At 68.2% G+C, this 56,610-nt stretch carries 54 protein-coding genes and 1 riboswitch (1 of these 55 only partly in view); of the genes, 30 read left to right on the top strand and 24 right to left on the bottom strand.

What is annotated here, in order from left to right; translation table 11 throughout:
* From rodA to NHN26_RS07420, 6 genes are all read right to left on the bottom strand, one after another.
* Positions 1-903: the 5' portion of a rod shape-determining protein RodA gene (gene rodA, locus NHN26_RS07445; RefSeq protein WP_253088869.1), read on the bottom strand. It extends 243 nt beyond the left edge of the window; the window shows 903 of its 1,146 coding nt (coding positions 1-903); the start codon lies at positions 901-903; its stop codon lies off the left edge, out of view.
* Positions 900-2,846, bottom strand: coding sequence for a penicillin-binding protein 2 (gene mrdA / locus NHN26_RS07440; protein WP_253088868.1), 1,947 nt, complete (start codon positions 2,844-2,846; stop codon positions 900-902). Before mrdA ends, rodA begins: the two co-directional genes overlap by 4 nt.
* Positions 2,843-3,382, bottom strand: coding sequence for a rod shape-determining protein MreD (locus NHN26_RS07435; protein WP_253088867.1), 540 nt, complete (start codon positions 3,380-3,382; stop codon positions 2,843-2,845). The genes mrdA and NHN26_RS07435 overlap by 4 nt, the downstream gene beginning before the upstream one ends.
* Positions 3,375-4,292 (bottom strand): rod shape-determining protein MreC, encoded by a 918-nt coding sequence (gene mreC / locus NHN26_RS07430; RefSeq protein WP_253088866.1) that lies wholly within the window; start codon positions 4,290-4,292, stop codon positions 3,375-3,377. Before mreC ends, NHN26_RS07435 begins: the two co-directional genes overlap by 8 nt.
* Positions 4,293-4,327: 35 nt before the next feature.
* The gene (locus NHN26_RS07425; protein WP_253088865.1) at positions 4,328-5,365 is read right to left on the bottom strand and encodes a rod shape-determining protein; all 1,038 of its coding nucleotides are present in this window, start codon (positions 5,363-5,365) and stop codon (positions 4,328-4,330) included.
* Positions 5,366-5,616: 251 nt separating this feature from the next.
* Complete coding sequence (locus NHN26_RS07420; RefSeq protein ID WP_253088864.1) at positions 5,617-7,176, bottom strand: 2-isopropylmalate synthase; 1,560 nt, start codon at positions 7,174-7,176, stop codon at positions 5,617-5,619.
* Between the two features lie 254 nt (positions 7,177-7,430).
* Here NHN26_RS07420 and NHN26_RS07415 point away from each other — a divergent pair, with 254 nt between their 5' ends.
* Positions 7,431-8,096 carry an SDR family NAD(P)-dependent oxidoreductase gene (locus tag NHN26_RS07415; protein WP_253088863.1) on the top strand — a complete coding sequence of 222 codons (666 nt, stop codon included), beginning with the start codon at positions 7,431-7,433 and terminating at the stop codon, positions 8,094-8,096.
* Entirely contained in the window at positions 8,090-9,619 is a 1,530-nt protein-coding gene (locus NHN26_RS07410) for a cryptochrome/photolyase family protein (protein WP_354595925.1), read from the top strand. The genes NHN26_RS07415 and NHN26_RS07410 overlap by 7 nt, the downstream gene beginning before the upstream one ends.
* A 5-nt stretch (positions 9,620-9,624) precedes the next feature.
* Here the strand turns inward: NHN26_RS07410 and NHN26_RS07405 are convergent, their stop codons facing one another.
* From NHN26_RS07405 to NHN26_RS07395, 3 genes are all read right to left on the bottom strand, one after another.
* Entirely contained in the window at positions 9,625-11,106 is a 1,482-nt protein-coding gene (locus tag NHN26_RS07405) for an inorganic phosphate transporter (RefSeq protein ID WP_253088861.1), read from the bottom strand.
* Positions 11,107-11,158: 52 nt separating this feature from the next.
* Entirely contained in the window at positions 11,159-11,632 is a 474-nt protein-coding gene (locus tag NHN26_RS07400; RefSeq protein ID WP_253088860.1) for an NUDIX hydrolase, read from the bottom strand.
* Positions 11,633-11,893: 261 nt separating this feature from the next.
* Positions 11,894-13,285 carry an MORN repeat-containing protein gene (locus NHN26_RS07395; protein WP_253088962.1) on the bottom strand — a complete coding sequence of 464 codons (1,392 nt, stop codon included), beginning with the start codon at positions 13,283-13,285 and terminating at the stop codon, positions 11,894-11,896.
* 177 nt (positions 13,286-13,462) lie between these two features.
* On the opposite strand from NHN26_RS07395, the gene NHN26_RS07390 reads away from it, so the two are divergent.
* Positions 13,463-15,121, top strand: coding sequence for an NAD+ synthase (locus tag NHN26_RS07390; RefSeq protein WP_253088859.1), 1,659 nt, complete (start codon positions 13,463-13,465; stop codon positions 15,119-15,121).
* A gap of 6 nt (positions 15,122-15,127) precedes the next feature.
* Here NHN26_RS07390 and NHN26_RS07385 read toward each other — a convergent pair whose 3' ends face one another.
* The 4 genes from NHN26_RS07385 to NHN26_RS07370 form a co-directional block, all read right to left on the bottom strand.
* Positions 15,128-15,577 (bottom strand): hypothetical protein, encoded by a 450-nt coding sequence (locus NHN26_RS07385; RefSeq protein ID WP_253088858.1) that lies wholly within the window; start codon positions 15,575-15,577, stop codon positions 15,128-15,130.
* A gap of 103 nt (positions 15,578-15,680) precedes the next feature.
* On the bottom strand, positions 15,681-16,655 hold the full coding sequence (locus NHN26_RS07380) for a 1-phosphofructokinase family hexose kinase (RefSeq protein WP_253088857.1): 975 nt from the start codon (positions 16,653-16,655) through the stop codon (positions 15,681-15,683).
* A gap of 79 nt (positions 16,656-16,734) precedes the next feature.
* Entirely contained in the window at positions 16,735-17,661 is a 927-nt protein-coding gene (locus tag NHN26_RS07375; protein ID WP_253088856.1) for an MBL fold metallo-hydrolase, read from the bottom strand.
* A gap of 119 nt (positions 17,662-17,780) precedes the next feature.
* Positions 17,781-18,191, bottom strand: a complete 411-nt coding sequence (locus NHN26_RS07370) for a metallopeptidase family protein (RefSeq protein ID WP_253088855.1) — start codon at positions 18,189-18,191, stop codon at positions 17,781-17,783.
* 81 nt (positions 18,192-18,272) lie between these two features.
* On the opposite strand from NHN26_RS07370, the gene gltX reads away from it, so the two are divergent.
* Entirely contained in the window at positions 18,273-19,592 is a 1,320-nt protein-coding gene (gltX, locus tag NHN26_RS07365) for a glutamate--tRNA ligase (RefSeq protein WP_253088854.1), read from the top strand.
* Between the two features lie 128 nt (positions 19,593-19,720).
* On the opposite strand, the gene NHN26_RS07360 is transcribed toward gltX, so the two are convergent.
* From NHN26_RS07360 to fabA, 3 genes are read right to left on the bottom strand one after another with little or no spacing between them, the layout of a single operon-like run.
* Positions 19,721-20,509, bottom strand: a complete 789-nt coding sequence (locus NHN26_RS07360) for an enoyl-ACP reductase FabI (RefSeq protein WP_253088853.1) — start codon at positions 20,507-20,509, stop codon at positions 19,721-19,723.
* 6 nt (positions 20,510-20,515) lie between these two features.
* On the bottom strand, positions 20,516-21,745 hold the full coding sequence (gene fabB / locus NHN26_RS07355) for a beta-ketoacyl-ACP synthase I (protein WP_253088852.1): 1,230 nt from the start codon (positions 21,743-21,745) through the stop codon (positions 20,516-20,518).
* A gap of 22 nt (positions 21,746-21,767) precedes the next feature.
* Positions 21,768-22,277, bottom strand: coding sequence for a bifunctional 3-hydroxydecanoyl-ACP dehydratase/trans-2-decenoyl-ACP isomerase (gene fabA / locus NHN26_RS07350; RefSeq protein WP_253088851.1), 510 nt, complete (start codon positions 22,275-22,277; stop codon positions 21,768-21,770).
* 155 nt (positions 22,278-22,432) lie between these two features.
* On the opposite strand from fabA, the gene irrA reads away from it, so the two are divergent.
* Positions 22,433-22,873 (top strand): iron response transcriptional regulator IrrA, encoded by a 441-nt coding sequence (irrA, locus tag NHN26_RS07345; RefSeq protein WP_253088850.1) that lies wholly within the window; start codon positions 22,433-22,435, stop codon positions 22,871-22,873.
* A gap of 3 nt (positions 22,874-22,876) precedes the next feature.
* Here the strand turns inward: irrA and NHN26_RS07340 are convergent, their stop codons facing one another.
* The gene (locus tag NHN26_RS07340) at positions 22,877-23,473 is read right to left on the bottom strand and encodes a DUF2238 domain-containing protein (protein WP_253088849.1); all 597 of its coding nucleotides are present in this window, start codon (positions 23,471-23,473) and stop codon (positions 22,877-22,879) included.
* Between the two features lie 10 nt (positions 23,474-23,483).
* Positions 23,484-24,362 (bottom strand): glycosyltransferase family 2 protein, encoded by an 879-nt coding sequence (locus NHN26_RS07335; protein ID WP_253088848.1) that lies wholly within the window; start codon positions 24,360-24,362, stop codon positions 23,484-23,486.
* Positions 24,363-24,485: 123 nt separating this feature from the next.
* On the opposite strand from NHN26_RS07335, the gene miaB reads away from it, so the two are divergent.
* The 11 genes from miaB to NHN26_RS07280 all read left to right on the top strand — a co-directional run bounded on the left by miaB (position 24,486) and on the right by NHN26_RS07280 (position 35,602).
* A complete protein-coding gene (miaB, locus tag NHN26_RS07330) occupies positions 24,486-25,814 on the top strand; it encodes a tRNA (N6-isopentenyl adenosine(37)-C2)-methylthiotransferase MiaB (protein ID WP_253088847.1) in 1,329 nt (442 codons plus the stop codon).
* 252 nt (positions 25,815-26,066) lie between these two features.
* Positions 26,067-26,465: an NUDIX hydrolase gene (locus NHN26_RS07325; protein WP_253088846.1), complete on the top strand. Its 399-nt coding sequence runs from the start codon at positions 26,067-26,069 to the stop codon at positions 26,463-26,465.
* A 169-nt stretch (positions 26,466-26,634) separates the two neighbouring features.
* Positions 26,635-27,660 (top strand): PhoH family protein, encoded by a 1,026-nt coding sequence (locus tag NHN26_RS07320; RefSeq protein WP_253088845.1) that lies wholly within the window; start codon positions 26,635-26,637, stop codon positions 27,658-27,660.
* Between the two features lie 150 nt (positions 27,661-27,810).
* Entirely contained in the window at positions 27,811-28,248 is a 438-nt protein-coding gene (locus NHN26_RS07315) for a GFA family protein (protein ID WP_253088844.1), read from the top strand.
* Positions 28,249-28,417: 169 nt separating this feature from the next.
* Positions 28,418-28,918, top strand: a complete 501-nt coding sequence (gene ybeY, locus NHN26_RS07310; protein WP_253088843.1) for an rRNA maturation RNase YbeY — start codon at positions 28,418-28,420, stop codon at positions 28,916-28,918.
* A gap of 37 nt (positions 28,919-28,955) precedes the next feature.
* Positions 28,956-29,837: a hemolysin family protein gene (locus NHN26_RS07305; RefSeq protein ID WP_132696450.1), complete on the top strand. Its 882-nt coding sequence runs from the start codon at positions 28,956-28,958 to the stop codon at positions 29,835-29,837.
* A 4-nt stretch (positions 29,838-29,841) separates the two neighbouring features.
* The gene (gene lnt, locus NHN26_RS07300; RefSeq protein WP_253088842.1) at positions 29,842-31,356 is read left to right on the top strand and encodes an apolipoprotein N-acyltransferase; all 1,515 of its coding nucleotides are present in this window, start codon (positions 29,842-29,844) and stop codon (positions 31,354-31,356) included.
* Positions 31,357-31,395: 39 nt separating this feature from the next.
* Positions 31,396-31,445: riboswitch (SAM-SAH riboswitch) on the top strand.
* Positions 31,446-31,452: 7 nt separating this feature from the next.
* Complete coding sequence (metK, locus tag NHN26_RS07295; RefSeq protein ID WP_132696448.1) at positions 31,453-32,619, top strand: methionine adenosyltransferase; 1,167 nt, start codon at positions 31,453-31,455, stop codon at positions 32,617-32,619.
* A gap of 138 nt (positions 32,620-32,757) precedes the next feature.
* Entirely contained in the window at positions 32,758-33,480 is a 723-nt protein-coding gene (gene trmB, locus NHN26_RS07290) for a tRNA (guanine(46)-N(7))-methyltransferase TrmB (protein ID WP_253088841.1), read from the top strand.
* A 149-nt stretch (positions 33,481-33,629) separates the two neighbouring features.
* Positions 33,630-34,982, top strand: a complete 1,353-nt coding sequence (gene aroA, locus NHN26_RS07285; RefSeq protein ID WP_253088840.1) for a 3-phosphoshikimate 1-carboxyvinyltransferase — start codon at positions 33,630-33,632, stop codon at positions 34,980-34,982.
* Complete coding sequence (locus NHN26_RS07280; RefSeq protein ID WP_253088839.1) at positions 34,979-35,602, top strand: (d)CMP kinase; 624 nt, start codon at positions 34,979-34,981, stop codon at positions 35,600-35,602. Before aroA ends, NHN26_RS07280 begins: the two co-directional genes overlap by 4 nt.
* A 112-nt stretch (positions 35,603-35,714) precedes the next feature.
* Here the strand turns inward: NHN26_RS07280 and NHN26_RS07275 are convergent, their stop codons facing one another.
* Positions 35,715-36,098 (bottom strand): hypothetical protein, encoded by a 384-nt coding sequence (locus NHN26_RS07275; RefSeq protein WP_253088838.1) that lies wholly within the window; start codon positions 36,096-36,098, stop codon positions 35,715-35,717.
* A 253-nt stretch (positions 36,099-36,351) separates the two neighbouring features.
* Here NHN26_RS07275 and rpsA point away from each other — a divergent pair, with 253 nt between their 5' ends.
* The 6 genes from rpsA to trpB all read left to right on the top strand — a co-directional run bounded on the left by rpsA (position 36,352) and on the right by trpB (position 41,304).
* A complete protein-coding gene (rpsA, locus tag NHN26_RS07270; protein WP_253088837.1) occupies positions 36,352-38,034 on the top strand; it encodes a 30S ribosomal protein S1 in 1,683 nt (560 codons plus the stop codon).
* Between the two features lie 288 nt (positions 38,035-38,322).
* Positions 38,323-38,604, top strand: coding sequence for an integration host factor subunit beta (gene ihfB, locus NHN26_RS07265; protein ID WP_253088961.1), 282 nt, complete (start codon positions 38,323-38,325; stop codon positions 38,602-38,604).
* A 13-nt stretch (positions 38,605-38,617) separates the two neighbouring features.
* Positions 38,618-38,983 carry a lipopolysaccharide assembly protein LapA domain-containing protein gene (locus NHN26_RS07260; RefSeq protein ID WP_253088836.1) on the top strand — a complete coding sequence of 122 codons (366 nt, stop codon included), beginning with the start codon at positions 38,618-38,620 and terminating at the stop codon, positions 38,981-38,983.
* 8 nt (positions 38,984-38,991) lie between these two features.
* The gene (locus NHN26_RS07255; RefSeq protein ID WP_253088835.1) at positions 38,992-39,648 is read left to right on the top strand and encodes a phosphoribosylanthranilate isomerase; all 657 of its coding nucleotides are present in this window, start codon (positions 38,992-38,994) and stop codon (positions 39,646-39,648) included.
* The gene (locus NHN26_RS07250; RefSeq protein WP_253088834.1) at positions 39,645-39,983 is read left to right on the top strand and encodes a DUF4359 domain-containing protein; all 339 of its coding nucleotides are present in this window, start codon (positions 39,645-39,647) and stop codon (positions 39,981-39,983) included. Before NHN26_RS07255 ends, NHN26_RS07250 begins: the two co-directional genes overlap by 4 nt.
* A gap of 91 nt (positions 39,984-40,074) precedes the next feature.
* Positions 40,075-41,304, top strand: a complete 1,230-nt coding sequence (trpB, locus tag NHN26_RS07245; protein WP_253088833.1) for a tryptophan synthase subunit beta — start codon at positions 40,075-40,077, stop codon at positions 41,302-41,304.
* A gap of 10 nt (positions 41,305-41,314) precedes the next feature.
* Here trpB and NHN26_RS07240 read toward each other — a convergent pair whose 3' ends face one another.
* Complete coding sequence (locus NHN26_RS07240) at positions 41,315-41,692, bottom strand: DUF2237 family protein (protein WP_253088832.1); 378 nt, start codon at positions 41,690-41,692, stop codon at positions 41,315-41,317.
* Between the two features lie 10 nt (positions 41,693-41,702).
* Positions 41,703-42,383: an aminoacyl-tRNA hydrolase gene (pth, locus tag NHN26_RS07235; protein ID WP_253088831.1), complete on the bottom strand. Its 681-nt coding sequence runs from the start codon at positions 42,381-42,383 to the stop codon at positions 41,703-41,705.
* Between the two features lie 85 nt (positions 42,384-42,468).
* Here pth and hmuQ point away from each other — a divergent pair, with 85 nt between their 5' ends.
* Both hmuQ and NHN26_RS07225 read left to right on the top strand, forming a co-directional pair.
* A complete protein-coding gene (gene hmuQ, locus NHN26_RS07230) occupies positions 42,469-42,780 on the top strand; it encodes a heme-degrading protein HmuQ (protein ID WP_253088830.1) in 312 nt (103 codons plus the stop codon).
* A gap of 228 nt (positions 42,781-43,008) precedes the next feature.
* Complete coding sequence (locus NHN26_RS07225; RefSeq protein WP_253088829.1) at positions 43,009-43,452, top strand: hypothetical protein; 444 nt, start codon at positions 43,009-43,011, stop codon at positions 43,450-43,452.
* 69 nt (positions 43,453-43,521) lie between these two features.
* Here the strand turns inward: NHN26_RS07225 and NHN26_RS07220 are convergent, their stop codons facing one another.
* Together NHN26_RS07220 and NHN26_RS07215 are read right to left on the bottom strand one after the other, a co-directional pair.
* Positions 43,522-44,145, bottom strand: coding sequence for a 50S ribosomal protein L25/general stress protein Ctc (locus NHN26_RS07220; protein ID WP_253088828.1), 624 nt, complete (start codon positions 44,143-44,145; stop codon positions 43,522-43,524).
* 103 nt (positions 44,146-44,248) lie between these two features.
* A complete protein-coding gene (locus NHN26_RS07215; RefSeq protein WP_253088827.1) occupies positions 44,249-45,412 on the bottom strand; it encodes an alpha-hydroxy acid oxidase in 1,164 nt (387 codons plus the stop codon).
* Between the two features lie 104 nt (positions 45,413-45,516).
* On the opposite strand from NHN26_RS07215, the gene NHN26_RS07210 reads away from it, so the two are divergent.
* Positions 45,517-46,290, top strand: a complete 774-nt coding sequence (locus NHN26_RS07210; RefSeq protein WP_253088826.1) for a ZIP family metal transporter — start codon at positions 45,517-45,519, stop codon at positions 46,288-46,290.
* 177 nt (positions 46,291-46,467) lie between these two features.
* On the top strand, positions 46,468-47,256 hold the full coding sequence (locus tag NHN26_RS07205) for a glycosyl hydrolase (RefSeq protein ID WP_253088825.1): 789 nt from the start codon (positions 46,468-46,470) through the stop codon (positions 47,254-47,256).
* A gap of 31 nt (positions 47,257-47,287) precedes the next feature.
* On the opposite strand, the gene NHN26_RS07200 is transcribed toward NHN26_RS07205, so the two are convergent.
* Positions 47,288-48,409 carry a THUMP domain-containing class I SAM-dependent RNA methyltransferase gene (locus tag NHN26_RS07200; RefSeq protein WP_253088824.1) on the bottom strand — a complete coding sequence of 374 codons (1,122 nt, stop codon included), beginning with the start codon at positions 48,407-48,409 and terminating at the stop codon, positions 47,288-47,290.
* Between the two features lie 223 nt (positions 48,410-48,632).
* Here NHN26_RS07200 and NHN26_RS07195 point away from each other — a divergent pair, with 223 nt between their 5' ends.
* From NHN26_RS07195 to NHN26_RS07180, 4 genes are all read left to right on the top strand, one after another.
* Positions 48,633-51,980, top strand: coding sequence for a transglutaminase family protein (locus NHN26_RS07195; RefSeq protein ID WP_253088823.1), 3,348 nt, complete (start codon positions 48,633-48,635; stop codon positions 51,978-51,980).
* A gap of 1 nt (position 51,981) precedes the next feature.
* On the top strand, positions 51,982-54,384 hold the full coding sequence (locus tag NHN26_RS07190; RefSeq protein WP_253088822.1) for a circularly permuted type 2 ATP-grasp protein: 2,403 nt from the start codon (positions 51,982-51,984) through the stop codon (positions 54,382-54,384).
* Between the two features lie 5 nt (positions 54,385-54,389).
* Positions 54,390-55,283, top strand: a complete 894-nt coding sequence (locus NHN26_RS07185) for a transglutaminase family protein (protein ID WP_253088821.1) — start codon at positions 54,390-54,392, stop codon at positions 55,281-55,283.
* Between the two features lie 135 nt (positions 55,284-55,418).
* Positions 55,419-56,610: methyl-accepting chemotaxis protein (locus NHN26_RS07180; RefSeq protein WP_253088820.1), on the top strand; the 1,192-nt coding region annotated here is incomplete at its 3' end.

Raw genomic sequence — 56,610 nt, 5'->3', positions numbered from 1 at the left:
GATCAGCACGTAAAGCGCCAGCAGCGAAACGCCCCCCAGCAGGCCGAATTCCTCGGCCAGCGTGGTGAAGATGAAATCGGTATGTTTCTCGGGCAGGAAGTTCAGCCGCGACTGCGTGCCCTGCATGAAGCCGCGCCCCGACCAGCCGCCCGAGCCCAGCGCGATCTTGGACTGGGTGATGTGATAGCCCGCGCCCAGCGGGTCGCTCGCGGGATCGAGGAAGGTGTCGATCCGGCGGAACTGGTAATCCTTCAGCAATTGCCACTCGGTCCCGCGGCTCGACAGCACCGCGGCCACCGCGCCCACGCCCGCCCCCGCGATCACCGCGAAGTAAAGCCAATGCACCCCGGCCAGGAACATCACGATCCCGCCGCCCGCCAGCAGCAGGATCGCGGTGCCCAGATCGGGCTGTTTCAGCACCAGCGCGGTGGGGGTCAGGATCAGCGCCGCGGGCATCAGCACGAACAGCGGCCGCGAGACCTTGTTGATGTCCAGCCAGTCGTAATAGGCCGCCAGCATCATCACCAGCGTGATCTTCATCACCTCCGAGGGTTGCAGCCGGATGAACCCGAGGTCGATCCAGCGCTGCGCGCCCATGCCGACCTCGCCGAAGAACTCGACCGCCACCAGCAGCAGCACCGACAGCCCGTAGGCCAGCGCCGCCATGTTGCGCCAGAACCAGATCGGCACGAAGGCCACCGCGAACATCGCCGCCAGCCCCAGCGCGAAGCGCTTCATCTGCGGCTCGGCCCAGCGGTCCAGATTGCCGCCCGCCACCGAATACAGCATCAGGAACCCGACCGAGGCCACCGCGCACAGCAGCAGCACCAGCGCCCAGTTCAGGTAAAGCACCTTGCTCGGCCCGGTGGGCACCCGCTTGACGGTATATTCCAGATAGCTCATGCGCGCCCGCGCCCGCCAGAGGGGCCGCTGCCCGGATCGCGCAGGCGCAGGCCGCGCAACCGGTCCTCGATCTGCCAGCGCTGCCGGTCGGGATAGGCCGAGAGCGGCGGCACATCGCCATGCAGCGCGCGCAGGATGATGTCGCGCGCGATGGGGGCCGCCGCGACCGACCCGCCGCCGCCATGCTCGACCACGACCGAGACCGCGATCCTCGGCGCCTCGACCGGCGCATAGGCCACGAACAGCGCATGGTCGCGCCGCTCCCAGGGCAGATCCTCGTTGCGGAACACGCCCGCCGCGCGCTCGGCGGCGGTGATGTTGCGCACCTGGCTGGTGCCGGTCTTGCCCGCCATCGCCATCTCGGCGGTGACCACGCGGCTGCCATAGGCGGTGCCGCGGCGGTTGTTCACGACCGCATCCATCGAGCGGCGGATCCGCGCCAGATTGGCCGGGTTCACCTCCAGCGGCTCGCCCGCGCCCGAGGGCTGCTCGACCCCGTCGATCGACTTGACCAGCCGCGGCACCACCGCCCGCCCGGTCGCGATCCGCGCGCTCATCACCGCCAGTTGCAGCGGCGTGGACAGCACATAGCCCTGCCCGATCGAGGCGTTCAGCGTGTCGCCGATCCGCCATTCCTCGTTCCGGCGCGCGCGTTTCCACGCCCGGTCGGGGACCAGCCCCTCGCCCACTGCCGACAGCGGCAGGTCGAACGCCTCGCCCAGCCCGAACCTGCGCGCCATCGCGGCGATCTTGTCGATGCCGACGCGCTGGCCGATCTCGTAGTAATAGACGTCGCAGGATTGCTCGATGCTTTCGACCAGGTTCACATGGCCATGCCCGCCCCGCTTCCAGCAATGGAACCGGCGGCTGCCCAGCGTCAGGTGGCCCGGGCACCAGACGGTGTCCTCGGGCCGGATCACGCCATCCTCCAGCGCGGCCAGCGCGGTGATCATCTTGAAGGTCGAGCCCGGCGGATAGGCGCCCTGCACCGGCTTGTTCGACAGCGGCCGATAGGGGGTGTCGGTCAGCATGCGGTAATCGGCAACCGAGATCCCGCGCACGAACAGGTTCGGATCGAAGCTCGGCGCCGAGGCCAGCGCCAGCAGGTCGCCGCGCTCGACATCCATGACCACGACCGCCGCGCTTTCCTCGCCCAGCCGCGCCTGGGCAAAGTTCTGCAAGCCCGCATCCACGGTCAGTTGCAGGTCGCTGCCCGGCTGGCCCTCGATCCGGTCCAGTTCGCGGATCACCCGGCCCGCCGCGTTCACCTCGATCCGCCGCGTGCCCGCCTTGCCGCGCAGCCGGTCCTCGTGTTTCGCCTCGATCCCGGTCTTGCCGATCTGGAAACGCGGGATCCGCAACAGCGGGTCGGGCGAGTCCAGCTGCGCCAGGTCGGATTCCGAGACCGGCCCGACATAGCCCACCAGATGCGCGAAATCGGGGCCCAGCGGGTAATGCCGCGACAGCCCCACCTCGGGGCTGATCCCCGGCAGGGCCGGGGCGTTCACCGCCACCAGCGCCACATCGTCCCAATGCAGCCGGTCGGCCACCGTGACCGGCACGAACGGGCTGTGGCGCAGGATCTCGCGCCGCGCCCGCTCGATCGTCTCCTCGTCCAGCGGCACCAGCCGGATCAGCCGCTCCAGCGTCTCGTCGATATCGCCCGCATCCTCGCGCACCAGCACGATGCGATAATTCTGCTCGTTCTCGGCGACGACATGGCCCGCGCGGTCATAGATCATCCCGCGGATCGGCGGGATCAGGCGGATATTGATCCGGTTCTCCTCGGCCAGCATCCGGTAGGTGTCGGCCTCGGTGACCTGCAGATGCCGCATCCGCAGCGCCAGCGCCGTCACCAGCACCGCCTGCGCGCCGCCAAAGACCAGCGCGCGCCGCCCGATGCGCCGACTGCTTTCCTCGGTATCCCTGGACGAGCGTTTCATCGCCTGAGCCCCCGCGGATCCAGCTCGCCCGGCGTCACGCGGCGCACCATGAACAGGTAGCGCGCCGCCAGCGCCACCAGCGGATAGGCCAGCACCGTCAGCACCGCCTGCACCGCCAGCAGCCCGAACTGCACCTCGGGCACCCCGAACAGCGCCAGCACCAACGCGTAGGCCAGGAACACGCCGCCTATCGTGCCCCCGGTCAACAGCCATTCCGGCCCGAACGGCGTCTCGACCGAAACCTGCTGGCGCGCGCGCAGGAACTCCGCGCCCATCAGCGCCAGCGCCGTGAACAGCCCCGGCGGGCGCATCAGCAGCATGTCCAGCATCAGGAACACGCAGGCGATCAGCCAGGGCGGCAGGTAGTCGGGCCGGCGCTGCAACCAGGCGAAGGTCAGGCACAGCATCCATTCCGGCCCGGGCAGGATGTCGGCCCGCGTCTCCAGCGGCAGGATCTGCACGAAGACCACGACCCCGGCCACCGCCCCGAAGATCAGCCGGTGCAGCCAGCGGTCCAGCGTCAGCGGATCAACCATCGCCCGCCTCCTGCGCGGCGGCGGGGATCGGGGCAGGGGCCGGGCCGATCGGCGCGGGCACCACCAGCCCCCCGGCATCGCGGATCACCTCGCCCGCATGGCTGCGCAGCACGCGCAGGAATTCCAGCCGGTCATATTCCGCCGCCAGCCGCGCCCGCAGCCGCTGGTCGCGCCCCAGCGCCACATGCCCGACCAGCAGGCCCGCCGGGAACACCCCGCCATCGCCCGAGGACACGACCCGGTCGCCGGGCCGCACCTGCGCCGGATCCTCGAGGAAATCCAGCAGCGGCGCGGCCGAATTGTCGCCCGCCAGCACCGCGCGCTGGCCCGAGGGCTGGATCGTCACCGGGATTCGGCTGTTCGAATCGGTCAGCAGGATGACCCGCGAGGTGGTCTTGCCCACCCCCGCGATCCGCCCCACCAGCCCCAGCCCGTCGGTCGTTGCCCAGCCGTCCAGGATGCCGTCCCGCGCCCCCACGTTCAGCAGCACCGACTGCCGGAAGGGCGAGCCCGAATCCGCCAGCACCACGCCGGTCACATGGGTCAGCCGCGGATCCAGCCGAACCTTGTTCAGATCCAGCAGCTTGGCATTCTCCTGCTCAAGCTGCAGCGCGGCTTCCTTCCAGGCCATCATCTGGCGCAACTCGCGGCGAAGTTCCTGATTCTGCTCGGCAAGCCGGGCATAGGACTGGAACCCCTCGATCAGCCGCGCGGTGCGCGTGACCGGCACCAGCGCCCAGTCGAAGCTCGGTACCACCGCATCCACCAGGGCGGCGCGGAACCGTTCCACGCGCGGGCTGTCCACCCGCCACAGCACGAACACCGCCAGCAGGACAAAGACCAGCCCCCCGATCAGGATGCGCCGGATCGGGCGGGCATAGTCCAGTTCGGAATTGCGGTCTGCGGCCAAGTCTGCCTCGCTTGCGGCGCGCGCGGCCGTCCGGTTCAGCTTTCGTAATCTATCACATGCCGAAGCTGTTTTTCATATTCCAGCGCCTTGCCGGTCCCCAGCGCGACACAATTCAGTGACTCGTCGGCCACCGAAATCGCCAGCCCGGTCTGCTCGCGCAGCGCCAGGTCCAGCTCGCCCAGCAGCGCGCCGCCGCCCGTCAGCATCACGCCGCGATCCACGATATCGGCGGCCAGATCGGGGGGCGTCGCCTCCAGCGCGGTCATCACCGCCTCGCAGATCTGCTGCACCGGCTCGGACAGCGCCTCGGCGATCTGCGCCTGGTTGATCTCGATCTCCTTCGGCACCCCGTTCAGCAGGTCGCGGCCGCGGATATGCATCGACGCGCCGCGCCCGTCATCGGGCATCCGCGCCGACCCGATCGAGGTCTTGATCCGTTCCGCGGTGGCCTCGCCGATCAGGATGTTCTGCTGGCGCCGCAGGTAGTTGATGATCCCGTCATCCATCCGGTCGCCGCCCACCCGCACCGAGCGCGCATAGACGATGTCGCCCAGCGAGAGGACCGCCACCTCGGTCGTGCCGCCGCCGATATCGACCACCATCGACCCCGTGGGGTCGGTGATCGGCATGCCCGCCCCGATGGCCGCCGCGATGGGCTCCGCGATCAGCCCCGCGCGCCGCGCACCCGCCGACAGCACCGATTGCCGGATCGCGCGCTTCTCCACCGGCGTCGCGCCATGCGGCACGCAGACGATGATCTTGGGCTTGGTGAAGGTGGTGCGCTTGTGGACCTTGCGGATGAAGAACTTGATCATCTCCTCGGCCACGTCGAAATCCGCGATCACGCCCTCGCGCATCGGCCGGATCGCCTCGATGCTGCCGGGCGTGCGGCCCAGCATCAGCTTGGCATCCTCGCCGACGGCCAGCACCTGCTTGCGCCCGTCCTTGACGTGGAACGCCACCACCGAAGGCTCGTTCAGGATGATGCCGCGGCCCTTGACATAGACGAGCGTGTTCGCCGTGCCGAGGTCGATCGCCATATCCGACGAGAACAGACCGCCAAAACCTACCATGTGCCGGGCCACCCGATGAATGAGGAAAACGGCCCGCGATTCCGTCCGGCGGGCCGTGCACCTTATAGGCTTTTGCCGCAGCGCCGGTAAAGGGCGCATTCATGGCCCCGACGGCGCAATTTCGCCGCTTTCACTATTCGAACAATCGACCCGGTCAGAGGTCGGGAATCCCAGGCTTCGGATTTCACTTTTCCAACATTTGCGTCCCCGGGGCAGGGCAGGCACCCCGCCCCGGGACCAACCGTCGCGACTCAGACCGCCGCTTTCGCCTCGTCCGGCCGGGTCTTTTCGCGCCGCACCGCCAACCGATTCAGGGCGTTCACATAGGCCTTGGCGCTGGCCACCACGGTGTCGGTATCGGATGCCTGCCCGGTCGCGATATGGCCATCCTCCTGCAGGCGCACGCTGACGGTGGCCTGCGCATCGGTGCCGCCGGTGACCGCATGCACCTGGTAAAGCTCCAGATGCGCGTGATGCGGCACCAGCGCCTTGACGGCGGCAAAGGTGGCATCCACCGGCCCGTCGCCCTGCGCCGTCACCCGCTGTTCCGCCCCGTCGATCGACAGGATCAGGTCGGCCGATTGCGGCGCCTCGGTGCCGCAGATCACCCGCAGGAATTTCACCTGCACCCGGTCATGGTCCAGGTCCGCCTCGCTGTCGCGCATCAGCGCGATCAGGTCGTCGTCATAGACCTCCTTCTTGCGGTCGGCGAGCGCCTTGAACCGCACGAAGACGTCGTTCAGCTGGTTGTCGCCCAGATCGAAGCCCAGTTCCTTCAGCTTCGCGCGCAGCGCCGCCCGGCCGGAATGCTTGCCCATCACCAGGTTGGTGGCGTTCAGCCCGATATCCTCGGGGCGCATGATCTCGAAGGTCTCGGCATTCTTCAGCACGCCATCCTGATGGATGCCCGATTCATGGGCAAAGGCGTTCTTGCCGACGATGGCCTTGTTGTATTGCACCGGGAACCCCGACACGGTCGCGACCTTGCGCGAGATCGCCATGATCCGCCGCGTGTCGATGCCCGTGCGGAACGGCATGATGTCATTCCGGACCTTCAGCGCCATGACGACCTCTTCCAGCGCGGTATTGCCCGCGCGTTCGCCCAGCCCGTTGATCGTGCATTCGATCTGCCGCGCGCCCGCCTCGACCGCGGCCAGCGCATTCGCCGTCGCCATGCCCAGATCGTTGTGGCAATGGGTGGCAAAGATCACCTGATCGGCGCCGGGCACCCGCTCCAGCAGCATCGCGATCAGGTCCGCACTTTCGCGCGGCGCCGTATAGCCCACCGTGTCGGGGATGTTGATCGTCGTGGCGCCGCATTTGATCGCGGTCTCGACCACCCGGCACAGGTAATCGCGTTCGGTCCGCGTCGCATCCATCGGCGACCATTGGACATTGTCGCACAGGTTGCGGGCATGGGTCACGGTCGCGGCGATCTTCTCCACCATCTCGTCCTGCGTCAGCTTGGTGATGTCGCGATGCAGGGGCGAGGTGCCGATGAAGGTATGGATGCGCGGCCGTTTCGCATGGCTCACCGCTTCCCAGGCGCGGTCGATATCGGCGAAATTGGCGCGTGCCAGCCCGCAGATCACCGCCGATTTCGCCTGTTTCGCGATGTCGCGCACCGCCTCGAAATCGCCCTCCGAGGCGATGGGAAACCCCGCCTCGATGATGTCGACGCCCATCTCGTCAAGCATGGCGGCGATTTCCAGCTTCTCGTCATGGGTCATGGTCGCGCCGGGGCTTTGCTCGCCATCGCGCAAGGTCGTGTCGAAGATCAGGACGCGGTCCTGTTCGGTCTGGTCGGTCATGGTGAGAACTCTCGTGTTGGTCTTAGCCGGAAGGGTCTTGGCGCGGAACGGGATCCTCTGAGCGGTCGCGCCGGGACGGCACGCTCAGAGGCGGCTAAGCAGCAGCAGGCCAAGCGGCAGCGCGCGCAGGGCGCGGGCGGCGGCAGGGATATGGGCCTGATGTTCCATGGCGCGCAGTATAGGCATGCAAACGCCAAAGGAAAGCGGAATCGCCGGGCCTTGCGCCCGCGCGGGGCCGCCCTAGCTTGGCCGCGATGGAACGGGCCCTTGTCATAGGCGCATCGGGCGGGATCGGCGCCGCCCTCTGCGCGGCGCTTGCCGACCGGGGCGCAAGGGTCACGGCCCTGTCGCGGCGCGAACACGCGCTGGACGTCACCGACGAGGCCAGCATCGCCCGCTGCCTCGGCGCGCTGGATGGCCCGTTCGACCTGATCCTTGTCGCCACCGGCGTGCTGAACGGCGCGGGCCAGCCCCCCGAAAAGGCGCTGAGGGCATTGACGCCCGAGGCGCTGGCCCATCAATTCGCCGTCAATGCCGCAGGCCCGCTTCTGGTGCTGAAACATGCTGTCCGACTGATGCCGCGCGACCGCCGCGCGGTCTTTGCCGCGCTGTCGGCCCGGGTCGGGTCCATCGGCGACAACCGGCTGGGCGGCTGGTATGCCTATCGCATGGCCAAGGCCGCGCTGAACCAGGGGCTGCACAGCGCGGCAATCGAGCTTGCCCGCACCCATCCCCGGGCGATCTGCGCAGCGCTTCATCCCGGCACCGTCGCCACGCCCTTCACCGCCGCGCATGCCGCCCGCCACCCGACCGTGCCCCCCGACCAGGCGGCGGCGAACCTTCTGGCGGTGATCGAGCGCCTCGATACCGACGCCACGGGCGGGTTCTTCGACTGGTCCGGCGCGCGCGTGCCGTGGTGACCCGCCTTGTCCTTGTGCTGGGCGACCAGTTGTCGCCCGGCCTTTCGGCGCTGCGGGCGGCGGACAGGACGCGCGATCTTGTCGTGATGGCCGAAGTCATGGCCGAGGCGTCCCATGTCCGCCACCACCCCAAGAAACTCGCCTTCACCTTCGCCGCCATGCGCAAATTCGCCGCCCGGCTGGCCGCCGCAGGCTGGCGCGTCGCCTATTCCCGGCTCGACGATCCCGACAACACCCAGTCGATCCCGGGCGAGCTTTTGCGCCGCGCCGCCGCCGAAGGCGCGCATCAGGTGCTGGCCACCGAACCCGGCGACTGGCGGCTGATCGCGGCGCTGGCCGACCTGCCGCTGACGCTGCGCCAACTGCCCGATGACCGCTTCATCGCCAGCCATGCCGAATTCGATGCCTGGGCCGCGGGGCGCAAATCGCTCCGGATGGAATATTTCTACCGCGAGATGCGCCGCAAGACCGGCCTCCTGATGGAGGGCGACGCCCCCGCGGGCGGCAAGTGGAACTACGATGCCGAGAACCGCAAGCCCGCCGCCCCCGACCTGTTCCGCCAGGGCCCGCTGCGCTTCGACCCCGACGACATCGTGCAGGATGTGCTGAGGCTTGTCGAAACCCGCTTCCCCGACAGTTTCGGCCAATTGCGCCCGTTCTGGTTCGCCACCGATGCCGACCAGGCCGAGGCCGCCCTTGCGCATTTCCTGACAACCGCCCTGCCGGGCTTCGGCGACACGCAGGACGCGATGCTGACGGGCGACCGCTTCCTGAACCACGCCTTCCTCTCGCCCTATCTGAATGCCGGGCTGCTGGACCCGCTGGACATCTGCCGCCGGGCCGAGGCCGAATACCGCGCGGGCCGGGCGCCCCTGAACGCGGTCGAGGGCTTCATCCGCCAGATCCTCGGCTGGCGCGAATTCATCCGCGGCATCTATTTCCGCGAAGGCCCCGACTATCCCGGCCGCAACGCCCTGACCCACACCCGCCCGCTGCCCGCGCTCTATTGGGGCGCCGGGACGCAGATGAATTGCATCGCCCAGGCCATCGCCCAGACCCGGGACGAGGCCTATGCCCACCATATCCAGCGGCTGATGCTGACCGGCAATTTCGCGCTGCTGGCAGGCATCGACCCGGGCGCGCTGCATGAATGGTATCTGGCGGTCTATGCCGACGCCCATGAATGGGTCGAGGCGCCCAATACCATCGGCATGAGCCAGTTCGCCGATGGCGGCATCGTCGCGTCCAAGCCCTATGTCTCGTCCGGGGCCTATATCGACCGGATGTCGGATTATTGCCGGTCCTGCCATTATGATGTCCGTCAGAAGACGGGGAAGGGGGCCTGCCCGTTCAACCTGCTCTACTGGCATTTCCTCGACCGCCACCGCGACCGCTTCGCCGCGAATCCCCGGATGGGGCCGATCTACCGCAATTGGGACAGGATGCCCCCCGACCGCCGCGCCACGATCCTGGCCGAGGCGCAGGGCCTGCTCGACCGGCTGGATGCGGGCGGGACGGTCTGACCCGCTCAGCCCAGCAGCGCGCTCAGCGCCAGGAAGAACAGCCCCGACAGCAGCGCGGCAGCGGGCACGGTCACGACCCAGGCGGCGACCACCGTCATGAAATGCGACCGGCGCACCAGCTTGCGGCGCCGCCGTTCCGCCTCGGGCAGGCGTTTCGCGGGCGGGCGGGCCTGCGTGATCGCCCGCACCCGGCGCTCGGCATGCCATTCGCGGAAGAATCCCACGCCGAACACGGCCCCCACCGCGATATGGGTGGAACTGACCGGCAGGCCCAGCCAGGACGCCACGATCACCGTCACCGCCGCCGACAGCGCCACGCAATAGGCCCGCATCGGGTTCAGCTTGGTGATCTGGCTGCCGACCAGCCGGATCAGCTTGGGGCCGAACAGCACCAGCCCGAACGAGATGCCGAAGGCCCCGATCACCATCACCCAGACCGGGATCGACACCTGACCGGAAACCGCCCCCTCCTGCTGGGCATGCACGATCGCCGCCAGCGGCCCCACCGCATTGGCCACGTCATTGGCGCCATGGGCAAAGGACAACAACGCCGCCGAGACCACCAGCGGAAAGGCGAACAGCGTCTTCAGCGACTTGTTGCGGTTCTCCATCCCGCGCGCCTGGCGCCGGATCGCCGGGATCGCCAGAAGATGACAGACCAGACCCACGGCAAGCCCGATGACCAGCGCATGGCCCATCCCGATGCTGACCACCCGCGACAGGCCCTTGAGCACCAGATAGGTCGCGAAGGCCCCTGCCATCAGCCCGATCAGCACCGGCACCCAGACCCGCGCGGCGGCGATCTTGTCCTCGACATAGATGATGCGCCACTTGATGAAGGCCAGGATCATGGCCGCGATCACGCCCCCCATCAGCGGCGAGATCACCCAACTGGCCGCGATCGCGCCCATCATGGGCCATTTCACGGCCGTCAGCCCCGCCGCCGCCACCCCCGCCCCCAGAACGCCGCCGACCACCGAATGGGTGGTCGAGACCGGCGCGCCCAGCCAGGTGGCGATGTTCACCCAGATCGCCGCGGCCAGCAGCGCCGACATCATCGCCCAGGTGAAGACCTGCGTATCCGCCACCCTTTCGGGATCGACAATGCCCTTGGAAATCGTCGAGACCACGTCGCCGCCCGCGATCAGCGCCCCCGCGGTTTCGCAGATCGCCGCGATCGCGATGGCGCCCGCCATCGACAGCGCGTTCGCACCGACCGCCGGGCCCATGTTGTTGGCCACGTCATTGGCGCCGATATTCAGCGCCATATAGGCCCCGAACCCCGCCGCGGCGACCACGAACAGCATGCCGGGGGTCTGGCCGATGATGACCATCGCCGCCAGCGCGGCCAGCAGGATGAAGGCCAGCGACACGCCCACGCCCACCAGCGGGCGCGAGACATGCATCGTGGCATATTCCACCCGCGAGAGCCGGTTCAGATCCTTGTCGAGCGTGCGCCACTGATCGGGCTTGCTGGTATCGGACATCTCTGGCGGGGCCTTTCGGGAAAGTCTGCGCGGGCGCGGCGGGCCGGGCGGTTCAGGCTGGGAAACCGGCGGAGAGGCTGCCCAGAAGCGCCTTGAGTTCGGGTTCCTCGACCGCGTCGGCGGCCTCGGCCGGGCTCATCCAGCGGCGGCGGCGCTCGGCGCTTTCGGGAAAGATGTCGTCCAGCGCCGCGACCTCGACGGCGAAGACCTCGACATCGGTGGCGACCGGCACCCCGCCCTTGAGCCGCTTGGTGTAGCGATAGCGCCCGACCGGATCGGGGCGGACAAGGCCGGCCCGGACCCCGGCCTCTTCCCAGGCCTCCTGGGCGGCCATGTCCGCGGCGCCATGCCCGGCCTTCGGCCAGCCCTTGGGCAGGATCCACCGGCCGGTATCGCGCGAGGTGATCATGAGGATCTCGGGCGCATCGCCCGCCGGGGCGCGGCGATGGCACAGCGCCGCCACCTGAAAGCGCGAGGGGCGCCCCAGAAGCGGCAGCACAAGGTTGGTCCAGACCTGTTTCAGCATGCTCGCCCGCGCAGTGCACCGATCCGTCGCGATAGCACCGATCCGGCGGGCGGGGCAAGCCGATCCCGGGACGCGGCCGGGAAGCGAGACGTTTCGCCCCGGCTGACGCCGGGGCGACCCGGGGGGGGGCGCTGCCCCCCGCACCCCCCGGGGTATTTCGACCAAGAAGAAGGGCAGGGCGGGTGCCCCGTGCAGCCCGTGCCGGCCAGTCCAGGACGGCCAGTCCAGGACGGCCAGTCCAGGGTGGTCAGGCCGTGGCGGTCAGTCCGTGGCGGCGGCGCCGGGGCCGGTGGTCAGCACGCCGTTGCGCCAGGTGCCCGAGCGGGTCTCGCCATCGGCATAGCGCATCACGCCCTCGCCCTCGTACTTGCCCATCGCGAAGGTGCCTTCATAGACATCGCCATTGGCATAGGTGGCGACACCCTGGCCGTGGAACTTGCCGTCCTTCCAGCCGCCGGAATAGCTGAACCCGTCGGGCATGGTGATCGTGCCCTGGCCCTCGCGCTGGCCGCGCAGGAAGCCGCCGGAATAGACCGAGCCATCGGCATAGCTGGCCGTGCCCTCGCCATGGCGCAGCCCGTTCTGCCATTGCCCCTCATAGGCATAGCCGTCGTCATGGGTCATCCTGCCCTGGCCGTGATAGGCGGCGTCCCTGAACGCGCCTTCGTAGACCAGACCGTTGGGGAAGGTGGCGCGGCCCTGGCCCTCGATCACGCCGGCCTTCCACGCGCCCTCATAGGTGGCGCCGTCGGCATAGGTGACCTTGCCGCTGCCCTCGGGCAGATCCTCGCGGAAGGCGCCCTCGTAGACCGAACCGTCGGGATAGGTCAGCCGGCCCTGGCCCTCGATCCGGCCCGCGACCCAGTCGCCCTCGTAGAGATAGCCGTCCGCGCCGCGGAACAGGCCCTTGCCGTGGCGCTTGTCGGCGCGGTACTCGCCCTCGTAGACGTCGCCATTGGCATAGGTGACCTTGCCGGTGCCGTGCCGTTCGCCATTGACGAAGAGCCCCTCGTAGATGTCGCCATTGGGCTGGGTCAGCATGCCCAGCCCGTTCATCTCGCCCTCTTTCCAGGCGCCGGAATAGACCAGCCCCTCGGGCGTGGTCAGGGTTCCCTTGCCCTCGCGCTGGTTGCCCTTCATCTCGCCTTCGTAGACCCGGCCGCCGGGATAGGTGATGCGGCCCTTGCCCTCCTTGGCGCCATTGACCCAGGTGCCGTCATAGACATAGCCGTTCGGGCTTTCCATCCGGCCCACGCCATGGTGGACGGCATTGCGGAACTCGCCCTCGTAGCGCACGGAATTGGCATAGATTGCGACCCCGGTGCCGGTGATCTTGCCGTCTTCCCACTCGCCCTCGTAGGTGCCGCCATCGGCAAAGGTGATCCGGCCCAGCCCATGCGGCTTGCCGTCGAGGAACTGGCCCTCGTAGACCGAGCCGTTGACCAGCCGGGCGATGCCTTCGCCCTCGATCCGGCCGTCGATCCATTCGCCGGTATATTCATAGCCGTTCGGCAGCCGGTAGGTGCCGCGCCCATGCTGCTTGCCGTCGCGAAAGGTGCCCTCGTAGATGCCGCCATCGTCATATTGCCGGGTGACGACATCGCCGCCCTCCTGGGCGAGAGCCGCGCCCGCGCCCAGAATGACGCCCGCCATCGCCAGACGTGCCAGTGCCTTGCCAGCCTTGCGCACCAAAGCCCCCTCTGCCCCGATCCTGTGAAAGCGCGCAAACCGTAATTGAGCGGGGCGGGGCTTACAACGGTTTTCGCCAGATGTCGGCTTTCACTTGCGCGTCAGTCTGCTAAGTCACGGGCGTGCATCGAGGGAATGCCCATGGCCGAGAGCTTTCGCCTGACACTGGCCCAGCTGAACCCCACCACCGGGGCGCTGGCCGAGAACGCCGCCAGGGCCCGCGCCGCCTGGGAACAGGGCCGCCGCGCGGGCGCCGACATGGTCGCGCTGCCCGAGATGTTCCTGACCGGCTACCAGGTGCAGGACCTGGTGCTGAAACCTGCCTTCACCGCCGATGCCATGGCCCATGTGGACGCGCTGGCCCGCGATTGCGCGCAGGGCCCCGCGCTGGGAATCGGGGCGCCCTTTGCCGCGCATGGGCATCTCTACAATGCCTATTACATCTGCCAGAACGGCGCGGTCACCGCGCGGATCTTCAAGCATCACCTGCCCAATGACGGCGTGTTCGACGAGAAACGCGTCTATGACAGCGGCCCGATCAACGGTCCCTACACGGTCGGCCCGGTCCGCATCGGCACGCCGATCTGCGAGGATGCCTGGTTCGAGGATGTGGCCGAGGCGCTGGCCGAGACGGGGGCCGAAATCCTGCTGGTGCCCAACGGCTCGCCCTATCACCGGGGCAAGGCCGATCTGCGGCTGTCGCACATGGTCGCCCGCGTGGTCGAGACCGGGCTGCCGCTGGCCTATCTGAACCTTGTCGGCGGGCAGGACGACCAGGTGTTCGACGGCGGCTCCTTCGTGCTGAACCCGGGCGGGGAACTGGCCATGCAGGCCCCCGTCTTCGACGAGGCCCTGATCCATGTCGATTTCACCCGCACCGCGCGGGGCTGGCGGGCCGAAAACGGGGCGCGCGCGGTTCATCCCGACGACTGGGAACAGGATTACCGCGTGATGGTCGAGGCGCTGCGCGATTACCTGCGCAAGAGCGGTTTCGCGCGCGTCCTGCTGGGCCTGTCGGGCGGCATCGATTCCGCGCTGGTCGCCGCGATTGCCGCCGATGCCATCGGTCCGGCGAATGTGCGCTGCGTGATGCTGCCCTCGGAATACACCTCCCCCGCCTCGCTGGAGGATGCTGCCGCCGTGGCCCGCGCGCTGGGCTGCCCGCTGGACGAGGTGCCGATCGACGGCCCGCGCGCCGCCGTGACCCGGGCGCTGGCGCCGCTGTTCGCGGGCACCGAACCCGACATCACCGAGGAAAACATCCAGTCCCGCCTGCGCGGGCTGATCCTGATGGCGCTGTCGAACAAGTTCGGCGAAATGCTGCTGACCACCGGCAACAAGTCCGAGGTGGCGGTCGGCTATGCCACGATCTATGGCGACATGGCGGGCGGCTACAACCCGATCAAGGATCTCTACAAGACGCGCGTCTTCGAAACCTGCCGCTGGCGCAACGCCAATCACCGCGACTGGATGCAGGGACCGGCGGGCGAGGTCATCCCGCCGCGCGTGATCGACAAGCCGCCCAGCGCCGAGCTGCGCGAGGGCCAGAAGGACGAGGACAGCCTGCCGCCCTATCCGGTGCTCGATGCGATCCTCGAGGGGCTGATCGACCGCGATTGCGCCATTGCCGATCTGGTCGCCGAAGGCTTCGACCGCGACATCGTGCAAAAGGTCGAGCGGCTGATCCGTCTCAGCGAATACAAGCGGTTCCAGTCCGCCCCCGGTGCGCGCCTGACGCCGCGCGCGTTCTGGCTGGACCGCCGCTATCCCATCGTCAACCGCTGGCGCGACCCGTCCTGACGCGGGTCAGCGACCCGGCCCGTGCGGGCGGTTGCGGGCCCGCCATTGCCGATAGGCCCGCGCCTCGATCATCCGGGCGTCCTGCCGACCGTCCCGGCGCATCCGTCGGACCATGGCGTTCAGCAGTTCGGGCGCAACCTCGCCCGCCGCCGCGACCTCGCGCGACAGGCTTTCGCGGTCGATCTCGATCCCGCGCGCCTCGGCCCAGTCGGTCACCCGCAGAACCTCTGCCGCGGCCTGTGTCAGCTTGATGCGCGCGGGCGTCAGCGGGGCCGCGGGGGCGTCATCCTCCGGGCCGGGCTCCGCGTCGAACGCCCCGGTCAGCCACGCGGCCAGCGCGTCGCGCGCGCGCCGCGACAAGGGCGCATCGCCCGACAACAGATCGGCCAGCGGCACGGGATCGCCCGCGGCCGCAAGCCAGACTTCGATCGGGTCGTCGAATTCGGAACCGGCCATGACTGCCGCTCCCCACAGGTGAGAAGGCTTCCTCAAACCGCCTTCCGGCATAGGCAAAGGTCAATGGGCGTCGCCAAACAGGGTTAAAAGGGCAAGTCCCCACTCATCCGGCAGGGGGCCGCCTGTCCCCGGCAATCCCGGTCACCGTGCAGCGCGCGAACAGCGCCTCGGTATCCTCGCGGGTGCACAGCCCCGTCGCATCGGTCATCACCGCCGCACTTGCCGCCGCCACGCCCAAGCGCAGCGCGGTCGCTAGATCCTCGTCCCGGCTCAGCGACAGGGCAAAGGCGCCCAGGAAACTGTCGCCCGCCCCCACCTTGGAGCGGACCGGCACCGGCGGCGTCACCGCATGCAGCCGCACCCCCTCGGCGGCCAGCACCGACCCGTCCGCGCCATGCCCGACCACCACCACGGACGCGACGCCCCGCGCCACCAGCCCGGCCGCGAATTCCGCACTCTCGGCAGGGCTGTCCAGCGTCAGCCCCGACAGCACCCGCGCCTCGCCCTGATCCATCCGCAGCAGGTAGGGCGGCACCGCCGCCCCCTCGGCCAGCCGCGCCAGCGCCGGCCCCGACGTGTCCACGATCAGCCGCGCGTCCCGCGCCGCCAGCTTCGCCCCGATGCATCCCGCGATGTCGTCCGGCAACCCGTCCGGCACGCTGCCCGACAGCACCACATGCCCGCCCTCCGGCACCGCCGTCGTGATCGCCGCCAGCACCGCCTTCAGCCCCGCCGCGTTCCATTCCGGCCCCGGCAGCACGAAGCGGAACTGCCGCCCCGTCGCCTCCTCCATCACCGCAAGACTCAGCCGCGTCTCGCCCGGCGCCTGCAACGGGATCAGCCGGATCCCCTCGCCCTCCAGCAGGCAGCGCAGCTTGTCGCCATTATGCCCGCCCAGCGCCACCAGCGCCCGGCTTTCGCCGCCCAGCAGCCGGATCGCGCGGGCCACGTTGATCCCGCCCCCGCCCGGATCGGTGACCGGCGGCGCGCAGCGCAGCTTTTCGCCCGGCGCGACATGATCGACCGAGGTCGACAGATCCACGGTCGGGTTCAGCGTGACGGTCAGGATTTCCGGCATCGGGCACGGCTCCCCGTTGGCAAGTCGGGGGCGAGAGTGCCACCCCCGCCCGCCGCCGCCAAGCCCGTTTCCGCGCCGGTCAGCCCAGCATCATCTGGTAACTTGCGGGCACATAGCGGAACCCCTCGCCGCGCGCCTCGACGAAACCGAAGCCGGGGAAGGGCATGTGATAGCCGATGAACGGCACGCCATCCGCCGCCATCATCCCCAGCATCCGCCGCCGCGTCGCCGCCGCCGCTTCCTTGTCGCGGTCGAACCGCACCTCCCAGTCGGGATAGCCCAGCGACCAGACATAGTGATTGGCGAAATCCGCCGCGATCACCAGTTGCCGCCCGCCGCTTTCCAGCATGTAGGCCATGTGCCCCGGCGTATGCCCGAAGGCCGCCATCGCCGTCACACCCGAGGCAACCGCCCCGCCATCGTCCAGGAATGTCATCTTCTCGGCCAGCGGCCGCACCTTGGCCTCGAAAGTCTCGTCGCCCGACATCTCCCAGGCGTCGAACTCGACCTGGCCGGTATAATAGGCCGCATTGCCAAAGGTCTCGCCCGCCGCGCCCGACAGCCCGCCGATATGATCGCCATGCATGTGGGTGATCACCACCTTGTCGACCTGATCGGCCGCATAGCCCGCCGCCGCCAGAACGCCGGTGATCCCCTCGGGATTCAGCCCGGTATCGAACAGCACCAGTTCGGACCCGGTATTGACCACCGTGGGGGTAAAGAAGAACTGCGCCTTGTCGATCGGGATCCGGTTGGCGGCCGAGACCTCGGCGAACTCCTCGGGGCTGGCATTCATGCCGAAGATCGTCTGCGGATCCTCGACCGTCCGCGTCCCCACCAGCAGCGTCGTGACCTCGAACCCGCCCAGCGTGAAGCGGTGGAATTGCGGCATGGCCGCACCCAGCATCGGCGCTGCGGCGCGCGCGGTTCCGGCGGTCGCGGCGGCCAGCGGCAGCGCCGCCCCCGCCATTAGCGCCTGACGGCGGCTCAATCTCGTCTCGGTCATGGCATCCTCTCCCTGGACTTTCCCGTCCACAGGATAGCCGGATCGCCGCCATTTGCCACGTCAACACCCCGCGAGAGGCGCATCCCCGCCCGCCCGCGCGCCGCACAGGGCCTGTGCGCTCACTCCCACCAGCGGTCGATCGCGGCGATATCGTCATCCGACCAGCCGAAATGATGCGCGAATTCATGCACCAGCACATGCGCGACCAGCGCGGGCAGGTCCACATCCTCGCGCTCCACCCATTCGTCCAGGATCGGCCGGCGGAACAGCCAGATCGTGTCGGGCCGGTCGGGCTGGTCCATCACCGATTTCTCGGTCAGCGGGATCCCGTCATAGAGGCCCGTCAACTCGAACGGATCCTCGATCTCCATCTCGGCCAGGATATCCTCGGGGGCGAAATCCTCGACCCGGATCGCCACCGCCAGCGCGGGGCCGCGAAACGGTTCGGGCAGGGCCTCGCGCGCCTCATGGGCCAGCGCGGCGATCTCGTCCAGGCTCGGCGGGGTGGTCAGCACGCGCAGCTCGGTCATCGGGCGGTCCTCTCTCGCTGGCCCTGATATGGACAAAAGCCCGCTTCTGTGAAAGAGCGACGGCGTCCCAGGAGAATACCCATGACCACCGTCACCCGCTTTGCCCCTTCGCCCACCGGTTTCCTGCATGTGGGCAACCTGCGCACGGCGCTGTTCAACTATCTGATCGCGCGCAAGACCGGCGGGCAGTTCATCCTGCGCCTCGACGACACCGATGCCGAACGCTCGACCCAGGAATATGCCGACGGGATCATGGAGGATCTCGACTGGCTGGGCCTCAGCTGGGACCGGCTGGAACGCCAATCCGCCCGGCTCGACCGCTATCATGCGGCGGCCGATCAGTTGCGCGCGGCGGGCCGCTTCTACGAATGTTTCGAGACGCCGACCGAACTGGATCTCAAGCGCAAGAAACTCCTGAACATGGGCAAGCCGCCCGTCTATGACCGTGCAGCACTTGCGCTCACGGACGAGGACAAGGCCCGGCTGCGCGCCGAACGCCCCGGCCACTGGCGCTTTCTGCTGAACCAGACGCGGATCGACTGGACCGATGGCATCCTCGGCGAGATTTCCATCGACGCGGCCAGCGTGTCCGACCCGGTGCTGATCCGCGGTGACGGGCAGGTGCTCTATACGCTGGCCTCGGTGGTCGACGATATCGAAATGGGCGTCACCCATATCGTGCGCGGCTCGGACCATGTGACCAATACCGCCACCCAGATCCAGATCATCCAGGCTCTGGGCGGCACCGCCCCCGACTTTGCCCATCATTCGCTGCTGACCGGCGCGCAGGGCGAGGCGTTGTCGAAACGCCTCGGCACCCTGTCGCTGCGCGACCTGCGCGCGCAGGGCGTGGAACCCATGGCGCTCCTATCGCTGATGGCCCGGCTCGGCTCCTCGCAGCCCGTGGACCTTGCGGGCAGCATCGAGGAACTGGCCGCGGGCTTCGATCTCGGCCAGTTCGGCGCCGCGCCGACCAGCTTCAACGCGGCCGACCTGTTTCCGCTGACCGCGCGCCACCTGCACGGTCTGCCGCTTGCCGCGATGCAGGACGAGCTTGCGGCGCTGGGCGTGCCGGAGGCGCTGGCCGACGGTTTCTGGTCGGTGATCCGCGAAAACATCGAGACCCGCGCCGGGATCGCCGAATGGTGGACCCTCTGCCGCGACGGCGCCGCGCCGCAGGTGGAAGACGAGGACCGCGATTTCGTGGCCGAGGCATTGTCGCTGCTGGGGCAGCCGCCCTATGACGCGACGACCTGGGCCAGCTGGACCGCCGCGGTCAAGGACAAGACCGGCCGCAAGGGCAGGGGCCTCTTCCTGCCGCTGCGCAAGGCCGTCACGGGCCGCAGCAGCGGCCCCGAAATGGCCGACCTGATGCCGCTGTTGCAGAAGAAACCGGGCTGAGGCGGCGGGCCGCGTCCCGGCCCCCGCCCCGGCCCTGTTCGAACGAAGTCCGACAAAAGTCCGATGAAAGTCCGATGGAATTCAGATCGAATTCCGATTTCGGATCCGGGCCGTTTCCGGGCGCCGCCTCAGATATTCTCGAAGCGCGGCATGCCCAGGACGTGATAGCCGCCATCCACGGTGATGATCTCGCCCGTGGTGCAGGCCCCGAAATCCGAAGCCAGGTAAACCGCTGTTCCGCCAATACATTCCAGCGTCGCATTGGCCCCGAGCGGCGCATTCATCTCGGTATGCCGATAGGTCTTGCGCCCCCCCGCGATCGCCGCCCCCGCCAGCGTCTTCATCGGCCCCGGGCTGATCGCATTCACCCGGATCCCCTCCGCCCCCAGATCCGAAGCCAGATACCGAACCGCCGATTCCAAAGCCGCCTTCGCCACCCCCATCACGTTGTAGAACGGCGTGACCCGGTTCGAGCCCTGGTAGGTCAGCGTCAGGATCGTGCCGCCATTCGGCATCAAGGGCTGCGCGCGCCGCGCCACGTCGATCAGCGAATAGCATGAAATCGCAAGAGAATTCTTGAAGTTCTCGCGCGTGGTGTTGATGAAGCGCCCGGTCAGCTCGGTCTTGTCGGAATAGGCGATGGCGTGGACCACGAAATCCAGCCTGCCCCATTCGGCCGCCAGCCGTTGAAAGGCGTGCTCCAGCGAGGCATCGTCGGTCACGTCGACATCGACCATGAAGGACGAACCCACGCTTTCCGCCAGCGGCTGCAACCGCTTGCCGAACGCCTCGCCCTGATGGGTAAAGGCCAGTTCCGCGCCCTCGTCGGCCATCGCCTTGGCGATACCCCAAGCGATCGAACGGTCATTCGCGACGCCCATCACGAGGCCGCGTTTTCCCTTCAGTAGGTCAGGCATTGGCCGTCATCCACGATATCTGGACATGACAAGGGTGGCGTTCGTCCCGCCAAAGCCGAAGCTGTTGGACAAAACGCTGTCGATCTCCACCCCCTCGCGCAACTCGGTCACGATCTCGCCTTCGCGGATTTCCGGGTCCAGTTCTGTGATATTGGCCGAGGCCGCGATGAAGCCCTTGTCCATCATGATCAACGAATAGATCGCCTCATGCACGCCCGTCGCCCCCAGCGAGTGGCCGGTCAGCGACTTGGTCGAGGCGATGGGGGGCATCGCATCCTCGCCGAAAACGGCGCGCACCGCCTTCACCTCGGTCACGTCGCCCGCCACCGTCGAGGTGCCATGGGCGTTGATGTAATCGACCTTGCGGCCTTCGGGCAGCGTGGACAGCGCCAGCCGCATCGACCGCTCGCCGCCTTCGCCGGACGGTGCCACCATGTCATAGCCGTCCGAGGTGGCGCCGTAACCCGTGACCTCGGCATAGATCTTCGCGCCGCGGGCCAGGGCGTGCTCCAACTCTTCCAGCACGACGACCCCGCCGCCGCCCGCGATCACGAAGCCATCGCGCGTGGCGTCGAAGGGGCGCGAGGCGGTTTCGGGCGTGTCGTTGTATTTCGACGACATCGCGTTCATCGCGTCGAACAGGCAGGACAGCGTCCAGTCCACCTCCTCGCCGCCACCGGCAAAGACGATGTCCTGCTTGCCCATCTGGATCAGTTCGGTGCCGTTGCCGATGCAATGCGCGGATGTCGAACAGGCGGACGTGATCGAATAGTTCACGCCCTTGATCCTGAACGGCGTCGCGAGGCAGGCCGAGTTCGTCGACGACATGCAGCGCGTCACCATGAAGGGGCCCATCCGTTTCGGGCTGCCCTTTTCCTTGACGATCTGGTGCGCGGTGAAGAAGTTCGAGGTGGACGGCCCGCCCGAGCCCATGATCAGCCCCGTCCGCTCGTTCGAGACATCGCCATCCTCCAGCCCGGAATCGGCGATGGCCTGTTCCATGGCGAGGAAGTTGTAGGCGGCGCCCGACCCCATGAAGCGCAGGTGGCGCTTGTCGATGGCGGCCTCCAGGTCGATCTGCGGGATCCCCGCGACCTGGCTGCGGAATCCGTTCTCGGCATAGACCGGCTCGAACCTTATGCCGGACCGGCCGGCGCGGAGGCTGGCCTCGACCTCTGCGGCATTGTTCCCGATGGGCGAGACGATACCCAGCCCCGTGATGACGACGCGGCGCATGGCGCTCTCCTTCTTTCGCGACTCAGCTTTCCGAAAGGGCGACCTTCATGTCCTTGACATGATAGATCGTTTCGCCGTCCGCTTCGACCCGGCCATCGGCCACACCCATGGTCAGGCGGCGGGTCTGCACGGCCTTGGTGAAATCCACGAAATAGGTCAGCATCTTGCGGTCGGGCCGGACCATTCCGGTCAGTTTCACCTCGCCCACCCCCAGCGCATAGCCGCGCCCCGGCCAGCCGCGCCAGCCCAGGTTGAAGCCGGTCAGCTGCCACAGCCCGTCAAGGCCCAGGCATCCGGGCATGATCGGGTTGCCGGGGAAGTGGCAGGCGAAGAACCACAGGTCGGGGTGGATGTCGAATTCGGCCACGACATGGCCCTTGCCATGGGCGCCGCCATCGGCGCTGATCCCGGTGATCCGGTCCATCATCAGCATCGGCGGTTCGGGCAGTTGCGCGTTGCCGGGGCCGAACAGTTCCCCCCGCGCGCATTTCAGCAGATCGTCCCGGTCGAAGCTTGTGGGGTAGTCGGTCATGCGGGCGCAGCCCCCTGCGTAAGGCGAATTTCGCGGTTCGCCCCCTGTAGCACCGGCCCTCGGCGAGTGGCAATAGTGCGCATATGCCGCGCCAAAGCGCCGCTGCAATCCGGAATCATTTGAATTCTCGACTGGGCAGGACCATATACTGCGGTATGGCACAGTTGAACGACAATCCCACCCATCCGGACGCGATCGAGCGCAGCAGCCGCTGGCTGTCCAAGGCCGGTCTGCGTCCCACGCGCCAGCGCGTCAGTCTTGCCGCCCTGCTGATCGGCGACGGGAAGGATCGGCATGTGACGGCCGAAACCCTTTACGCGGCCTCTTGCGGGACCGGCGAAAGGGTGTCGCTGGCGACCGTCTACAACACGCTTCGGGCCTTCTGCGAGGCTGGCCTGATGCAGGAAGTCATGGTCGACGGCACGAAAAGCTATTTCGACACCCGCGTCGACGACCATCCGCATTTCTTCTGGGAAGACGAGGGTCGGCTGAGCGATGCCCCGCATGGCTCGATCGAGATTTCGCGCCTGCCCGAAGCGCCTCCCGGCTCCGAAATCTCGAAGGTGGACGTGGTGATCCGGCTGCGCCGGATCTGACGCCTACCGCAAGCCACGGACCAGCGCGATCGTCACAACGGCGATGATCGCGCCCGTGGCGTTGAAGACAAGATCAAGCCCGGTATTGTAATAGCCGCCGACATTGGTGTCGGGGATACCCAGCACCGCGATGAACTCGATGATTTCGTTCAGCGCCCCCAGCCCCATCGCACCGAAGGCCGGATAGGTCAGCGCGGTCCAGCTGCCCTCGGTGGCCGGGTAGTGGCGCACCATCAGGTGCCACAGCATCCAGGCCGTCACGCCGAAGCCATAGGCATGCACCGCCTGATCGTATTTCAGGATGGCAAGCTCGCCCTCGCCGCCGACATGCCAGATCATCCAGTTGTAAAGGACGCTGTCACCGACCGGCACGCCACCGCCCGCCATATGGGCCAGCCCCCAGAGGCTGAGCGCCCAGAGCAGCGCGGCCGGGAATTCCGCCTTGCGCAGGCCCAGCGCGGCCAGCGCGATCATGCCCATCATGGTCAGAACATACCAGATGAACTCGTAATTCCCGCGCGAGAAGAACCAGATCGTGAAGCCCGCGACATAGGCCATGGTGAACCAGAACACGGCCCATTCCCGGCGTTCGATCCTCATATGGTGCTCCTCAGAACCATTGCCCGGGCTCCATCAGCCCCAGATCCATCAGTTGCTGCGAATTCCACGCGAAGGGCACCGAGCCCTGCCAGCGGAAATCGGGGATGTCGAAGGTCGAGCCCGCATTGGTCTTCAGCGCCTTGGCCGCGCGGAACGAACAGATCGCGGCGGTCAGGTTGTGATGCCAGGGGCAGGCATAGGTGTTGTATTCCTCGTCGTCGAAGACATGCCCCTCCAGCAGGTGCAGCCCGCGTTTCGCCCGGAACAGGGCGATCCGGTCGATCCGGCGCCGGGCCTCTGGCACATGCTCCTCGAAGCGCCACCTGAGCCCGCCAAAGAAGTCGAGCTGACGTTCCTTGGGGTGGCCGTGGTTCGCGGGGTCGGGCCGGGCCAGCGCGTAATAGCCCGACTGGTCCAGCATCGCGGTTTCGCGCGAAACGGCATCGGGATACTGGCCCAGATCGCCGGCATAGAGGTCGATCACATAGGTCAGCATCGCGTCGCGGCGTTCCTCGGCATGGAAGGCCAGCATCTCGCTCACGCTCCGCGTCTCGCAGAACGGGTAGAACAGGTATTCGGCGTTGTAGCAGTAGTAAAGCCAGACCCCCGGCGCGGCGGCGATCACCCGGTTGACCGCGGCGGGCACCGCGCCGTCGTCCCAGGGGGCATGGCGCACGCGATGCACCAGCGCGGCGGCTTCGGGGGCAAGCGCGAGCTCGTCCGGGGCGAACAGCACCAGCGCGCGAAAGCCCAGCCGCGCATGGTGGCGGATCGTGCTTTCGACCTCGGCCTCGTCCTCGACGAAGATCAGGGCCACGGGACCCTGCGCCAGCGCCGCGCGCCCGCGTTTCAGGAAATCGTCCAGACCCTGATACCGCTCTGCCGCCATGGGCCGGTTCCTGCCGCCTCTTGAGGTTGCGCGTCACGTTCCGACAAACCCGCCGCCCATGCAAGCGTTGCGGGAGGGGGGTGCTTTCGTGTAGGACGCCCGTCAGACCGTCGGGAACGCGCCATGACCACGCCCAGAAAGCTTTTCATCAAGACCTATGGCTGTCAGATGAACGTCTATGACAGCGAGCGGATGGCCGAGGCGCTGGGTGCCGCGGGCTATGTCGTGACCGACACGGCCGAAGCGGCGGACATGATCCTGCTGAACACCTGCCATATCCGCGAAAAGGCCGCCGAGAAGGTCTATTCCGAACTCGGTCGGCTGAAGGGGCTGAAGGCCGCGAACCCCGAGCTGAAGATCGGCGTGGCGGGCTGCGTCGCGCAGGCCGAGGGCGCCGAGATCCTGCGCCGCCAGCCGCTGGTCGATCTGGTGGTGGGCCCGCAAAGCTATCACCGCCTGCCCGAGATGGAGGCGCGCGCCCGCCGGGGCGAGAAGGCGCTCGATACCGACTTCCCCGAGGAGGACAAGTTCGACCGGCTGGGCGGGCGGCCCAAGGCGAGCCGCGGCCCGACCGCCTTCCTGACCGTGCAGGAGGGCTGCGACAAGTTCTGCGCCTTCTGCGTCGTGCCATATACCCGCGGCGCCGAGGTGTCGCGCCCCGTTGCGCGGGTGCTGGACGAGGCGCGCGACCTGGTGGCGCGCGGCGTGCGCGAGATCACGCTCTTGGGCCAGAACGTCAACGCCTATCACGGGGCTGGCCCCGATGGCGACTGGGGGCTTGCCCGCCTGATCCGGGAACTGGCGCGGATCGAGGGGCTGGAGCGGCTCCGCTATACAACCTCGCACCCCAACGACATGGAGGACGACCTGATCGCCGCCCATGGCGATTGTCCCGAACTGATGCCCTATCTGCATCTGCCGGTGCAGTCGGGGTCGGACCGCATCCTCAAGGCGATGAACCGCAAGCACACGGCCGAACAATACCTTGCGCTGATCGCGCGCATCCGCGCCGCCCGGCCCGATATCCTCATCTCGGGCGATTTCATCGTGGGCTTTCCCGGCGAGACCGAAGCCGATTTCGAGGCCACAATGGCTCTGGTGCGCGAGGTCGGCTATGGCCAGTGCTATTCCTTCAAGTATTCGCCCCGTCCCGGCACGCCCGCCGCCGAGCGCGAGGGGCAGGTGCCCGAGGACGTGAAATCCGACCGGCTGGCCCGGTTGCAGGCGCTGCTGGACGCCCAGCAGCAGGCGGCGCAACAGGCCATGGTGGGGCGCGTTGTCGGCGTGCTGTTCGAAAAGCCGGGCCGCATGCCGGGGCAGGTCGTGGGCAAGTCCGACCATCTGCAGGCCGTGCATGTCGAGGCGGGCGCGGACTGGCTGGGCCGGATCGCGCCGGTCGAGATTCTTGCCGCCGCGCCGAACTCGCTGGCCGGGCGGTTGACCATCGGCTGAGCGTTTCCTGCGCGCGGATGACGCTTGAGGCCGGAAAAGACCGGTCGCCGGGCGATTTATGTTGTCAGGATCAACCGAATATTATCGACTCCTGTGAAAATGTCGCAGGGGCACTTACATGACGTCTCTGCGCAACCAGACCGAACGGGCAGCCCATGCCCGCCGAGCAGGCCGGATATGAAAGACGAGGCCACAACCGCGACAGGCGCGCAGATCGCCGCCTTGCCCCTTCGCTGGGATTCGAAGGGCAGGGTGCGCGTTCTCATGGTGACCTCGCGCGGGACCGGGCGCTGGGTCATGCCCAAGGGCTGGCGCATGGATGTCAGCAAGCCCTGGCGCACGGCCGAGATCGAGGCGCTGGAAGAGGCCGGCGCCATCGGCCATGTCGGCACCGAGCCGATCGGACGGTATCGCTATGACAAGATCCTGGACAATGGCAGCGCGCTGCCCTGCCGGGTCGAGGTCTTCCCGATGCTGGTCGAGCAGCTCAAGCGCGACTGGAAGGAACGCAGCCAGCGGACGCGGCGCTGGTTCAAGGTCAGCGCCGCCGCGCGCCGCGTGGACGAACCCGATCTGGCCGCGCTTCTGCTGGGGCTGGCCGACAAGCCGCTGAAACGGCCCGAGATCAAGGCGCTGAAAAGGGCCTCCTGATCCCGGCTTTCGGCGCCGGACGATCCCGCCCGCCGCCGTTTTCCGGGCGACCGACCCGCCCTTTAATGCAAATTTTACATCAATCGGGCCGAATGACGCAGCTATCGCTTGCGGTTTGGGCGGGCGGTTGGCACCATATTTTCGCGGCCTTCAGCCAACGGAGACGTCATTGGGAATAAGCGCCCTGACCCCCCCGACGGATACGGACGACGCGCATCAGACGCTCGTCGAGTTTCCCGACAACCGCCTTCTGATCGACCTTTGCGGCGAGTTCGACCGCAACCTTGCCCAGATCGAGCACAAGCTCGGCGTCCATATCCTGCGCCGCGGCAACCGCCTGGCCGTGGTCGGCGAGGGCGGCCCGCGCGGGCAGGCCGCCCAGGTGCTGCGCCAGCTTTACGCGCGGCTCGAGACGGGCAAGGCCGTGGATGCGGGCGATATCGACGGGGCGATCCGGCTGGGCGATTCCGCCGACGGGACGGCCGCGCAGCCGGGCGACCAGCTCGAGATGTTCCAGCGCGGCCGGGTCGAGATCCACACCCGCCGCAAGCTGATCGAACCGCGCACCGAGGCGCAGAAGGCCTATGTCCGCGCGCTTTACGAGAACGAGCTGTGCTTCGGCATCGGCCCTGCGGGCACCGGCAAGACCTATCTGGCCGTCGCGGTCGCGGTGAACATGTTCATCGGCGGCCATGTCGACCGCATCGTGCTGAGCCGTCCCGCCGTCGAGGCGGGCGAGCGGCTGGGCTTCCTGCCCGGCGACATGAAGGAAAAGGTCGATCCCTACATGCAGCCGCTTTACGACGCGCTGAACGATTTCCTGCCGGGCAAGCAGACCGCCAAGCTGATCGAGGAAAAGCGCATCGAGATCGCGCCGCTCGCCTTCATGCGCGGGCGCACTCTGGCCAATGCCTTCGTGGTGCTGGACGAGGCGCAGAACGCGACCACGATGCAGATGAAGATGTTCCTGACCCGTCTGGGCGAAGGCTCGCGCATGGTCATCACCGGCGACCGCAGCCAGGTCGACCTGCCGCGCGGGGTGGCCAGCGGTCTGGCCGATGCGGAACGGTTGTTGCAGGGCATCCCCAATATCTCGTTCAGCTATTTCACCGCCAAGGACGTGGTCCGTCACCCGCTGGTCGCGCGGATCATCGAGGCCTATGACGCGGACCACGAGCGGGGCGAGGGGCGGTAGCCGCCGCCTCGGCCGATTCGGCTCGGGCAACCACCGCAGACGGAAGTCTAGATCGACCGGCCCGCGATTCGGGAGCTATCCTTTTTCCATCCCGGGTGGGACCAGCCCGGGACAGCGGGCGGCCTTGCCGTCCGAGGGAGGGAGGAAAAGATGTCTCACAAATATGTCGGCGGGTGCGAGCATGTGCGCACCTGGGCCGACCATGACCCGATCGACAACCACACCTGTCACTGTTCGGTGTGCAAGCGCGTGACCGGCCAGCCGACGACCCATGTGGTGTTCTTCAAGCATGACGACCTGCATGCCGCGAACGAGCACAACATGAACCGCCAGCCCTTCAACAGCGAGAATCCGGACGGCCCGCTGGAACTGTGCACCTGCAAGACCTGCGGTGCGCCGGTCATGCTGGACGACAAGCAGCACCGCATCCGGGTGATCGTGCCGAACCTAATGGGCTATCAGTCCCGCGGTCTTGAGGCGAGCTATCACGCCTTCTACGATCCCAAGACGGGCGTGCCCAAGCCGAATGACGGCCGTCCTGTCTACGAAGGCTTGCGTCCGGAATTCACCTGGCCCGCGGGATCCTGACCGCCCGCGCCAGAGAGATGGTTCCGCGCGGCCCCTTGCCGACCATGGGCCGCCAGCCCCCGCACCGGGCGCGGAACCCGGGTCCGCAGGATGCTCCGGTCCTGCGGGCCCCACCTTGCCGCGGCGGTGGGGTCTTGCCTGCGCCGCCCGTCCCGCTAGACCCCTGCGCATGAGTGTCGAGATTCTCTTCGAGGACCCGCGCTGGGAAGCGGCGGGCCTGGCCCCCCTGGCCGAGACCGCCTGCGCCGCCGCGCTGGCCCATCTGGGGCTGGAACCGGACGCTTGCGAGATCAGCCTGCTGGCCTGCGACGACGCCCGCATCGCCGCCCTGAACGCCGAGTTCCGCGGCAAGCCCTCACCTACCAACGTGCTGTCCTGGCCCGCCGAGGATCTGGCGGCTGAGGCGGATGGCGGCACGCCCCAGGGCCCGGAACAGCCCCCGGACGGCATGCAGGCCGAACTGGGCGATATCGCCATCGCCTACGAGACCTGCGCGCGGGAAGCCCAGGCGCAGGGGATCCCGTTTGACGATCATGTCACGCATCTGGTGATCCATGGATGCCTGCATCTGTTGGGGTATGACCACATCCGTCCGCAAGATGCCGCCCTGATGGAGGGGCTTGAGGTGGAAATACTTGCAAAACTCGGGGTGGCTGACCCATATGGCTGAGGGCGGGCCGAGAGCCCGCGAATTTCGGTAAGGATTGATGGGCGACGAGACGGACGGGTCGTCTAGCGCTGCGCAAGGCGCGCTGGAGACCGACAATCTGGAAAGCCGGGGCATTCTGGGCCGGCTTGTGGCAGCGATCAGGCCAGCCGCCGGGGATGATTCGGACGAACAGGGAGGGAACGGCACCGCGGCGCGGCCGCAGGTGCCGTTGGGCATCGGCAATCTCAGCCGCCTGCGGGTCGAGGATGTGGCCATCCCCAAGGCCGAGATCGAGGCGGTGCCGCTGGACATTTCACGCGACGATCTGGTGCGGGTGTTCCGCGAGACGGGGATGACCCGGCTGCCGGTCTATGACGGCACGCTCGATTCGCCGGTGGGGATGATCCATCTCAAGGATTTCGCCCTGCGCTACGGCTTCAACGGCAAGGGCACGGATTTCGCGCTGAAGGACATGATCCGGCCGCTGCTATACGCCCCGCCCTCGATGCCGATCGGGGTGCTTATGCAGAAGATGCAGACCCAGCGCATGCACATGGCGCTGGTGATCGACGAGTATGGCGGGGTCGACGGGCTGGTGACGATCGAGGATCTGATCGAACAGGTCGTGGGCGAGATCGAGGACGAGCACGACACCGAAGAGGCCGCGCTGTGGACGGTCGAAAAGCCGGGCGTCTATCTGGCCCAGGCGCGTGCGCCGCTGGACGAGTTCGAGGCCGAGGTCGGCCTGAGGCTGGTCGAGGGCGGGGACGAGGAAGAAGTCGACACGCTGGGCGGGCTGGTCTTCATGCTGATCGGCCGGGTGCCCACGCGCGGCGAGGTGATCCGGCATGAAAGCGGGGCAGAGTTCGAGGTGGTCGACGCCGACCCGCGCCGGATCAAGCGGCTGCGGGTGCGGCTGCCGCTGGCGGGCACCGGCTGAGGGAATGTCCGCGACCCGTCCCCGGATCGTCGAGGCGCTGCGCCGCGCGCCGGTCGCCGCCCTCGGGCTGGGGCTGGTCGCCGCGCTGGGCCAGGCGCCCTTCGGGCTTTGGCCTGTCGCGCTGGTTGCTCTGGCCGGGCTGACCTGGCTGGTGGCCCGCGCGCCGAGGCCGCGACAGGCGGCGCTGGTCGCCTGGGCCGGGGGCGTGGGGCATTTCGCGCTGGCGCTCTCGTGGATCGTCGAACCCTTCCTGATCGACCTTCGCGCCCATGGCTGGATGGCCCCCTTCGCGATGATCGGCATGGCGGGGGGGCTGGCGCTGTTCTGGGGCGCGGCGGGGGCCTTCGCGGGCTGGGCCGGGCAGGGGGCGCGCCGCCGGGCGCTGGGCTTCGCGCTGGGGCTGGCGGCGATGGAACTGGCGCGCGGATATGTCCTGACCGGCTTTCCCTGGGCGCTGCCGGGGCATGTCTGGATCGGCGCGCCGCAGATGCAATTGGCCGCGCTAGTCGGCCAATACGGGCTGACGCTGTTCACCACGCTGGTTGTGGCGCTGCCGCTCTTGCTGCCCCTTGGCCCCGGCCGGTCGGCGGGCGCGGTTCTGGCGGCGCTGATGGTCACGGGGGCGGGGGTCTGGGGCGCGCTGCGGCTCGACGCGCCGATCCCGGCCGATCCGGACCCGCCGCAGATCCGCCTGGTCCAGCCCAATGCGGCGCAACACCTGAAATGGCGGCCCGACATGCAGCGCCTGTTCTGGGAGCGGCTGCTTGACCTGACCGCCGCCCCCTCGGACCCGCCGCCCGACCTGATCCTCTGGCCCGAAACCGCGGTGCCCTGGATGCTGGAACAGGCGGGCGGGGCGCTTGCGCTGATCGCCGAAGTGTCTGACGGCGTGCCGGTCATGCTGGGCATCCAGCGCAGCGAGGGGCCGGAGGTCTTCAACAGCCTTGCGGTGATCCGACCCGGCGGCGGGGTGAGCCATGTCTATGACAAGCACCACCTGGTCCCCTTCGGCGAATACATCCCCTTCGGCGAGGTGCTGGGCCGGTTCGGCATCCGCGGCCTCGCGGCGCAGGATGTCTGGGGCTATGCCGCGGGGCCGGGGCCGGTCGTGCTGGGTCTGGGGCCGCGGCTTGGCGCCGCGCTGCCGCTGATCTGCTACGAGGCGGTGTTTCCGCAGGATCTGCGCGTGCCGGTCCGGCCGCGCTGGATCGCCCAGTTGACCAATGACGCGTGGTTCGGCGACTGGACCGGCCCCTATCAGCACCTGGCCCTTGCCCGCCTGCGCGCGGTCGAGCAGGGGCTGCCGCTGCTGCGCGCGGCCAATACCGGGGTCTCGGCTGTGATCGACGCGCGCGGGCGGATCACCCACAGCCTGCCCCTGAACAGCGCGGGCCAGGTGACCGCCCCGCTGCCCCCCGCGCTGCCGCCCACGCCCTATATCCGCGCCGGCGACTGGCCGGTTCTGCTGGTGCTGGTGGCCGCGCTTGCGGCCCTTGTGCTGACCCGGCGCCGGAAATAGCCATTGATTCCGCCAGGGCCGCGGCGTAAGCGGAACCTCGGACCGCCACAACGGCTTCCTGGCGTGGCGGAGATTGTCCCAACGGAGCACTTCCAGATGAGCCGCCAGAACTACCTTTTCACCTCCGAATCCGTTTCGGAGGGGCATCCCGACAAGGTCTGCGACCGGATTTCCGATGCCGTTCTCGACGCCTTCCTCGCAGAGGAGGCGAACGCCCGCGTCGCCTGCGAAACCTTCGCCACGACCGGCATGGTGGTGATCGGCGGCGAGGTGGGGCTTTCGGACCGCGAGCGCCTCAGGAACTACATGGGCCGTATCGGCGAGATCGCGCGCGACTGCATCCGCGACATCGGCTACGAGCAGGAGAAGTTCCACTGGAACACCTGCCATGTGCTGAACTTCCTGCACGAGCAGTCGGCCCATATCGCCCAGGGCGTCGACCGCGACGGGGCGGGAGACCAGGGCATCATGTTCGGCTACGCGACCGACGAGACGCCCGAACTGATGCCCGCGCCGATCCAGTATTCGCACGCGATCCTGCGCCGCCTGGCCGAGGTGCGGAAATCCGGCGCCGAGCCGACCCTGCGCCCCGACGCCAAGTCGCAGCTGACCGTGCGTTACGAGGGCGGCAAGCCGGTGGCGGTCGATTCGATCGTGCTGTCGACCCAGCACGAATGCGAGAGCCAGACCTCGGACGACATCCGCCAGATCGTGGAACCCTATATCCGCGAGGTGCTGCCCGAGGGCTGGATCCACGACAAGACCGAGTGGCATGTGAACCCCACGGGCACCTTCGTGATCGGCGGGCCGGACGGGGACGCGGGCCTGACCGGGCGCAAGATCATCGTCGATACCTATGGCGGCGCGGCGCCCCATGGCGGCGGCGCCTTCTCGGGCAAGGATCCGACCAAGGTGGACCGCTCGGCGGCCTATGCGGCGCGCTACCTGGCCAAGAACGTGGTCGCGGCGGGGCTGGCGAAGAAATGCTGCCTGCAACTGTCCTACGCGATCGGCGTGGCCAAGCCGCTCTCGATCTATATCGACACCTATGGCACCGGCGAGGTGCCCGACGAGGTGATCGAGCGGGCGGTGGCGCAGGTGATGGACCTGACCCCGCGTGGCATCCGCGAGCATCTGGTGCTGAACCGGCCGATCTATGCCCGCACCGCGGCCTATGGCCATTTCGGGCGCGCGCCCGAGGCCGATGGCGGGTTCAGTTGGGAGCGGGTCGATCTGGCGGCAGAACTGAAGGCCGCGGTCTGAGGGCCGCTATTCCAGGGATTGCGCCGGGCTTGCGCCCGTCGCCCGGGGGGGCGCGCGCCTTGCGGCGCGCGCCCCCTTCGCGTTCCGGCGGGGACGGCGCCCTTGACGCGCGGGGCCCCGCGGATTAGGGCGCGGCGCATGAGCGAGCCGCCTTCCGAAACTGATATGCCGCGCCGGGAATGGCGCAATTTCTATGGCCGCCGGCATGGCAAGACCCTGCGCGAGCGGCACCGGGACTATCTCGATTCCGATCTTTTCGCGCTGTCGCCCGGTCCGGTCGGCTGGGACGTCAACCCCGAGCGGCACCCGCTGGACCTGGCATCGCTGTTCGGCGGGCGCGAGGTCTGGCTGGAGATCGGCTTTGGCGGGGGCGAGCACATGGTTCACCAGGCCGGGCGGAACCCGGGGGTGGGCATCATCGGCTGCGAGCCCTTCATCAATGGCGTGGCGATGCTGCTGGGCAAGATCCGTGCGGCGGGGGTGGACAATGTCGCTGTCCATCCGGGCGATGTGCGCGACCTGTTCGACGTGCTGCCGGGGGCCAGCATCGCGCGCGCCTTCCTGCTTTATCCCGATCCATGGCCCAAGAAGCGTCACCATCGCCGCCGTTTCGTGACGCCGGATTTCCTGGAGCCGCTGGCGCGGGTGATGCGGCCGGGTGCGGAGTTGCGGGTGGCGACCGACATTCCCGATTACGTCCGCCAGACCCTGACCGAGGTGCCGAAGGCCGGGTTCGACTGGCTGGCCGAGGGGCCGGGTGACTGGCGCCAGCCCTGGGACGACTGGTTGTCCACGCGCTACGAGCAGAAGGCGCTGCGCGAGGGGCGGGTGCCGCATTACCTGACCTTCCGCCGCCGTTGAGGCGCTGCCCGCGGCGTTGCGCCGGGAGGCGGGCGTCGGAATTGGGTATTTTGACCAAGAAGAAGCACAGGCCGCGCGCGGGGCTTCTGGACGGGCCGCGCCGCTTTCGCTAATCCGGCCGGGCGCGATCCGCCACGAGGAGCCCCAGCATGTCCGCCCATGGCGACCCGATCCCGATGAGTGCCCGCCGGGCCGGCCCGCTGAGCGGTGTGGCCGAGGTGCCGGGTGACAAGTCGATCAGCCATCGTGCGCTGATCCTGGGCGCGCTGAGCGTCGGCGAGACCCGGATCACGGGGCTGCTGGAAGGGCAGGACGTGCTGGATACCGCGCGCGCGATGCGGGCCTTCGGGGCCGATGTGGCGCATCTGGGGCCGGGCGAATGGGTCGTGAACGGGGTCGGCGTGGGCGGCTTTGCCGAGCCTGCCGACGTGATCGATTGCGGCAATTCCGGCACCGGCGTGCGGCTGATCATGGGGGCGATGGCGACCTCGCCGGTCACGGCGACCTTCACGGGCGATGCCTCGTTGCGGGCGCGGCCGATGGGGCGGGTGACCGATCCGCTGGCGCTGTTCGGCGCGGCGGCTTACGGGCGCGCGGGCGGGCGGCTGCCGATGACGGTGGTGGGCGCGGCCGAGCCGGTGCCGGTGCGTTATGTCGTCCCGGTGCCCTCCGCGCAGGTGAAATCGGCGGTGCTGCTGGCGGGGCTGAACGCGCCGGGCGAGACGGTGGTGATCGAGCGGGAGGCGACGCGGGACCATACCGAGCGGATGCTGGCGGGCTTTGGAGCGGCGGTGCATGTCGAGCAGACGGGCGAGGGCCGGGTCATCGTGCTGACGGGCCAGCCGGAATTGCGGCCTCAGACGATTGCGGTTCCGCGCGATCCCAGTTCCGCGGCCTTCCCGGTCTGCGCGGCGCTGATCGTCGAGGGTTCGGACGTCCTCGTGCCTGGGATCGGGTTGAACCCGACACGGGCCGGGCTGTTCACGACGCTGATCGAGATGGGCGCCGATCTGAGCTACGAGAACCTGCGCGAGGAAGGCGGCGAGCCGGTCGCCGATCTGCGCGCGCGGTTCTCGCCCGACATGAAGGGGATCGAGGTCCCCGCAGAGCGGGCGCCCAGCATGATCGACGAATACCCTGTATTGGCGGTTGTCGCGGCCTTTGCCGAGGGGGTGACGCGTATGCCGGGGATCCGGGAATTGCGGGTCAAGGAAAGCGACCGGATCGCGGCGATGGCCGCCGGGTTGCGGGCCTGCGGGGCCACCGTCGAGGAGGGCGAGGACTGGATGGCGGTGACCGGCATGGGGCCGGGCGGGTTGCCGGGCGGCGCAACCTGCGCCACGCATCTGGATCACCGGATCGCGATGTCCTTCCTTTGCGCAGGCATGGCGGCGCAGCGCCCGGTCACGATCGACGATGTGGGGCCCATCGCCACCTCGTTTCCGGTATTCGAACCGCTTATGGAGGGGCTGGGGGCGGCCTTCACGCGGGCGGGGGCATGAGGTTCACGGTTGCCATCGACGGGCCGGCCGCCGCCGGCAAGGGCACGATCAGCCGGGCGGTCGCGGCGCATTTCGGCTTCGCCCATCTTGACACCGGGCTTTTGTATCGGGCGGTGGGCGCGCGGATGCTGGACGGGCTTGACCCGGTGGAGGCGGCGCGGACCCTGTCGGCCGGGGATCTGGGCCGGTCCGACCTGCGCCGCCCCGATGTGGCCCAGGCCGCCAGCCGGGTTGCCGCGATCCCCGAGGTGCGCGCCGCGCTGGTGGCGTTCCAGCGTGGCTTTGCCGGGCGCGAGGGCGGGGCGGTGCTGGACGGGCGTGACATCGGCACGGTGATCTGTCCCGATGCGGCGGTGAAGCTGTTCGTGACCGCGAGCGATCTGGTGCGGGCCGGACGGCGCCACCGGGAACTGGTCGAGACCGGGGTCGAGACCGGCTTCGACGAGGTGCTGGCCGAGATGCGCGAACGCGATGCACGGGACAGCGCCCGCGCCGAGGCGCCCTTGCGGCCCGCCGGGGATGCGGTGGTCATCGACACGACCGAACTGAGCATCGAGGCGGCGGTCGCCGCCGCCATCGCGCGTGTCGAGGCGCAGTTGGCGACGGTGCCGCGCGGCTAGCCCTCGGGATGCCATCCGTTATCCCGCCTGGCCATCGCCCTGGTCATCGGCCAGTCGGAACCGTTGCCTGCGCGCGCTCGGTTCCGCCGCAAGCTGGCGCCGGGTCCCGGTATCAGCCTTGGCCACGGTCACCATTCCCGCTTCCTGCTGCGTTGCGCGGTCGAGCCCCTCGATGGCGGTGGAAATCTCGCCAAGGCCCAGGGATTGTTCGCCTATGCCGGAGGCGATTGCGGATGGCGAGGATCGCCATGTCCTGCGCCTCCCGGGCCGCGTCGCCGGTCGGGACATGGATGCGCGCAAGCCGGGTCAGGTCGTCGCTGGACTGGCGCAGTTCGTCGGCGAGAAGGTAGGTAGTCTGGTGCTTGATCCAGGCGTCGCGGAATGCGGCATCGGCCTGCTGCATCCGATCGCTGCCGAGGATCATGCATCCCACTGCCAGGGCAGCCAGCGCCAGCATGAGACCCCAGGCGATGCGAATTCCTGCGGCTCCGAACATGGTGTGGCCATTCGTTGCGTCTTCGATCTGCCCGAAAGAAGGGGCAGAAAAACTCTCCGAAAACCCAAGCGGCGCAACCTTTCTCCGCCGCGTGCTTGTCAGCGAAAGGCGTTCGCGCTATAGGCCCCCATCCCGTGGAAGAGTCGCCCCGGCCCGGTTTTCGGGATCGGAGCGCCCTTTGGCGCGGGGCCATCAAAGACCGGCGGACCCAACCGCCAGGCCGGAAACAATCGCAAAGGACCACTTGAACCTAATGGCTACCAAAGCATCCATGGAGGATTTCGAAGCCCTCCTGAACGAAAGCTTCGAGATGGACACGCCTGCCGAGGGCAGCGTCGTCAAGGGCAAGGTCATCGCCATCGAGGCGGGCCAGGCCATCATCGATGTCGGCTACAAGATGGAAGGCCGCGTCGATCTCAAGGAATTCACCAATCCGGGCCAGGCCCCCGACATCGCCGTGGGCGACGAGGTCGAGGTCTATCTCGACCGGGTCGAGAACGCGCGTGGCGAGGCCTCGATCAGCCGTGACAAGGCCCGCCGCGAAGAGGCGTGGGACCGGCTCGAGAAGGCCTATGCCGAGGATGCCCGCGTCGACGGCGCGATCTTCGGCCGGGTCAAGGGCGGCTTCACGGTCGATCTGGGCGGTGCCGTGGCGTTCCTGCCGGGCAGCCAGGTCGATGTGCGCCCGGTGCGCGATGCCGGCCCGCTGATGGGGCTGAAGCAGCCGTTCCAGATCCTCAAGATGGACCGCCGCCGCGGCAATATCGTGGTCAGCCGCCGCGCCATCCTGGAAGAATCGCGTGCCGAGCAGCGCGCCGAGATCATCGGCAAGCTGACCGAGGGCGATTCCATCGACGGCGTGGTCAAGAACATCACTGAATACGGCGCCTTCGTCGATCTGGGCGGTGTGGACGGCCTGCTGCACGTCACCGACATGGCCTGGCGCCGGGTCAACCACCCCTCCGAGATCCTGTCGATCGGCGAGACCGTGAAGGTCCAGGTCATCAAGATCAACAAGGAAACCCACCGCATCAGCCTGGGCATGAAGCAGCTTCAGGACGACCCGTGGGATTCGGTCGAGGCCAAGTTCCCGCTGGATTCCGTCCACAAGGGCCGCGTGACCAACATCACCGATTATGGCGCCTTCGTGGAGCTGGAACCGGGTGTCGAGGGTCTGGTCCACGTATCGGAAATGTCCTGGACCAAGAAGAACGTCCATCCCGGCAAGATCGTCTCGACCAGCCAGGAAGTCGACGTCATGGTGCTGGAGATCGACACCGCCAAGCGCCGCGTGTCGCTGGGTCTCAAGCAGTGCATGCGCAACCCGTGGGAAGTCTTTGCCGAGACCCATCCGGTCGGCACCGAGGTCGAGGGCGAGGTCAAGAACATCACCGAATTCGGTCTGTTCATCGGCCTGGACAACGACATCGACGGCATGGTGCACCTCTCCGATCTCAGCTGGGACCAGCGCGGCGAAGAGGCGATCCAGGACTACCGCAAGGGCGACATGGTCAAGGCCGTCGTCACCGAGGTCGATATCGAGAAGGAGCGCATCTCGCTCTCGGTCAAGGCGCTGGATGGCGACCCGTTCGCCGAGGCCGTTGGCGGCGTCAAGCGCGGCTCGATCATCACCGTGACCGTGACCATGATCGAGGAAGGCGGGGTCGAGGTGGAATACGAGGGCATGAAGTCCTTCATCCGCCGCTCGGACTTGTCGCGTGACCGGTCGGAACAGCGCCCCGAGCGGTTCCAGGTCGGCGACAAGGTCGATGTCCGCGTCACCAATATCGACGCCAAGTCGCGCCGTCTGGGCCTGTCGATCAAGGCCCGCGAGATCGCCGAGGAGAAAGAGGCCGTCGAACAGTATGGCAGCTCGGACTCGGGTGCCTCGCTGGGCGATATCCTCGGTGCCGCGCTCAAGGGCGAAGGCAAGTAGGACAACCCGGCCCTGCCGGACATGGCGCGGCCCCGCATGCAGGTGCGGGGCCGTTTTCCGTTCCCCGAATCACGAATTCGCGAGCCCCGGCGCGCGATGTCCCCGCCGGGGCGCCGGCCCGCCCGTCCGATGGCAAACCGCCGGCCGCGCCCCCCTCCGACGCGGCTTTCCGCCGCTTCTCCCCCGGTTTTCAAAGGCTTTCTGTTTCTCTGGGGGGCAAAACATGCCTATAGTCCGCAAGCCCCGGCCGCGCAGGCCAGAAGGGCGAAAAACGGGGACGACATAGCGATGATCCGATCTGAATTGATCCAGAAGATTGCCGACGAGAACCCGCATCTCTACCAGCGCGACGTCGAACGAATTGTTAACACCGTTTTCGAAGAAATCATCGCGGCCATGGCACGCGGCGACCGGGTGGAATTGCGCGGTTTCGGCGCGTTCTCGGTCAAGAAGCGCGACGCGCGCACCGGGCGCAACCCGCGCACCGGCGAGTCGGTGGACGTGTCCGAGAAATACGTGCCTTTCTTCAAGACCGGGAAGCTGCTACGCGATCGCCTGAACGGGAAGTAATTCGGGTCTGACCATGCGCGCCATTCGCTATCTCTTTCTGCTGCTGCTCGCGATCTGCCTTGTGGTGGTCGCCATGGCGAACCGTCAGGATGTGACGCTGAACCTGCTGCCTGACGAACTGGCCAGTTTTTCGGGAATCGCCTGGTCGATCGAACTGCCGCTTTATGTCGTCGGGTTCGGCGGGATCCTGGTCGGCGCGCTGCTCGGCTTCTTCTGGGAGTGGCTGCGCGAGAGCAAGTACCGCGCGCAGGCCAGCCGTCAGCGCCGCGAGGCGGCCAAGCTCAAGCGCGAACTCGACAAGGTCAAGGCCGACAAGCACAGGACCGAAGGCCGCGACGAGATCCTCGCGCTGCTTGAGACGGACGGCAAGACCGGCTAGACGACGCCATGGCGTCCGATGTCAGGGTCAAGATCTGTGGTGTGACGCAGCCAGCGGCCGTGACGGCCGCCGTTGCCGCGCGTGCGTCCTATCTTGGCTTCGTCTTCTTCGCGAAATCGCCCCGCAATCTCGGGACGGAGGCCGCCCGCGCCCTGGCCTGCGAGGTGCCGCCCGGGATCGCCAAGGTGGCGCTGACGGTCGATGCCGAGGACGCAACGCTGGCGGCGATCCTCGACCGGGTGCCGATCGACATGCTGCAACTGCACGGCCATGAAAGCCCCGACCGCGTGGCCGAGATCCGCGCGCGATTCGGCCTGCCGGTGATGAAGGCGGTGGGCGTGGCAGACGAGGGCGATCTGCCCGGTCTCACCGAATACGCCCGGGTGGCTGACCAGCTTCTGGTGGATGCCAAGCCGCCCAGGGACGCCGCGCTGCCCGGCGGCAACGGGCTGTCCTTCGACTGGCGGCTGATCGCGAACCGGCGCTGGCCGGTGCCCTGGATGCTGGCGGGCGGACTGACGCCCGACAATGTGGCCGAGGCGATCCGGCTGACCGGGGCGCGGCAGGTGGATGTGTCCTCCGGCGTGGAATCCGCGCCGGGGGTCAAGGATGCGGCGCTGATCGCGCGGTTCATCGCGGCCGCGCGCGGGGAGGAGACGCAATGAAGGGGCTTGCCGGACTGATCGCGGTGCTGGCGCTTGGCGCGCTGGTCATGGCCTTCACCAAGCCGACAGAGGCTGATTTCGAGGCCGCGCTCGAAGCCCGGCTTCTGGCGCGGATCGACGCTGCCGATCCCGAGGCGGCGGCCGATCCGGTCGAGGCGATCCTGCTGGCCACCTGCAAGCTGGGCCGGACGCAATGCGCGCAACTGATCCGCTCGCTGATCGCGCTGGACTACGAGGACAAGGTGCTGTTCTCGCGCGCCGAGGTCCGGCTGGGTGACACCGATAGCGCCACCTGTATCGGGGCCTTCACCCGCATCTTCTGCACCGAGCGGTGACGGCCCGGCCCCCGCGCGACCGGCAAGGGGCTGGCTTTACCGCGTCGGGGACACGCGATAGACAGGGCTCGACCGAGGAGGAGCGCGCGAGATGGCCGACGATCTGATCAATTCCTTCATGACCGGCCCGGACGAACGGGGCCGGTTCGGCATCTTCGGCGGGCGCTTCGTGTCTGAGACGCTGATGCCGCTGATCCTCGAGCTTCAGGCGCAATACGAGCACGCCAAGACCGACCAGAGCTTCTGGGACGAGATGGAGTTCCTGTGGAAGCATTATGTCGGCCGGCCCAGCCCGCTTTATTTCGCGGAACGGCTGACCGACCGGCTGGGCGGCGCCAAGGTCTACATGAAGCGCGACGAGCTGAACCATACCGGCGCGCACAAGATCAACAACGTGCTGGGCCAGATCATTCTTGCCCGCCGCATGGGCAAGACGCGCATCATCGCGGAAACCGGCGCGGGCCAGCATGGCGTCGCCACCGCGACGGTTTGCGCCAAGTTCGGGCTGAAATGCGTGGTCTACATGGGCGCGACCGATGTGCAGCGCCAGGCGCCCAACGTCTTCCGCATGCGCCTTCTGGGCGCGGAAGTGGTTCCCGTCACCTCCGGCCGGGGCACGCTGAAGGACGCGATGAACGACGCGCTGCGCGACTGGGTGACCAATGTGCGCGACACCTTCTACTGCATCGGCACCGTGGCGGGCCCGCATCCCTATCCGGCCATGGTGCGCGATTTCCAGGCGATCATCGGCAAGGAAGCCCGGGCCCAGATGCTTGAGGCCGAGGGCCGGTTGCCCGATACGCTGGTCGCCGCGATTGGCGGGGGCTCGAACGCGATGGGGCTGTTCTATCCCTTCCTCGACGATCCCGATGTGCGGATCATCGGGGTCGAGGCGGGCGGGCATGGCGTGGATGACCGGATGGAGCATTGCGCCAGCCTGACCGGCGGGCGGCCGGGCGTGCTGCATGGCAACCGCACCTATCTGTTGCAGGACGAGGACGGCCAGATCCTCGAAGGCCATTCGATCTCCGCCGGGCTCGACTATCCCGGCATCGGGCCTGAACATTCCTGGCTGCACGAGACGGGCCGCGCCGAATATGTCGCGATCACCGATGCCGAGGCGCTGACGGCCTTCCAGCTGTGCTGCGAGACCGAAGGCATCATCCCCGCGCTGGAACCCAGCCACGCGCTGGCCCATGTCGCCAGGATCGCCCCGGACCTGCCCGCCGATCACATCATCTGCATGAACATGTGCGGCCGCGGCGACAAGGACATCTTTACCGTCGCCCGCCATCTGGGCTTCGACATGGGCGGGCACTGAAGGCGCGGGATCAGGGCAGGGCGTGGCGTTCCAGGACGTCCAGCGGCACGATCTCCAGCGCCGCCTCATGCGTGGCCGCCAGATCGACCCGCGGCGCGCAGCCCTCGTCATGGGCCTGAAGAAAACGGCCCGCGCACAGGCACCAGCGGTCGCCCGGTTTCAGCCCCGGAAACCCCCATTCCGGGCGCGGGGTCGACAGGTCGTTGCCGACATATTTCGAATAGGCCAGGAATTCGGCGGTCATCACCGCGCAGACGGTGTGGCTGCCGCGGTCCTCGGGGCCGGTGTCGCAGCAGCCGTTGCGATAGAACCCGGTCAGCGGCGTCGATGAACAGGGGGCCAGCGGCTCGCCCAGAACGTTGACCGAAGCGGCCCTTTGGTTCGCCATCGTCCTTCTCCTATCTGAAGCGGTCCACCAGTTTCTGCAACGCCGAGCGGCCGTCTTCGGGCGCGGGCTCTGCGGCCCTGATCGGCGCGGGCTGTTGTTCGGCCTCGCGCCCTGCATTGCGCGGCGGGGCGGTGCGCAGCGCGACGGCGTTCAGGAACCGCGCGCCGTCGCCCTCGGCCAGCACCACCGCGCCTTCGGAAATCCCGCGCATCAGGTCATCCAGCCAGTCCTGGTCGGCCTTGGCGAAATCGCTGAGAACATAGGCCGAAACCCGGTCCTTGTGGCCCGGATGCCCGATGCCCAGCCGGACCCTCTCGAAATCCGGCCCGATATGGGCCTGGATCGAGCGCAGCCCGTTATGCCCCGCATGCCCGCCGCCCTGCTTGAGCCGGCATTTGCCGGGCGCAAGGTCCAGTTCGTCATGGAACACGGTCAGATCGGCCGGGGTCAGCTTGTAGAACTGCACCGCCGCCTGCACCGAATCGCCCGAGCGGTTCATGTAGGTCTCGGGCTTCAGCAGCACGACCTTTTCGTTCCCCAGCCGCCCCTCGGCCATCTGGCCCAGGAACTTGGCCCGCCAGGGAGCGAACCCGTGATCGGCGGCGATCCGGTCCACGGCCATGAAGCCGATATTGTGCCGGTTGCCTGCATATTTCGCGCCCGGATTGCCGAGCCCCACGAACAGGCGCATGCGCGCTCTCCCTGCTTGAACCTTTGCCCTTGATGCCGTGAACTGGCCGCGGATTCCAGAGCGGCAAGACCGGGAGGCACGCGCAATGTATCTGACGATGAACCGTTTCAAGGTGAAACCGGGCAGGGAAGAGGCGTTCGAGACGGTCTGGAAGAGCCGTGACAGCCATCTGAAATCCGTGCCGGGCTTCGTCGCCTTCCATCTGCTGAAGGGCCCCGCAAAGGACGGCTATCGCCTTTACGCCTCGCATACCTTCTGGGACAGCGAGGCCGCGTTTTCCGCCTGGACGAAATCCGAGGCTTTCCGCGCCGCGCACAAGGGGGCCAAGGGGCCGTCCGATCTGTATGTCGAGCCGCCAGAGTTGGAGCTGTTCGAGTCGGTGCAGCATCTGGCCTGACGTCCTCCGCGCCTTTTCTGCGCATTTCGGCGGCAAACGCCTTTAAGTCGGGCAGTTGAGCCGTTGCCGCGTTGCGCGCGTGCGCCGGGACAAGGAATTGGAAACCCCGCCGCCCCTAGTCTCGTGGAAAAGCGAGGCGACGCGCATGTGGCATTTCCTTTTCCGGTGGTTCGAGGCTTTGCGGCGGGGCAGGGACGGGCTTTCGCCCCGCGCTCTTGCGCGGCCCTGATGCTGGGCACGCCCGCGATGGCAGGCGACGCCCCCTTCGACCCCGAAGCGACGCTGGCCGACTTTGCGCCCCTGGCTACCCCGGCGGATGACCCCGACCTTTCCGATACCGCACGGCTCAAGGCCGGGATTCTCTGTGTCGCCTGGGCGCGGGACATGATCGCCCAGCATTGGCGCGTGCTCGACAGGCTGGACGGGCCGGGCACCTGGTCGCGGGCGCGTCAGCAATTGTGGTTGCAGGCCGGTTGGGTCGAGGAGTTCGAGTCCCGGCAGTTGCGCCCGGTGATCGACGCGGCCAGCCAGAGCGACCTTCTGGATACCTGGTGGCCCGATGGCGTGCGCACGGAGGCGGGCAGCGAGTCCGCGCTGCGGATGCACCGGTTCTGCACCGGCCTGCCGGGCCTGCTGGGCACGATCACGCCCGACACGCCGCACGGGTTCTAGGCGCGCGGACGGCCGAAACGAAAACGGGGCCCCGCAGGGCCCCGCTCCGATCCATGACGGGGGAAGGCGTCAGCCTTCCTCGCCCTCGCCCTCCTCGGCTTCGCCATCGGCCGAGCGCAGGCCCGACGGTGCCGAGATGTTCGCGATCACGAAATCGCGGTCGGTGATCGTGGGGCGCGTGCCCTCGGGCAGGGCCACGTCCGAAATGTGGACGATATCGCCCACGTTCAGACCCGACAGGTCCATAACCAGCTTCTCGGGGATCTCGCCCGCGGTGACCATCAGTTCCACCTCGGGACGCACCACGGTCAGCACGCCGCCGCGTTTCAGGCCCGGGGATTTCTCGTGGCCCACGAACTCGACCGGGATGAACAGGTTGATCCGCGAGGTGCGGCGCAGACGCATCAGGTCGACATGGATCGGCAGATCCTTGACCACGTCGCGCTGAACGCCGCGGCAGATCACCCGCACATCCTCATGCCCCTCGACCTTCAGGTTGAACAGCGTGGACAGGAAGCGGCCAGCCTTCAGGCGCTTCAGCAACTCGTTGTATTTCAGGTTGATCGGCAGGGGCTCTGCGCCGCCGCCATAGACGATGCCCGGAACGAAATGCTCACGACGAGCTTGACGAGCGGCCCCCTTGCCTGTCCCCGTCCGTTCCGTGGCGAAGAGATCCGGAATCTCACCAGCCATTGGTCATTCTCCTAGGTTCTGGGCATCCTCCAAGGGTGTATGCCCGGTTGAAGCCGTGCCCATAGCCGAGACCGCGCCGATTGGGAAGGGCAAAACCGGGCGCTCAGGCCCATCTGCCCTCGAAATCCTCGGGCACCAGCAGGATGTCGCGGTCCAGCGCCGCGACCGACTTGCGCCCGCACAGCGCCATGGTGGTGTCCAGCTCCTTGTGGATCACCTCCAGCGCGCGGGTGACGCCCGCCTCGCCCATCGCGCCCAGCCCGTAGACGAAGGCGCGGCCGATATAGGTGCCCTTCGCCCCCAGCGCCAGCGCCTTGAGCACGTCCTGGCCCGAGCGGATGCCGCCGTCGAAATGCACCTCGACCTGATCGCCGACCGCGCGCACGATCCCGGGCAGCGCGCGGATCGAGGACAGCGCCCCGTCCAGCTGCCGCCCGCCATGGTTCGACACGACGATCGCATCGGCGCCGACATCGGCGGCCCTGCGCGCGTCCTCCTCGTCGAGGATGCCCTTCAGGATCAGCTTGCCACCCCATTGCTCCTTGAGCCGGCGCACCTTGTCCCAGTCGAGCGAGGGGTCGAACTGCTCGGCCGTCCAGTCGGTCAGCGACGAGGCATCGCTCACGCCCTTGGCATGGCCCACGATATTGCCGAAGAACCGCCGCTTGGTGCCCAGCATCTCCAGCCCCCAGCCCCATTTGGTGGCAAGGTTCGCCATCGTCCGCAGCGTCGGCTTGGGCGGGGCGGACAGCCCGTTTTTCAGGTCCTTGTGTCGCTGGCCTAGGATTTGCAGATCCAGCGTCAGCACCAGCGCCGAACAGCGCGCATCTTTCGCCCGTTGCAGGATGCGCGCCACGAAATCCTCGTCGCGCATGACGTAAAGCTGGAACCAGAAGGGTTTTGTCGTGTGCGCTGCCACATCCTCGATGGAACAGATCGACATCGTCGACAGCGTGAAGGGCACGCCGAATTTCTCGGCCGCGCGCGCCGCCTTGATCTCGCCATCGGCCGATTGCATCCCCGTCAGCCCGACCGGGGCCAGCGCCACGGGCATCGCCACGTCCTGCCCGATCATGGTCGAGGCGGTCGAGCGCCCCTCCATGTCCACCGCGACGCGCTGGCGCAGCCGGATCCCGGCAAAGTCCGACACGTTGTCGCGGAATGTCTGCTCGGTCCAGCTTCCGGATTCGCAGTAATCGTAGAACATCCGCGGCGCGCGGCGGGCATAGATGCGGCGCAGGTCCTCGATGGTGGTGATGACGGGCATCGCGCGTCTCCCTGAGATTGGTCAAGGCGATTTACCAATCGGACCGGCGGCCCGCAACGCTCTTGGCGCTTGCGGGCGCGGCATGCTTCGGCCTAGCTGGGTCCATGAGCGATGTGCTGATCGCCTTTCTGGCCGCGCTGGCCGCAGGTCTGATGACCGGGGTGGGGGCCTTGCCGGTCCTGTTCGGTCGCACCGTCTCGCGCCGGGCCAACGACACGATGCTGGGCTTTGCCGCGGGCGTCATGCTGTCGGCCTCGTTCTTCTCGCTGATCCTGCCGGGGATCGAGGCGGCGGAGACGCTTTATGGCAGCGTCCCCATCGCGGCGCTGATCGCGGGGGGCGGCATCGCGCTGGGTGCGCTGGCCGTGGCGGCCCTGAACGAATTGGTGCCGCATGAACATTTCTTCGCCGGCCGCGAGGGCGCCGAGGCCGCGGCGCTGGCCCGGATCTGGCTGTTCGTCTTCGCCATCACGATCCACAACATCCCCGAAGGCATGGCCGTGGGCGTGGCCTTCGGCGCGGGCGATCTGGCCAAAGGAATGCCGCTGGCAATCGGCATCGGGTTGCAGAACGCGCCCGAGGGGCTGGCGGTCGCGCTGGCGCTGCGCGCCCATGGCTACCGGCGCGGAACGGCTTTCCTGATCGCGCTGGCCACGGGCCTCGTGGAACCGCTGGGCGGTGCTGTCGGCGCCGCGGCGGTCGCGGTCTCGGCCCATCTGCTGCCCTGGGGGCTGGCCTTCGCGGCGGGGGCGATGATCTACATCATCAGCCACGAGATCATCCCCGAAACCCATCGCCATGGCCGCCAGAACCGGGCGACCCTTGGGCTGACGATCGGGCTGATCCTGATGATGGTGCTGGACGTGACGCTGGGCTGATCCCTGCACCCCAAGGGCGTGCCCGAGGCGTGCCAGACCCGTTTCACGATTATTCACGATTCTGGCCAAATTCCTACCCAAAGACCTGCCTAGCCTCGTTCTTGGTGTGCGAGGTATACAATGGTCAGGAAACTCATCCCCATTCTGGTGGGGTTACTCATGCTGTCGACTCCGGTCATGGCTCAGAAGGCGGGCGTTGGCGCCTGGGAAAACCCGAGCTACACGATGATCCGCTGGATCGAGGATGCGCCGGGGCTTGGCTGGTATTACAACTGGCGGACCGACCAGATCTGGTCGCGCCAGAAGCAGCGGCGCGATGTGGACTTCGTGCCGATGATCCACGGGGCCAAGGACGTGAACAAGCCGATCAAGTCGGATCGGCGGGTCACCACGCTTCTGGGCTTCAACGAGCCTGACGGCTATGGCGGCGATCACCAGGCGGGAATGACGGTGGCCGAGGCCATCGCGCTCTGGCCCAGGCTGCAGGCGCGCGGGCTGAGGCTTGGCAGCCCGGCGACCACGCGCGACCAGACGCTGGGGCCGAATTCCTGGCAGCGCCGCTTCATGTCCGAAATCGAGCGGCGCGGGATGCGGGTAGATTTCATGGCGGTCCACTATTACACGACCGATGGCGATGTCGAGGCGTTCCGCCGCTGGCTGATCCAGGTGCATCGCGAATATCGCCGGCCGATCTGGGTGACCGAATTCGCCTATATCGACTGGAACCGCCCGCGCGCCGCCAGCTACGAGCGCAACGCCGCCTTTGCCCAGGAAGCGATGCGGATGATGGAGGGGCTGCCCTTCGTCGAACGCTATGCCTGGTTCGCGGCCAATCCCTATCCCTGGGGCGGCAGCGCGCCGAAGATCAACCTGGTCGACGACCGGCTCAGACCCACCCCGGTCGGCCGGGCCTATGAAAGCGCGATGGCCGCCTTCGCCAGCATCGAGGTCGCCAGCGCCGACTGAGCGCACTGACCGCGCCCCGCAAAGGGCGCGGTCATCCCAGCGGGCCGGTCCGGTAAAGCCGGATCTTCAGCCCGCCATGGGGAATGGGCGGCCCGTTCGGGCCGAAGGGCAGGCCGGTCGCGCGGGCAAGTTGCGGCTCGCTGGTCACGATCCCGACCCGCCAGCCCGCGAACCGCGTCCTCAGAACCTCGCCCAGCGTTCCGTAAAGCGGATAAAGCGCCTTGGCATTGCCGATCCGCCCGCCATAGGGCGGGTTCACCATGACCAGCCCGGCCGGGCCCTCGGGCGGGGTCAGCGCGGCGATGGGCTGACAGGTGAAACAGGTCAGCGCGGCAATACCCGCCCGGTCCGCATTGGCCCGGCTGGCCGCGATGGCGCCCTGATCGCGGTCGAACCCGTGGAACCGCAGATCGGGCGGGGCAGGGGCGGGCGCCGTGCGCATCGCCTCCCAGGCGGCCGGATCGAAGCCCGCGAACGCCTCGAAGGCAAAGCCGCGGCTGCGGCCCGGCGCCAGCCCCGCCGCGATCTCGGCCGCCTCGATCACGAAGGTGCCCGAGCCGCACATCGGATCGACCACCGGCTCGCCGCCATTGTATCCGCATTGGCGCAGGAACAGCGCGGCCAGCGTCTCGCGCAGCGGCGCCTTGCCCACCTCCTGCTTGTGGCCGCGCCGGTGCAACGGCTCGCCCGAACTGTCCAGGCTGATCGTGCAAAGATCGTCTTCGATCCGCACCAGCACGCGGATCGCGGTGTCACCCTCGGCCGCAACCGGCGCGCCCAGCGTCTCGGCGATGGCCCGCTCGACCCGCTGCGCCGCCGCCCCCGCATGATAGATCCGCGAGGCCCGGCAGGTGGCTTCCACCCGAACCGGTCGATCGGGGTGCAGCATCTCGGCCCAGGGCACCCGCCGCGCGCGCTTGTCGAGCTGGGCCAGATGCAGCGCGCGGAAGGCCGCGATCCGCACCAGCACCCGCCCCGCGCCGCGCAGCCACAGATTGGCCCGCCAGATCTCGGGCCAGCCGCCGCGCGATGACACGCCGCCCGGGCCGGGGACGACATCGCGAAAGCCCAGCGCGCGCGCCTCCTCGGCCAGCACATGCTCAAGCCCCGGCGGGGCAACCAGAAAGATGTCCAGATCGGCTTGGGGTTCCATGCCGCCTGCTTACCCTGCCTTCGCGACCGCCGCGACCGCGATTTCGGCTTTTCCCACGCCTGTTGCCGGGGCTGGCCGGGTTTCCGCCGCGCGCTGGCGGGTGCCTCAATTCCCGGCATCCCCCGACACGGTGCGTCCCGACGCCGGGCCGAGACATCGAAGCGGTTTACAGCCCCCGCAAAACCGTCTTTGCTGCCGCTCGACCCTTCCCGCGCGAGACATCATGGCCATCACCGCAAGCATCCGTCACCTGACGCATTACCGCTATGACCGGCTCGTCAGCCTGGGCCCGCAGGTGATCCGCCTGCGGCCTGCGCCGCACAGCCGGACGCGGGTGATCTCGCACAGCCTGAAGGTCAGCCCCGAAGGCCATTTCGTGAACCACCAGCAGGACCCCTACGGCAACTGGCTGTCGCGCTTCGTGTTTCCCGAACCGGTGCGGGAACTCAGGATCGAGGTGGACCTTGTGGCCGACATGACGGTCTACAACCCCTTCGACTTCTTCGTGGACGAAGCCGCCGAGACCTGGCCCTTCGACTATCCCGTCGATCTGGTGGATGACCTGTCGATCTACCGGGTGCCCGAACGCGCCGGCCCGCTCTTGTCCGTATTCCTTGTCACCATCCCGCGCGAACCCGTGCGGACGGTCGATTTCGTGGTGGACCTGAACGCGCGGCTGCAACGCGAGATCGCCTACGTGATCCGGATGGAGCCGGGCGTGCAGACCCCCGAGGACACGCTGCGCGTGAAATCGGGCTCGTGCCGGGACAGCTCGTGGCTGATGGTGCAGGTGCTGCGGCATCTGGGTCTCGCCGCGCGCTTCGTCTCGGGCTATCTCATTCAGCTCAAGCCTGACCTCGTGGCGCTGGACGGCCCGCCCGGCACCGATCACGACTTCACCGACCTGCATGCGTGGTGCGAAGTCTACCTGCCCGGCGCGGGCTGGATCGGGCTGGACCCGACCAGCGGGCTTCTGACCGGCGAAAGCCACGTGCCGCTGGCCGCGACGCCGCATTACCGCAACGCCGCGCCGATCACCGGCATGGCGTCCTATGCCGAGGTCGATTTCACCTTCCACATGGAGGTGCACCGCACCGCCGAACATCCCCGCATCACCAAGCCCTTCTCGGACGAGGCATGGGACGCGCTCGACGCGCTGGGCCATCAGGTCGATGCCGCGATCCGCGCAGGCGACATGCGGCTGACGATGGGGGGCGAGCCCACCTTCGTCTCGATCGACGATTTCGAATCGGAGGAATGGAACATTGCCGCCGTAGGCCCGATGAAGCGCGGGCTGGCCGACCAGTTGATCCGGCGGCTGCGGGACCGGTTCGCGCCCGGCGGCTTCCTGCATTACGGGCAGGGCAAGTGGTATCCGGGCGAGACGCTGCCGCGCTGGACCTTCTCGCTCTACTGGCGCCGCGATGGCAAGCCGATCTGGAAGAACCCGGACCTGATCGCCGAGGAAACGGCGCAGACCGGGGCGGGGCCCGAGGAGTCCGACAGGCTTCTGAAGGGCATCGCCGAACGGTTGGGGCTCGAACCCGAAATGGTGCTGCCCGCCTACGAGGATCCGGCGGAATGGATCATCAAGGAAGGCAGCCTGCCCGAGAACGTGACGCCCGAGAACTCGAAACTGAAGGACCCCGAGGAACGCGCCCGCATCGCCCGCGTCTTTGCCCGCGGCCTGACGAATCCCGCGGGCCATATCCTGCCGATCCAGCGCTGGCAGGCGCAGGCGACCGGGCGGCGCTGGCGGTCGGAACGCTGGACGATGCGGCGGGGCAAACTGTTTCTCGTGCCGGGCGACAGCCCGGTGGGATACCGGCTGCCGCTGGGCAGCCTGCCCCATGTGCCGCCGGCGCAGTTTCCCTATACCTATGTCACCGATCCCACCATCGACCGCGGCCCGCTGCGCGATTTCGACGAAGCCGACCGCGCCGCCGCGGCGCGTGTGGCCGCGGCCAGCCCCGGCCACGCCCAGCCCGTGGCGCGCTTCACCGAGGGCGGCGCGGTGCAGGACGTGCGCGAACAGGAACTTGGCACCGGCACCGTGCGCACCGCGCTGTCGGTCGAACCGCGCGACGGGCGGCTTTGCGTGTTCATGCCCCCCGTGGAGGATGCCGAGGATTACCTCGACCTCGTCGCCGCGGCCGAGGCGACCGCCGCCGAGATGGGCCTGCCGGTGCATATCGAGGGCTACGCGCCGCCGCACGACCCGCGCCTGAACGTCATCCGCGTGGCCCCCGACCCCGGCGTGCTGGAGGTCAACGTCCACCCCGCCACCGATTGGGACGACTGCAAGGCGATCACGCTGGGCGTCTACGAAGAGGCGCGGCTGACGCGGCTGGGCGCCGACAAGTTCATGGTCGACGGCAAGCATTGCGGCACGGGGGGCGGCAACCACGTTGTCGTGGGCGGCGCCACGCCCAACGACTCCCCCTTCCTGCGCCGGCCGGACCTGTTGCGCTCGCTGATCCTCTACTGGCAGCGGCACCCCAGCCTGTCCTATCTGTTCTCGGGGCTGTTCATCGGCCCCACCAGCCAGGCGCCGCGGATCGACGAGGCCTGCCATGACAGCCTGTACGAGCTGGAAATCGCGCTGAGCCAGTTCCCCGATCCGGGCGAAGGCCCCGCACCCGCGCCGTGGCTGGTGGACCGGCTTCTGCGCAACATCCTGATCGACGTCACCGGCAACACCCACCGGACCGAGCTTTGCATCGACAAGCTCTATTCCCCCGACGGGCCGACCGGGCGTCTGGGCCTGCTGGAATTCCGCGGCTTCGAGATGCCGCCCGATGCGCGGATGAGCCTTGCGCAACAGGTGCTGATCCGCGCCATCCTCGCCCGGCTCTGGCTGAACCCCCTCAAGGGCAAGCCGGTGCGCTGGGGCACGGAACTGCATGACCGTTTCATGCTGCCGCATTTCGTCTGGGCCGATTTTCTGGGCGTCCTGCGTGACCTCACCGATCACGGCTTCGCCTTCCGGTCCGAATGGTACGAGGCGCAGCAGGAATTCCGCTTCCCGTTCTGCGGCGAGGTCGAATACGAAGGCGTGCATCTGGAACTGCGGCAGGCGCTGGAGCCTTGGCATGTGCTGGGCGAACGCGGCGCCATCGGCGGCACGGTGCGTTACACCGACAGTTCGGTGGAACGGATGCAGGTGAAGCTGTCCACCTCGAACCCGGGCCGCTACATCGTCGCCTGCAACCGCCGCGCGGTGCCCTTGCACCAGACCGGGACCAGCGGCACCGCCATCGGCGGCGTGCGGTTCAAGGCGTGGCAGCCCGCCGAGGCGCTGCACCCGGTGCTGCCGGTCAACGCGCCGCTGACCTTCGACATCTTCGACACCTGGTCGGGCCGGGCGCTGGGCGGGTGTACCTATCACGTCGCGCACCCGGGCGGGCGCAGCTACGACACCTTCCCCGTCAACGCCAACGAGGCCGAGGCGCGGCGGCTGGCGCGGTTCGAGAAGATGGGCCACACGCCCGGCAGCTACTGGCCCGCGCCCGAAAACCCCCACCCGGAATTCCCCATGACGCTTGACCTGCGCCGGGGGCCGGGTCTGTGACATGAACGCGACCGATCACGCCCCGGACGACCTGGCCGCCGCGCTCTTGCAGGGCTATCAGCCGCCCTCCGGCGTGGCCGACGAGCTGTTGCAGCCCGATGGCCGCGTGCGGCCGGTCTGGCAGCCGCTGATCGACCTGCTGGCCGGGCAGACGCCGGACGAGCTTGCCCAGCGCTTTGCCCGGGGCGATCAGCACCTGCACGATACCGGCGTCTACTACCGCCAGCACAGCTCGGGCGGCTCGACGCTGCGCGACTGGCCGCTCAGCCACATCCCCGTGATGATCGCCGCCGAGGAATGGCAGCGGCTCTCCGAGGGGCTGATCCAGCGTGCGGACCTTCTGGAACATGTGATGGCCGATCTCTACGGGCCGGGCGATCTGGTGGCGGACGGGCTGCTGCCCGCCGAACTGGTCGCGCGCAATCCCGAATGGCTGCGTCCCATCGTGGGCATGCGGCCCCGCTCGGGCCATTTCCTGCATTTCCTGGCCTTCGAGGTCGGCCGCTCGCCGGACGGATCCTGGCTGGTGCTGGGCGACCGGACGCAGGCGCCCTCGGGCTCGGGTTTCGCGCTGGAAAACCGGATGGCCACGACCCGGGTATTTCCCGACCTCTTTCCCAACGCCAATGTCCGCCGTCTGGCCGGGTTCTTCCGGGCGTTTCGCGACGCGATGAACGGGCTGCGCGGCGAAAGCGCCAGCCGGGTGGCGATCCTGACGCCGGGCCAGCATACCGATACCTATTTCGAGCATGCCTATATCGCGCGCTATCTGGGCTTCCTGCTGCTGGAATGCGAGGATCTCAAGGCCGAACAGGGCAGGCTGACGGTGCGCACCATCGACGGCCCGCAGCCGGTCAGCGTGCTGTGGCGGCGGCTCGATTCGCGCTTTGCCGATCCGCTGGAACTGGACGAAAGCTCGGCGCTGGGCACGCCGGGCATGGTCGCCGCACTGCGCGCGCAGGAACTGACCATGCTGAACTGCCTCGGCTCCGGTGTGCTCGAGGCCCGCGCGATGATGGCCTTCCTGCCGCGGATCTGCGAACGGCTGACCGGCCAGCCGCTGAAGATCCCCAATATCGCGACCTGGTGGTGCGGACAGACGGCAGAGCGGGGATTCGTCTACGACAACCTGCAACGCATGATGATCGGGCGGGCGCTGTCGACCGATCTGCCCTTCGAGGTCGATGCCCTGACCGCACTGGGCGGCGATTTCCGCGGCTCTGCGCAAAAGCCCATCGGCGACTGGCTCGAGACGGATGGCGCCAACCTGGTCGGGCAGGAGGCGGTGACGCTGTCCACCACGCCCGCGATGATCGGCACCGACCTGGTGCCGCGGCCGGCGCTGATCCGGGTCTTCCTGGCGCGAACCCCCGAGGGCTGGACCGTGATGCCGGGCGGCTATGCCAGGATCGGGCGCACCGAGGATCCGACGGCGCTGTCGATGAAGAATGGCGGCTCGGTCGCCGATGTCTGGGTGGTCAGCGACGCCCCCGTGATTGCCGAAAGCCTTTCCTTGCGGCAGGACGGCCCCTTCGTGCGCCGCCTGCCGGGCGTGCTGCCAAGCCGCGCGGCGGACAATCTCTACTGGCTGGGCCGCTATGTCGAACGGGCCGAGGCGCGGGTGCGCGAGCTGCGCGCCTATCACCTGCGGCTCGAGGAGGTCGGCCATCGCGAGATGCCGCTGATCGACCATCTGGAACGCTATCTCGAGGGCTTCGGCGTCGATCCGGACGAGCCGGTGCCCATGGCCGTGCTGGAACTCTTCGACGCCGCGCAGGGCTGCGCGGGCAAGGTGCGCGACCGGTTCTCGACCGATGGCTGGCACGCGCTGACCGATCTGGCCTTTACCGCGCGCGGCATGTTCAACCGGGTGCGCCCGGGCGACGAGGCCGCGCGGCGGATGACCGAGCTGTTGCGCAAGCTCGCGGGTTTTGCCGGGCTCGTGCATGACAACATGTTCCGCTTTGCCGGCTGGCGCTTCCTGACCATGGGGCGCGCGCTGGAACGGGCCGACCAGATGCTGTCGGCGCTGGCCGCCCTCACCGATCCGGCGGCGCCGCCGGGCAGTCTGGATGTCGCCATCGAGGTTGGCGACAGCGTGATGACCCATCGCCGCCGCTATCCCATGGCCAGCGGCTGCAACACCGTCATCGACCTTCTGGCGCTGGACGCGGACAACCCGCGCTCCGTGCTGTTCCAGCTCGACGTCCTGCGCGAGCAGGAGGCGATGCTGACCCGCACCCGCGAAGGCGGCGCGATGAGCGATCTCGCCCGGCGAATCCTGCTGGTGCATACCGACCTGTCGGTGGCCGCCCCCGACGCCATGACGCCCGCCCGGCTGCTGGAGACCCGCGGGGCGATCCGGGACATCTCTGTCGCGCTGACCGCGCGCTACCTGAGTTGAGCGCCATGGCGACCGACTACGACATCAGGCTGGAAATCACCTACAGCTACGAGGCCCCCGCCGGGTCCAGCCGCACGCTTCTGCGGATGCTGCCGCTCAGCAACGCGGTGCAGCAACTGATCTCGGGCCGCGTCTCGACCGATCCCGATCCCGATTTCCGCCGGGACGGGGCCGATTTCTTCGGCAATGCCACCTCCGAGATTGCCCATGACCGTCCCCTGACCGAGATCGCATTCCGCTTTGCCGGCCGCGTGCGGCGGTCGGGCGGCATGCCCGGGCTCGACCTGTCGACCGACCTGGGCAGGCTGGGCGAGGAGATCGCGGCGATCCGGGGCATCGGCCCGCAGGTGCCGCATCATTTTCTCGGCGCGTCCGAACGTATCCGCCACGAGCCCAGGATCGCGGCCTTCGCCGGGGCGCTGGTCGCGCCGGACATGTCGGCGCTGGCCGCGACCCGCGCCATCGCGCACGAACTGCATGAAAGGTTCGAGTTCGACCCCGAGGCCACCGAGGTCACGACCCCGCCCATCGCCGCCTTCGAGGCACGCCGCGGCGTCTGCCAGGACATCAGCCATGTCACGATCGCCGCGCTGCGGGCGGTCGGCATTCCGGCGGGCTATGTCAGCGGCTTCCTGCGCACAAGGCCCCCGCCGGGCCAGCCCCGGCTGGAAGGCGCGGACGCGATGCATGCCTGGGTGCGTGCCTGGTGCGGCGCCGAGACCGGCTGGATCGAGATCGACCCGACCAACGACCTGCTGGTGGGCACCGATCATGTCGCCGTCGCCATCGGACGCGATTACGCCGATGTCGCGCCGGTCCGCGGCTCGCTCAGGTCCGAAGGCACCCACACGACCTCGCACAAGGTCGACGTGATCCCCTGCGCGGGGCGGTCCGGCTGAGCCTTCCGGCACCGGCTCCGGCCTTGCGCCGGTGACGCGCGGTTGCCGCGTCAGCGGCCAAATCAGGCCGGATTTTCATGGGAAATAAACCTCCGGAAGACATGACGGCGCCGGACGCTGTCGCAAGGATCAGGAATGCTGCACAAACATCTCTCGCTGAAGGCCCTGCTGGCGCTGGGCACCGGTTTCCTGTTTCTCGCGCTCTGCATCGCCCAGTCGGCGGTTCTGCTGCACCAATCCGCGCAGGCGATGCATGAAGCGGCGCTCGGCCGCCAGGCGGCCTCGCTGCGAATCGTCATCGACCAGTTCCGGTCCGGCTTCGACGGGCTCGAGGTTTCGACCGCCGCGGACGGCACCGTGCAACGGGTCACCTGGGATCGGGTTCCCGTGCTTGAGGATCACGCGGCCATCGACCGCGCCGGTGCGATCTCGGGCGAGACCGCGACGCTCTTCGCCTGGGACGCGGCCCGGCAAGATTTCGTGCGCGTCACCACCAACATCCGCAAGGACGATGGCACCCGCGCGGTCGGCACGGTGCTGGGGCGCGACAATCCCGTCCATGCCGCGATGCTGAAGGGACAGGCCTTTTCCGGCGCGGCGACGATCCTGGGCAAGCCCTACCTCACCCTCTACCAGCCCATCGTCTCCTCCGCGGGCGAGGTTCTGGGGGTCTTCTATGTCGGCATCGACCGCAGCCGGATCGACAGCGCGATTGCCGCGCAACGACGTGCCGGCCTGATCGCGTCGACGCTGCTGATCACGCTGGGCATGGGGCTGCTGCTGGGGCTGCTGACCGTCCTGTTCCGGCCGCTTCCCGCCCTTGGCCAGGCATTCGAACGCATGGCGGGCGGCGATCTGGACACCGGGGTGCCCCATGCCGACCGCCGGGACGAGATCGGCGCGATCGCCCGCAGCGCGGATGAGTTTCGGGAGAAACTCGCCGCGGCCCGCCTTCTCGACGCAGAGGCACGGCAACGCCAGCAGGAGGGCGCCGAGGTGGTGCAGATCCTGCGCGGCGGGCTGGAGCGTCTTGCCGCAGGCGATCTGACCCATCCGATCGAGACGCCCTTCCCCGCCGATTACGAAGGGCTGCGGGCCGATTTCAACGCCACGATCGACCGGCTGAACGACCTGATCGGATCGATGATCGACAATTCCGCCGAGATCCGCACCCGCGCAGGCGAAATCCGGTCGGCCTCCGAGGATCTGTCGCACCGGACCGAGAACCAGGCGGCGACGCTGGAGGAGACGGCGGCGGCGCTGGACGAGCTGACCTCGAGCGTGCGCTCGGCGGCCGACAGCGCGGCCGAGGTCGAGGGCGTTGTGC

The sequence above is a fragment of the Rhodovulum tesquicola genome (genome assembly GCF_024128855.1).
Lineage (GTDB): Bacteria > Pseudomonadota > Alphaproteobacteria > Rhodobacterales > Rhodobacteraceae > Rhodovulum > Rhodovulum tesquicola.
The sequence above is the reverse complement of the archived record's forward strand: the minus strand, read 5'-3'. Positions and strand labels throughout refer to the sequence as shown.

Coding starts and splice junctions, on each gene's coding strand:
- mrdA (WP_253088868.1), bottom strand. CDS start 2,846: ATGAAACGCTCGTCCAGGGATACCGAGGAAAGCAGTCGGCGCATCGGG.
- NHN26_RS07435 (WP_253088867.1), bottom strand. CDS start 3,382: ATGGTTGATCCGCTGACGCTGGACCGCTGGCTGCACCGGCTGATCTTC.
- NHN26_RS07425 (WP_253088865.1), bottom strand. CDS start 5,365: ATGGTAGGTTTTGGCGGTCTGTTCTCGTCGGATATGGCGATCGACCTC.
- NHN26_RS07420 (WP_253088864.1), bottom strand. CDS start 7,176: ATGACCGACCAGACCGAACAGGACCGCGTCCTGATCTTCGACACGACC.
- NHN26_RS07415 (WP_253088863.1), top strand. CDS start 7,431: ATGGAACGGGCCCTTGTCATAGGCGCATCGGGCGGGATCGGCGCCGCC.
- NHN26_RS07405 (WP_253088861.1), bottom strand. CDS start 11,106: ATGTCCGATACCAGCAAGCCCGATCAGTGGCGCACGCTCGACAAGGAT.
- NHN26_RS07400 (WP_253088860.1), bottom strand. CDS start 11,632: ATGCTGAAACAGGTCTGGACCAACCTTGTGCTGCCGCTTCTGGGGCGC.
- NHN26_RS07395 (WP_253088962.1), bottom strand. CDS start 13,285: ATGGCGGGCGTCATTCTGGGCGCGGGCGCGGCTCTCGCCCAGGAGGGC.
- NHN26_RS07390 (WP_253088859.1), top strand. CDS start 13,463: ATGGCCGAGAGCTTTCGCCTGACACTGGCCCAGCTGAACCCCACCACC.
- NHN26_RS07385 (WP_253088858.1), bottom strand. CDS start 15,577: ATGGCCGGTTCCGAATTCGACGACCCGATCGAAGTCTGGCTTGCGGCC.
- NHN26_RS07380 (WP_253088857.1), bottom strand. CDS start 16,655: ATGCCGGAAATCCTGACCGTCACGCTGAACCCGACCGTGGATCTGTCG.
- NHN26_RS07375 (WP_253088856.1), bottom strand. CDS start 17,661: ATGACCGAGACGAGATTGAGCCGCCGTCAGGCGCTAATGGCGGGGGCG.
- NHN26_RS07370 (WP_253088855.1), bottom strand. CDS start 18,191: ATGACCGAGCTGCGCGTGCTGACCACCCCGCCGAGCCTGGACGAGATC.
- gltX (WP_253088854.1), top strand. CDS start 18,273: ATGACCACCGTCACCCGCTTTGCCCCTTCGCCCACCGGTTTCCTGCAT.
- NHN26_RS07360 (WP_253088853.1), bottom strand. CDS start 20,509: ATGCCTGACCTACTGAAGGGAAAACGCGGCCTCGTGATGGGCGTCGCG.
- fabB (WP_253088852.1), bottom strand. CDS start 21,745: ATGCGCCGCGTCGTCATCACGGGGCTGGGTATCGTCTCGCCCATCGGG.
- fabA (WP_253088851.1), bottom strand. CDS start 22,277: ATGACCGACTACCCCACAAGCTTCGACCGGGACGATCTGCTGAAATGC.
- irrA (WP_253088850.1), top strand. CDS start 22,433: ATGGCACAGTTGAACGACAATCCCACCCATCCGGACGCGATCGAGCGC.
- NHN26_RS07340 (WP_253088849.1), bottom strand. CDS start 23,473: ATGAGGATCGAACGCCGGGAATGGGCCGTGTTCTGGTTCACCATGGCC.
- NHN26_RS07335 (WP_253088848.1), bottom strand. CDS start 24,362: ATGGCGGCAGAGCGGTATCAGGGTCTGGACGATTTCCTGAAACGCGGG.
- miaB (WP_253088847.1), top strand. CDS start 24,486: ATGACCACGCCCAGAAAGCTTTTCATCAAGACCTATGGCTGTCAGATG.
- NHN26_RS07315 (WP_253088844.1), top strand. CDS start 27,811: ATGTCTCACAAATATGTCGGCGGGTGCGAGCATGTGCGCACCTGGGCC.
- ybeY (WP_253088843.1), top strand. CDS start 28,418: ATGAGTGTCGAGATTCTCTTCGAGGACCCGCGCTGGGAAGCGGCGGGC.
- NHN26_RS07305 (WP_132696450.1), top strand. CDS start 28,956: ATGGGCGACGAGACGGACGGGTCGTCTAGCGCTGCGCAAGGCGCGCTG.
- lnt (WP_253088842.1), top strand. CDS start 29,842: ATGTCCGCGACCCGTCCCCGGATCGTCGAGGCGCTGCGCCGCGCGCCG.
- metK (WP_132696448.1), top strand. CDS start 31,453: ATGAGCCGCCAGAACTACCTTTTCACCTCCGAATCCGTTTCGGAGGGG.
- trmB (WP_253088841.1), top strand. CDS start 32,758: ATGAGCGAGCCGCCTTCCGAAACTGATATGCCGCGCCGGGAATGGCGC.
- aroA (WP_253088840.1), top strand. CDS start 33,630: ATGTCCGCCCATGGCGACCCGATCCCGATGAGTGCCCGCCGGGCCGGC.
- NHN26_RS07280 (WP_253088839.1), top strand. CDS start 34,979: ATGAGGTTCACGGTTGCCATCGACGGGCCGGCCGCCGCCGGCAAGGGC.
- NHN26_RS07275 (WP_253088838.1), bottom strand. CDS start 36,098: ATGTTCGGAGCCGCAGGAATTCGCATCGCCTGGGGTCTCATGCTGGCG.
- rpsA (WP_253088837.1), top strand. CDS start 36,352: ATGGCTACCAAAGCATCCATGGAGGATTTCGAAGCCCTCCTGAACGAA.
- ihfB (WP_253088961.1), top strand. CDS start 38,323: ATGATCCGATCTGAATTGATCCAGAAGATTGCCGACGAGAACCCGCAT.
- NHN26_RS07260 (WP_253088836.1), top strand. CDS start 38,618: ATGCGCGCCATTCGCTATCTCTTTCTGCTGCTGCTCGCGATCTGCCTT.
- NHN26_RS07255 (WP_253088835.1), top strand. CDS start 38,992: ATGGCGTCCGATGTCAGGGTCAAGATCTGTGGTGTGACGCAGCCAGCG.
- NHN26_RS07250 (WP_253088834.1), top strand. CDS start 39,645: ATGAAGGGGCTTGCCGGACTGATCGCGGTGCTGGCGCTTGGCGCGCTG.
- trpB (WP_253088833.1), top strand. CDS start 40,075: ATGGCCGACGATCTGATCAATTCCTTCATGACCGGCCCGGACGAACGG.
- NHN26_RS07240 (WP_253088832.1), bottom strand. CDS start 41,692: ATGGCGAACCAAAGGGCCGCTTCGGTCAACGTTCTGGGCGAGCCGCTG.
- pth (WP_253088831.1), bottom strand. CDS start 42,383: ATGCGCCTGTTCGTGGGGCTCGGCAATCCGGGCGCGAAATATGCAGGC.
- hmuQ (WP_253088830.1), top strand. CDS start 42,469: ATGTATCTGACGATGAACCGTTTCAAGGTGAAACCGGGCAGGGAAGAG.
- NHN26_RS07225 (WP_253088829.1), top strand. CDS start 43,009: ATGCTGGGCACGCCCGCGATGGCAGGCGACGCCCCCTTCGACCCCGAA.
- NHN26_RS07220 (WP_253088828.1), bottom strand. CDS start 44,145: ATGGCTGGTGAGATTCCGGATCTCTTCGCCACGGAACGGACGGGGACA.
- NHN26_RS07215 (WP_253088827.1), bottom strand. CDS start 45,412: ATGCCCGTCATCACCACCATCGAGGACCTGCGCCGCATCTATGCCCGC.
- NHN26_RS07210 (WP_253088826.1), top strand. CDS start 45,517: ATGAGCGATGTGCTGATCGCCTTTCTGGCCGCGCTGGCCGCAGGTCTG.
- NHN26_RS07205 (WP_253088825.1), top strand. CDS start 46,468: ATGGCTCAGAAGGCGGGCGTTGGCGCCTGGGAAAACCCGAGCTACACG.
- NHN26_RS07200 (WP_253088824.1), bottom strand. CDS start 48,409: ATGGAACCCCAAGCCGATCTGGACATCTTTCTGGTTGCCCCGCCGGGG.
- NHN26_RS07195 (WP_253088823.1), top strand. CDS start 48,633: ATGGCCATCACCGCAAGCATCCGTCACCTGACGCATTACCGCTATGAC.
- NHN26_RS07190 (WP_253088822.1), top strand. CDS start 51,982: ATGAACGCGACCGATCACGCCCCGGACGACCTGGCCGCCGCGCTCTTG.
- NHN26_RS07185 (WP_253088821.1), top strand. CDS start 54,390: ATGGCGACCGACTACGACATCAGGCTGGAAATCACCTACAGCTACGAG.